At 41.0% G+C, this 57671-nt stretch carries 54 protein-coding genes and 1 tRNA gene (1 of these 55 running past the window's edge); 25 read left to right on the forward strand and 30 right to left on the reverse strand.

Annotated elements, in window-relative coordinates; all coding sequences use genetic code 11:
• The 6 genes from AC5YCI_RS11705 to AC5YCI_RS11730 form a co-directional block, all read right to left on the reverse strand.
• A partial coding sequence (locus AC5YCI_RS11705; RefSeq protein ID WP_496175549.1) for a GA-like domain-containing protein occupies positions 1–932 on the reverse strand: 932 nt, incomplete at its 3' end.
• Positions 933–1509: 577 nt separating this feature from the next.
• Complete coding sequence (locus tag AC5YCI_RS11710) at positions 1510–2862, reverse strand: MFS transporter (protein ID WP_496175550.1); 1353 nt, start codon at positions 2860–2862, stop codon at positions 1510–1512.
• A 92-nt stretch (positions 2863–2954) separates the two neighbouring features.
• Positions 2955–3659, reverse strand: coding sequence for a fumarylacetoacetate hydrolase family protein (locus AC5YCI_RS11715; RefSeq protein WP_496130814.1), 705 nt, complete (start codon positions 3657–3659; stop codon positions 2955–2957).
• 34 nt (positions 3660–3693) lie between these two features.
• Complete coding sequence (gene maiA, locus AC5YCI_RS11720) at positions 3694–4332, reverse strand: maleylacetoacetate isomerase (protein ID WP_496175551.1); 639 nt, start codon at positions 4330–4332, stop codon at positions 3694–3696.
• Complete coding sequence (locus AC5YCI_RS11725; RefSeq protein WP_496130812.1) at positions 4329–5546, reverse strand: 3-hydroxybenzoate 6-monooxygenase; 1218 nt, start codon at positions 5544–5546, stop codon at positions 4329–4331. Before AC5YCI_RS11725 ends, maiA begins: the two co-directional genes overlap by 4 nt.
• 18 nt (positions 5547–5564) lie before the next feature.
• Positions 5565–6602 (reverse strand): cupin domain-containing protein, encoded by a 1038-nt coding sequence (locus tag AC5YCI_RS11730; protein WP_496130811.1) that lies wholly within the window; start codon positions 6600–6602, stop codon positions 5565–5567.
• A gap of 150 nt (positions 6603–6752) precedes the next feature.
• On the opposite strand from AC5YCI_RS11730, the gene AC5YCI_RS11735 reads away from it, so the two are divergent.
• The 3 genes from AC5YCI_RS11735 to AC5YCI_RS11745 all read left to right on the forward strand — a co-directional run bounded on the left by AC5YCI_RS11735 (position 6753) and on the right by AC5YCI_RS11745 (position 8319).
• The gene (locus AC5YCI_RS11735) at positions 6753–7646 is read left to right on the forward strand and encodes a LysR family transcriptional regulator (protein WP_496175552.1); all 894 of its coding nucleotides are present in this window, start codon (positions 6753–6755) and stop codon (positions 7644–7646) included.
• A gap of 124 nt (positions 7647–7770) precedes the next feature.
• Positions 7771–7847 (forward strand) — tRNA-Met (locus AC5YCI_RS11740).
• Between the two features lie 241 nt (positions 7848–8088).
• Positions 8089–8319, forward strand: a complete 231-nt coding sequence (locus AC5YCI_RS11745) for a hypothetical protein (protein ID WP_122902499.1) — start codon at positions 8089–8091, stop codon at positions 8317–8319.
• 112 nt (positions 8320–8431) lie between these two features.
• On the opposite strand, the gene AC5YCI_RS11750 is transcribed toward AC5YCI_RS11745, so the two are convergent.
• From AC5YCI_RS11750 to AC5YCI_RS11770, 5 genes are all read right to left on the reverse strand, one after another.
• Entirely contained in the window at positions 8432–9433 is a 1002-nt protein-coding gene (locus AC5YCI_RS11750; protein ID WP_496175553.1) for a hypothetical protein, read from the reverse strand.
• A gap of 78 nt (positions 9434–9511) precedes the next feature.
• A complete protein-coding gene (gene acnD, locus AC5YCI_RS11755) occupies positions 9512–12154 on the reverse strand; it encodes a Fe/S-dependent 2-methylisocitrate dehydratase AcnD (RefSeq protein ID WP_496175554.1) in 2643 nt (880 codons plus the stop codon).
• Positions 12154–13305, reverse strand: coding sequence for a bifunctional 2-methylcitrate synthase/citrate synthase (gene prpC, locus AC5YCI_RS11760; RefSeq protein WP_496130805.1), 1152 nt, complete (start codon positions 13303–13305; stop codon positions 12154–12156). Before prpC ends, acnD begins: the two co-directional genes overlap by 1 nt.
• A gap of 85 nt (positions 13306–13390) precedes the next feature.
• Entirely contained in the window at positions 13391–14275 is an 885-nt protein-coding gene (gene prpB, locus AC5YCI_RS11765) for a methylisocitrate lyase (protein ID WP_496130804.1), read from the reverse strand.
• A 13-nt stretch (positions 14276–14288) separates the two neighbouring features.
• On the reverse strand, positions 14289–14960 hold the full coding sequence (locus tag AC5YCI_RS11770; RefSeq protein WP_496130803.1) for a GntR family transcriptional regulator: 672 nt from the start codon (positions 14958–14960) through the stop codon (positions 14289–14291).
• A 237-nt stretch (positions 14961–15197) separates the two neighbouring features.
• On the opposite strand from AC5YCI_RS11770, the gene AC5YCI_RS11775 reads away from it, so the two are divergent.
• A complete protein-coding gene (locus AC5YCI_RS11775; protein ID WP_496130802.1) occupies positions 15198–15815 on the forward strand; it encodes a TetR/AcrR family transcriptional regulator in 618 nt (205 codons plus the stop codon).
• A 24-nt stretch (positions 15816–15839) separates the two neighbouring features.
• On the opposite strand, the gene AC5YCI_RS11780 is transcribed toward AC5YCI_RS11775, so the two are convergent.
• Positions 15840–17006: an acetyl-CoA C-acetyltransferase gene (locus AC5YCI_RS11780; RefSeq protein ID WP_496175555.1), complete on the reverse strand. Its 1167-nt coding sequence runs from the start codon at positions 17004–17006 to the stop codon at positions 15840–15842.
• A 590-nt stretch (positions 17007–17596) separates the two neighbouring features.
• On the opposite strand from AC5YCI_RS11780, the gene AC5YCI_RS11785 reads away from it, so the two are divergent.
• Positions 17597–19192 carry a fatty acyl-CoA synthetase gene (locus AC5YCI_RS11785; RefSeq protein ID WP_496175556.1) on the forward strand — a complete coding sequence of 532 codons (1596 nt, stop codon included), beginning with the start codon at positions 17597–17599 and terminating at the stop codon, positions 19190–19192.
• 94 nt (positions 19193–19286) lie between these two features.
• Positions 19287–19655 (forward strand): hypothetical protein, encoded by a 369-nt coding sequence (locus tag AC5YCI_RS11790; protein ID WP_496175557.1) that lies wholly within the window; start codon positions 19287–19289, stop codon positions 19653–19655.
• A 33-nt stretch (positions 19656–19688) separates the two neighbouring features.
• Here the strand turns inward: AC5YCI_RS11790 and AC5YCI_RS11795 are convergent, their stop codons facing one another.
• The 3 genes from AC5YCI_RS11795 to AC5YCI_RS11805 all read right to left on the reverse strand — a co-directional run bounded on the left by AC5YCI_RS11795 (position 19689) and on the right by AC5YCI_RS11805 (position 22991).
• Complete coding sequence (locus AC5YCI_RS11795) at positions 19689–20888, reverse strand: MFS transporter (protein WP_496175558.1); 1200 nt, start codon at positions 20886–20888, stop codon at positions 19689–19691.
• 184 nt (positions 20889–21072) lie between these two features.
• A complete protein-coding gene (locus tag AC5YCI_RS11800; RefSeq protein ID WP_496175559.1) occupies positions 21073–22146 on the reverse strand; it encodes a ParB/RepB/Spo0J family partition protein in 1074 nt (357 codons plus the stop codon).
• A gap of 11 nt (positions 22147–22157) precedes the next feature.
• Positions 22158–22991, reverse strand: coding sequence for a ParA family protein (locus AC5YCI_RS11805; RefSeq protein WP_496175560.1), 834 nt, complete (start codon positions 22989–22991; stop codon positions 22158–22160).
• 949 nt (positions 22992–23940) lie between these two features.
• Between AC5YCI_RS11805 and repM the strand changes: the two genes are divergently transcribed.
• Positions 23941–24867, forward strand: coding sequence for a replication initiation protein RepM (repM, locus tag AC5YCI_RS11810; RefSeq protein ID WP_496130630.1), 927 nt, complete (start codon positions 23941–23943; stop codon positions 24865–24867).
• An 807-nt stretch (positions 24868–25674) separates the two neighbouring features.
• Here repM and AC5YCI_RS11815 read toward each other — a convergent pair.
• A complete protein-coding gene (locus AC5YCI_RS11815; protein ID WP_496175561.1) occupies positions 25675–26565 on the reverse strand; it encodes a LysR family transcriptional regulator in 891 nt (296 codons plus the stop codon).
• Between the two features lie 191 nt (positions 26566–26756).
• Here AC5YCI_RS11815 and AC5YCI_RS11820 point away from each other — a divergent pair, with 191 nt between their 5' ends.
• The 16 genes from AC5YCI_RS11820 (at position 26757) to AC5YCI_RS11895 (ending at position 41790) form a co-directional block, all read left to right on the forward strand.
• The gene (locus AC5YCI_RS11820) at positions 26757–28286 is read left to right on the forward strand and encodes a CoA-acylating methylmalonate-semialdehyde dehydrogenase (protein WP_496175562.1); all 1530 of its coding nucleotides are present in this window, start codon (positions 26757–26759) and stop codon (positions 28284–28286) included.
• An 11-nt stretch (positions 28287–28297) separates the two neighbouring features.
• Positions 28298–29194: a 3-hydroxyisobutyrate dehydrogenase gene (gene mmsB, locus AC5YCI_RS11825; protein WP_496130633.1), complete on the forward strand. Its 897-nt coding sequence runs from the start codon at positions 28298–28300 to the stop codon at positions 29192–29194.
• 82 nt (positions 29195–29276) lie between these two features.
• Positions 29277–30935, forward strand: coding sequence for an AMP-binding protein (locus AC5YCI_RS11830; protein ID WP_496130634.1), 1659 nt, complete (start codon positions 29277–29279; stop codon positions 30933–30935).
• A 21-nt stretch (positions 30936–30956) separates the two neighbouring features.
• A complete protein-coding gene (locus tag AC5YCI_RS11835) occupies positions 30957–32141 on the forward strand; it encodes an acyl-CoA dehydrogenase family protein (protein WP_496130649.1) in 1185 nt (394 codons plus the stop codon).
• Between the two features lie 9 nt (positions 32142–32150).
• Positions 32151–33191, forward strand: a complete 1041-nt coding sequence (locus AC5YCI_RS11840; RefSeq protein ID WP_496175563.1) for an enoyl-CoA hydratase/isomerase family protein — start codon at positions 32151–32153, stop codon at positions 33189–33191.
• A gap of 264 nt (positions 33192–33455) precedes the next feature.
• Entirely contained in the window at positions 33456–33779 is a 324-nt protein-coding gene (locus tag AC5YCI_RS11845; RefSeq protein WP_496175564.1) for a hypothetical protein, read from the forward strand.
• Positions 33740–34333: a SphA family protein gene (locus AC5YCI_RS11850; RefSeq protein WP_496175565.1), complete on the forward strand. Its 594-nt coding sequence runs from the start codon at positions 33740–33742 to the stop codon at positions 34331–34333. Before AC5YCI_RS11845 ends, AC5YCI_RS11850 begins: the two co-directional genes overlap by 40 nt.
• Before the next feature lie 45 nt (positions 34334–34378).
• Complete coding sequence (locus AC5YCI_RS11855; RefSeq protein ID WP_496175566.1) at positions 34379–35713, forward strand: acetamidase/formamidase family protein; 1335 nt, start codon at positions 34379–34381, stop codon at positions 35711–35713.
• A 110-nt stretch (positions 35714–35823) separates the two neighbouring features.
• A complete protein-coding gene (locus AC5YCI_RS11860; RefSeq protein WP_496175567.1) occupies positions 35824–37026 on the forward strand; it encodes an aromatic ring-hydroxylating oxygenase subunit alpha in 1203 nt (400 codons plus the stop codon).
• An 11-nt stretch (positions 37027–37037) separates the two neighbouring features.
• A complete protein-coding gene (locus AC5YCI_RS11865; protein ID WP_179998700.1) occupies positions 37038–37391 on the forward strand; it encodes a hypothetical protein in 354 nt (117 codons plus the stop codon).
• 12 nt (positions 37392–37403) lie between these two features.
• On the forward strand, positions 37404–37880 hold the full coding sequence (locus AC5YCI_RS11870) for a nuclear transport factor 2 family protein (RefSeq protein ID WP_496130639.1): 477 nt from the start codon (positions 37404–37406) through the stop codon (positions 37878–37880).
• A 33-nt stretch (positions 37881–37913) separates the two neighbouring features.
• Positions 37914–39185, forward strand: a complete 1272-nt coding sequence (locus tag AC5YCI_RS11875) for a styrene monooxygenase/indole monooxygenase family protein (protein ID WP_496175568.1) — start codon at positions 37914–37916, stop codon at positions 39183–39185.
• A complete protein-coding gene (locus AC5YCI_RS11880; protein ID WP_496175569.1) occupies positions 39172–39696 on the forward strand; it encodes a flavin reductase family protein in 525 nt (174 codons plus the stop codon). The genes AC5YCI_RS11875 and AC5YCI_RS11880 overlap by 14 nt, the downstream gene beginning before the upstream one ends.
• Positions 39693–40463 (forward strand): SDR family oxidoreductase, encoded by a 771-nt coding sequence (locus AC5YCI_RS11885; RefSeq protein WP_092766729.1) that lies wholly within the window; start codon positions 39693–39695, stop codon positions 40461–40463. Before AC5YCI_RS11880 ends, AC5YCI_RS11885 begins: the two co-directional genes overlap by 4 nt.
• Complete coding sequence (locus AC5YCI_RS11890; protein ID WP_092766730.1) at positions 40460–40792, forward strand: non-heme iron oxygenase ferredoxin subunit; 333 nt, start codon at positions 40460–40462, stop codon at positions 40790–40792. Before AC5YCI_RS11885 ends, AC5YCI_RS11890 begins: the two co-directional genes overlap by 4 nt.
• A 5-nt stretch (positions 40793–40797) precedes the next feature.
• Positions 40798–41790 carry a 2Fe-2S iron-sulfur cluster-binding protein gene (locus AC5YCI_RS11895; RefSeq protein WP_496175570.1) on the forward strand — a complete coding sequence of 331 codons (993 nt, stop codon included), beginning with the start codon at positions 40798–40800 and terminating at the stop codon, positions 41788–41790.
• A 49-nt stretch (positions 41791–41839) separates the two neighbouring features.
• Here AC5YCI_RS11895 and AC5YCI_RS11900 read toward each other — a convergent pair whose 3' ends face one another.
• The 14 genes from AC5YCI_RS11900 to AC5YCI_RS11965 form a co-directional block, all read right to left on the reverse strand.
• Positions 41840–42487, reverse strand: coding sequence for a response regulator transcription factor (locus AC5YCI_RS11900; protein WP_496175571.1), 648 nt, complete (start codon positions 42485–42487; stop codon positions 41840–41842).
• Entirely contained in the window at positions 42478–43959 is a 1482-nt protein-coding gene (locus tag AC5YCI_RS11905) for a PAS domain S-box protein (RefSeq protein ID WP_496175572.1), read from the reverse strand. Before AC5YCI_RS11905 ends, AC5YCI_RS11900 begins: the two co-directional genes overlap by 10 nt.
• Positions 43960–44256: 297 nt before the next feature.
• Positions 44257–45036 (reverse strand): 3-oxoadipate enol-lactonase, encoded by a 780-nt coding sequence (pcaD, locus tag AC5YCI_RS11910; RefSeq protein ID WP_496175573.1) that lies wholly within the window; start codon positions 45034–45036, stop codon positions 44257–44259.
• 48 nt (positions 45037–45084) lie between these two features.
• On the reverse strand, positions 45085–46290 hold the full coding sequence (pcaF, locus tag AC5YCI_RS11915) for a 3-oxoadipyl-CoA thiolase (RefSeq protein ID WP_496175574.1): 1206 nt from the start codon (positions 46288–46290) through the stop codon (positions 45085–45087).
• A 130-nt stretch (positions 46291–46420) separates the two neighbouring features.
• Complete coding sequence (locus AC5YCI_RS11920) at positions 46421–47074, reverse strand: 3-oxoacid CoA-transferase subunit B (protein WP_496175575.1); 654 nt, start codon at positions 47072–47074, stop codon at positions 46421–46423.
• Positions 47075–47094: 20 nt separating this feature from the next.
• Positions 47095–47766, reverse strand: coding sequence for a 3-oxoacid CoA-transferase subunit A (locus AC5YCI_RS11925; protein ID WP_496129631.1), 672 nt, complete (start codon positions 47764–47766; stop codon positions 47095–47097).
• On the reverse strand, positions 47763–48998 hold the full coding sequence (benE, locus tag AC5YCI_RS11930; protein WP_496175576.1) for a benzoate/H(+) symporter BenE: 1236 nt from the start codon (positions 48996–48998) through the stop codon (positions 47763–47765). Before benE ends, AC5YCI_RS11925 begins: the two co-directional genes overlap by 4 nt.
• 53 nt (positions 48999–49051) lie before the next feature.
• The gene (gene benD, locus AC5YCI_RS11935; RefSeq protein ID WP_496175577.1) at positions 49052–49837 is read right to left on the reverse strand and encodes a benzoate diol dehydrogenase BenD; all 786 of its coding nucleotides are present in this window, start codon (positions 49835–49837) and stop codon (positions 49052–49054) included.
• A gap of 15 nt (positions 49838–49852) precedes the next feature.
• Entirely contained in the window at positions 49853–50869 is a 1017-nt protein-coding gene (gene benC, locus AC5YCI_RS11940) for a benzoate 1,2-dioxygenase electron transfer component BenC (protein ID WP_496129628.1), read from the reverse strand.
• 110 nt (positions 50870–50979) lie between these two features.
• A complete protein-coding gene (gene benB, locus AC5YCI_RS11945) occupies positions 50980–51483 on the reverse strand; it encodes a benzoate 1,2-dioxygenase small subunit (RefSeq protein ID WP_496129627.1) in 504 nt (167 codons plus the stop codon).
• Entirely contained in the window at positions 51480–52862 is a 1383-nt protein-coding gene (gene benA, locus AC5YCI_RS11950) for a benzoate 1,2-dioxygenase large subunit (RefSeq protein ID WP_496175578.1), read from the reverse strand. The genes benB and benA overlap by 4 nt, the downstream gene beginning before the upstream one ends.
• Positions 52863–52939: 77 nt before the next feature.
• Entirely contained in the window at positions 52940–53860 is a 921-nt protein-coding gene (gene catA / locus AC5YCI_RS11955) for a catechol 1,2-dioxygenase (RefSeq protein WP_496175579.1), read from the reverse strand.
• Positions 53861–54022: 162 nt separating this feature from the next.
• Positions 54023–54313 (reverse strand): muconolactone Delta-isomerase, encoded by a 291-nt coding sequence (gene catC, locus AC5YCI_RS11960; RefSeq protein WP_496129624.1) that lies wholly within the window; start codon positions 54311–54313, stop codon positions 54023–54025.
• Between the two features lie 26 nt (positions 54314–54339).
• The gene (locus tag AC5YCI_RS11965; RefSeq protein ID WP_496129623.1) at positions 54340–55449 is read right to left on the reverse strand and encodes a muconate/chloromuconate family cycloisomerase; all 1110 of its coding nucleotides are present in this window, start codon (positions 55447–55449) and stop codon (positions 54340–54342) included.
• Between the two features lie 127 nt (positions 55450–55576).
• Here AC5YCI_RS11965 and AC5YCI_RS11970 point away from each other — a divergent pair, with 127 nt between their 5' ends.
• Positions 55577–56488 carry a LysR substrate-binding domain-containing protein gene (locus tag AC5YCI_RS11970; RefSeq protein WP_496129622.1) on the forward strand — a complete coding sequence of 304 codons (912 nt, stop codon included), beginning with the start codon at positions 55577–55579 and terminating at the stop codon, positions 56486–56488.
• Between the two features lie 134 nt (positions 56489–56622).
• Positions 56623–57671 carry the 5' portion of an MFS transporter gene (locus tag AC5YCI_RS11975; protein ID WP_496129621.1) on the forward strand. Its footprint extends 325 nt past the window's final position, so the window shows 1049 of its 1374 coding nt (coding positions 1–1049); the start codon lies at positions 56623–56625; its stop codon lies beyond the right edge, outside the window.

A 57671-nucleotide genomic window follows, 5' to 3' on the forward strand; every position in this document is an offset into this window, starting at 1 on the left:
GACTTGTCTTCACTCTCAGGTAGGTTATTGACCGCATCTTGAGCTGCGTCTTCTGCATCTTTCGCTGCATCAACTGCATCTTGAATCGCTTGTTGCTCTTCAGGTGTGATTAGACCATCTTCTTGCGCATCAGCGATGATGTCTTCTGCTGCTTGATGTTTGTCTTCTGCATCTTTTACAAGTGCTTCAGCTTCATCAATCGCATCATCTTTACCATTGCCATCTTGGTCATTAACTGGCGGTACCACAAGGTCATCTAGTTCATCTAGACGATCTTGTAGACCAGACTTGTCTTCACTCTCAGGTAGGTTATTGACCGCATCTTGAGCTGCGTCTTCTGCATCTTTCGCTGCATCAACTGCATCTTGAATCGCTTGTTGCTCTTCAGGTGTGATTAGACCATCTTCTTGCGCATCAGCGATGATATCTTTTGCTGCTTGATGTTTGTCTTCTGCATCTTTCACTAATTCTTTAGCTGTATCTAAATCACGATTTGATTCTTTCTTATCATCATCAGCTGCTACAGCAATTAAACCACCGACTGCCAAGGCACCTAGCGCCCATGGCCAGATGTATGCACCGACAAAATCATCACCATAGAGTAGTGGTTGAATATTTTGTTCTTCAACCAAATAATATCTTAGGCTATCGAGTACGCCATCTTGATTGCTAAATTCGACACGATAAAGTTCGCCCGAATCGCTTGTAAACACAATTGTGTTATCTGGAAAAGAAAAGAAATTATCAATAACGATAACTTCACCATCTTTTAATGTAATTACCGCAGAATTCCCTTGTCGTACGATTGAAGCAACTTGTTCTCTCGGTACATTAACTAAGACGACTGAGTTTTCACTCAGGGATATTTGGGAGGACTCACCGGACTGTAAGGTCTGATGACTCTCCTTTGCTACAACAGAGAGCTGAGCCATAATTGGTAAACCTCTTTATTTTGAATAATTTAGACTTATTTTAAATGACCAATATAAATACTATATTGAGTTCCATTTTATTTTTTTGCCAACTAGCATCAATACTATATATTCTGTAATCCAATCTTTAAAAGATTAAAAACTAAACTCTTTATGCTTTATTATTTTTTATACATACAATCATAAGCTTAGCTAATTATTGTTTTTTGTAAAAAACATTTTTTTACACAATTAGTTAAATTCAATTACAATTCACTTACTTATTAAATAATACAGTTTTGTATTATAAATGTATCAAAGTATTATTAGTTATTGAATTAATTACAATAATTCTACAAATTCTTTGCCTAGCTTATTCTAATATACTATATATAGAAATTTAAATATTTGATTTATAAAGATCATGCTTATAATAAATTTCAGCTTTTTGTTATTATAAGTTTAATATTTTTCTCTTATTGTAATGACAATTTATTTCAATAAATCGTGCCAAATATCACATTTTCCAAAATATAAACAAATTATATCTCAAATTAAAAAGCCCGCAATTGCGAGCTTTTTAATTGCAAAAGTTAATTTAACTCTTTACAACATTAAGATGTAAGCTCTGCTCTTTTTGTTTCAGACGTTTAATCATAAATAACGCAAAAGCAGCAAAGAAAGCTGGAATAGCCAGAACAGACATAATTTCAAAGCTTGATAGATTGAGTGACATTAACCATCCGCCAATCACCGAACCAATGACCGAGCCTGAACGACCAACAGCATTGGCCCAACTTACCCCTGTTGCACGGCAATGAGTTGGATAAAAACCTGAAGTAAAAGCATTAACACCAACTTGAGAACCACTAATACCCACACCTACACCAAACATGGCAAGCATCAAGAGCAATAGATTCCCTTGTTCAATACCTAAGCCTAAGCAAATGAGGAAAGCTCCGCCTAACACGTAAACGAAACTGAGCACTTTAGCAGGATCAACTTTGTCCATGCACATCCCAATCACGATTGCACCAATCGTTCCACCAATTTGGAAAATTGAGGTGAGCCATGAAGCATTGACTAAGTTGAAGCCTTCATTGGTTAATAGGGTTGGCATCCAGCTTGAGATCATATAAATAATCAGCAAGCTCATGAAGAAAGTACACCAGATTAAAATCGTGCCTAAGGCATATTGACGGCTAAACAATTCTTTAATGCCGACGTTTTTAACTTCGTTACTGCCTGGTGATAAACTAGGTAGTTGCTTTATATGCGGTGCAATACGTTGCATGACACGTTCGATTTTATGTTGTGCATGATTTTTAAGCACCATAAAACGTAGTGACTCAGGTAATAACCACATTAAAAAAGGCACTGTGAGTAATGGTAAAATACCACCAATCATTAAAATACCATGCCAACCAATATGGGGAAGTAATTGTGCTGATGCAATACCACCTAAAGCCGAACCAATAGTAAAACCACAGAACATTAAAGTCACTAAACTCGAACGACGTCTAGTTGGGCTATATTCTGACGTTAAAGTAATGGCATTGGGCATTGCGCCGCCAAGACCTAAACCGGTAATAAAGCGCCAAATCACTAAAGATTGTAGGTCTGTAGTAAAAGCACTAATTAAACTCGCTAAGCCAAATAGAATCACAGAGCCCACTAAAATGGGTTTTCGACCAAATTTATCTGCAAGTGGACCAAAGACTAAAGCACCTGCCATTAAGCCAAATAAGCCTGCACCAAATAAAGGGGCCAAATCTGTTGCTGTTAATGCCCATTCGGCTTTTAATGCTGGGGCAATAAAGCCAACAGCCGCTGTATCAAAGCCGTCAATCGCAACAATCAAAAAGCATAACCACATAATCAGCTTTTGTGAGCGCGATAGCGGATTTTGATCAATAAAATTTTGTACATCTATCTGTTGATTTTGAGACATGACATCTCTCCTTTCTCGTCGTGACGCGACGCTATGCATCCCTTGCGAAAAATGCCCCCAAGGTGACTTGAGGGCATTTCAATCAAAGCGCTTTAGGCAACATTTACCGTGATGCCTGTTAAGCCTGCGACTTCTGCACGCATCTGGTCACCACGAACCACTGCGCCTACCCCTTCTGGTGTACCTGTAAAGATTAAATCACCCGCTTTTAATTCAAACAATGTTGAAAGATTCGCGATGGTTTCTGCAACATTCCAAAGTAAGTGTGTTAAATCACTACGTTGTTTGGTTTCACCATTTACCGTTAAATGAATGTCACCTGATGTAATTTCACCAGTTTGCTCAATGGTATGAATCAAACCCACAGGAGCTGAGTAATCGAATGCCTTGCCCACTTCCCAGGGACGACCTTTCTCACGGTGCGCCATTTGTAGGTCACGACGAGTCATATCTAAACCTACTGCATAACCAAATACATATTCAGCTGCTTCTTCAACGGAGATGTTTTTACCATCTTTACCAATGGCCACCACTAATTCGATTTCATAGTGATAGTTAGAGGTTTGTGTTGGATATGGAATCGTCACTTCTTCACCTGCAGGAACCGGCACGATTGATTCTGGGTCGTTTGGCTTACAGAAGAAAAATGGTGGTTCACGATCTGGATCAAAGCCCATTTCACGTGCATGTGCAGCATAGTTACGACCGACGCAGTAAACACGACGTACTGGGAATAACGCGTCTGTATCTTTAACAGGTAGACCGACGATTGGCATTGGGTTAAATACGAAACTCATGTTTCTTTCCTTAAGTATATTGATTCAGTTGTGCTTAAGCAGCATCGGGTTGATTCATTGGCGCAGCTGCTTGGAACGCAGGCAAGGCCATACATGCATCATAAATTTTTTGAATATTTGGATATTTGCTCATATCCACTTTAAAGCGTTTTGATGAATCCACTTGCGGAATCAAATAGGCATCAGCAAGGGTGGGTTGATTGCCATAGCAAAAATCACCGCGGTTTGGATCTGCTGCCAAAAGTGTTTCTAGTGCAGTAAAACCTTCATCAATCCAGTGTTGGCACCAGCTTTGTACTTGTGCGTCATCGAGCTTTAAGGTGTTGCGTAGATATTCCAAAATCCGTTTGTTATTAATTGGATGAATATCACAGCCCACCACAGCCGCTAAGGCACGTACTTTGGCACGTCCAATCGCATCACTTGGTAGCAATGGATGTTCCGGGTGAGTTTCTTCTAACCATTCAATAATGGCTGGACTTTGAATGAGCAATTGGTCATTGATGGCCAATACAGGCACAAAACCTTGTGGGTTAATGGCTTGAAACGCAGCGTTTTTATGCTCATTTTTCATGAGTGAGATCGGCAGTAGTTCATAGCTAATCTGTTTAAGATTTAAAACAATACGGGTACGGTGTGAGGTACCGCTCCGGAAAAAACCATACATTTTCATGCGGCAGTCCCCGTATAGTTTTTGGCTGCGTCGAGGCAATTCTCTACATTCCAGTCGTATAACCACGCCATCGCATTGTAAAAATCTTGGCTTTGACGACCACGCCATAAATCATTACGTACCATACGTTGTACGCCTTTAGCATGGTAAAGTTTGCCCATTTCACGCGATGACAACACAATACGCGCGGTACGTGCCACTCGAGCGCGTTGATAGATATCAAATGCTGCTGCGATATTATTATCGGTTACACGTAATGCTTCACCTAAAGTTACTGCATCCTCCATCGCCATACATGCACCTTGTGCCATATATTGCGTGGTTGGGTGCGCAGCATCGCCTAATAAGGTAATACGGCCATAGGTCCATTGATCAATCGGTTCACGATCGGCAGTGGCCCAGCGGCGCCATGATTTTGGCAACTCAATTAACTGACGTGCTTTCGGACAAATGCCTTGGAAGTAAGACAATACTTCTTCTTTAGAGCCGTCTTTGACACCCCACTCTTCTTGTTCGCGGCTATGGAAGGTCACCACTACGTTGTACTCTTCACCGCCACGGAGTGGATAATGGACTAAGTGACAGTTTGGCCCGACCCAAATGCTGGCTGCATTCCATTGTAGGTTTTCTGGGAATTCGGCCTTAGGTACTACGGCACGATACACCACATGGCCTGTAACTAAAGCAGGATCACCCACGTATTTTTCACGTACGATTGATTTCACCCCATCTGCACCAATGAGTGCCTGCCCAATGTAAGTGTTACCTTTATGGTCAATCACAGTCACGCTATCTGCATCTTGATCCACACTGACAATACGGCAGTCAGTAATGATTTCGATATCTCCAATCTCTTGGGCACCTTCAACCAATGAGCCATGAATATCAGCACGGTGAATCACCGCATACGGATTACCAAAACGCTGAATAAATTTGTCATCAGTTTCGATGCGGCCCACTTGGTATTCATCCAATGCGTCATGCATCACCATATAATCGGTGTAGACTGCACGGGCACGGGCACGATCACCAATGCCTAAGGCATCAAAAGCGTTAAATGCATTTGGACCGAGCTGAATACCTGCACCAATTTCACCAATTTGTGGTGCTTGCTCTAAAACTTTAATTTTAAAACCACGTTTTGCTAACGCAAGTGCAGCTGCAAAACCACCAATACCGCCCCCGGCAATTAAAATAGGCATTTGATTTGACATGTCGTTCATCCTTAAAAACTATTCGCCACGTGGTCGAGTTGAGTACAGACCAAGTTTCTTTTGAATTGGTGCTTCATCGGCAATAAATAAGAAACATGCTGTCTGTGAGTTATTGATTAAATCAATGTGTGCAAAACAAGGTGCACATGCGGTATCTGCTGTATCTAAATGTGAGGCTTTGCCATCAATGGTAATGCTGGTTTCACCTTCAATCACATGGAACACCATGGCAGCAGAGCGTGGTTCTAATTGCACTTTCTCACCAGGACGCACCATCAGTGCTGAATAACCAATAATTTTTTGGCAATCTTCACCCGTTTCAGGATTGACATAAGCTACTTGTACTGGGCCAGCAGTATTTTCAGCTGCTAAATCAATCAGTAACTGTTTGGCATCTGACCATGGGTAACGCAACATTGGGTAATTTTGTTCGCCACGGATATGCTGTACTGTCGGCACTAAGCCTGCTGCATAACGTGGTTTATTTTCAACACGTTGGATCGGCTGGCAATCACCACCTTCAACAAATGATGCTTCCATATAGTAGACCAGCGGTAAGTCCAATACATCTAACCAAATCACAGGTTCATCACCGTCATGGCCATGTTCATGCCATAAGCCAGATGGGGTCAAAATCAAATCGCCTTTTTCCATTGGGCATTTTTTACCTTCAACGGTGGTATAGGCTTTTTCACCTTCAACAATCAAACGTACCGCATTTGGTGTATGACGATGTGCAGGCGCCCACTCATTGGGTAACAGTAATTGCATCCCTAAATAAATCACTGAAGTGGCACGCATGTTTTCTAGGCCGTGGCCAGGATTGGCCAATACCAAGACACGACGCTCTGCTTTCTCAATTGGCGTTAGCTCACCAGCCTCTAATAATAAAGGCTTAATTTCATTGTATTTCCAAACAATACTTTGTGTATTTGGAATCGGTTTTACCGGTGGTAAAACGTTACGTAAACTTGGCCATAATGGCACTAAGTTACTTTGCTTTAAATCATCAATATAGCGAGTTGGTAAGTCTGCTAATGTGGCGAGCTGTTCCATCGCATGTCCTCTAGATTGTGATTAACAACACTCTCCGGCGTTGTTGTGTTCGTTCGTTGAAATTAATTTAACAATCGAATCTGCTTGAATCTATAAGCAAATCACAATACCCTGTATTGATAAAATCAATACAGAAAATTTGGGCAAAATATGGACATTGATACACGCTTATTGAATATTTTTCATGCGATCTACAAGCATCAAAGCGTTTCTAAGGCTTCAATTGAACTGGGGATTGGCCAACCTACGGTGAGTATTGGTTTAAATAAATTGCGTGAGCATTTTCATGATCCTTTGTTTGTTCGGATTGGGAACAACATGCAACCAACTGATTTATCTAATAATATATTTCCAGAGGTGCATGACGTTTTAACCCGTTTACAAAGTATTAATGACTTTAACCTAGCTTTTGATCCGAAAACTTCGAGTCATCAGTTTAATATTAGTATGACGGACATTAGTCATTTAGTCTTATTGCCAAAGCTGATTAATTACTTACGTGAACATTCACCTTATATTCGTTTAAATATTGTTCCAATTGATACACAAACCCAAGCGTTAATGGCTTCTGGAGAAATTGATCTTGCCATTGGCTTCTTGCCACAGCTTGAAGCAGGCTTTTATCAGCAGACGCTTTTTAAGCAGCACTACGTTGTAGTGGCCAATGCAAATCATCCACGGCTAACCGGTGACACTCTCAGTTCAGAACAATTTGCCAGTGAATTACATATTGATATTTTGGCCACTGGTGGACATTACGTGGTTGAGCATGAATTACAAAAGCTCGGCATTAAACGTAATATCTTGGTGCGTTTGCCCAGTTATTTAGGCGTTGGCTTAGTGGTGCAAGAGACCGATGCAATTGCAACGATCCCAAACTATTTAAGTAACGTACTCTTATCACGTGGGCATTTGAATATTTTAAAATTGCCCTATGATTTCCCTGAATATGGGGTGAAACAGCACTGGCATTCACGTGTACATCAAAATCCAGGCAATCAATGGCTACGCCGTTTATGCTTCGAATTGTTTTCTAACCTATAAGCAGCATATTTTGGTTTTAAAGAAGTCAATCGCTTAAAAATTACACCTTTTATGAAAAAAAATGCAAAAAGGGCAAATAAATTTGCATTTAATGAATATTAGGCGTATAAAGTGACTTCGTTGATGCGGGATGGAGCAGTCTGGTAGCTCGTCGGGCTCATAACCCGAAGGTCGTTGGTTCAAATCCAGCTCCCGCTACCAACGAGAAAAGTGATGCACCTGACTACATGAGATATGTAGTTTATTATCACAATAACAAAACATATATTTTAAGTCGTTTTAGACCTCTTCTAGATTAACTGCCTATTAATCTCCTTGTATCTAAATCTTTCATTTAGATCGTTGTATGTTCTGTTAAAATCAAGTCAAGTATTGAATTATTTGAATTTTAAAAATATTTAAGCGCCAAGTTATCGCGCTGTAAAAAGTTATTGGTATATATATGTTAAAGCAAACTGAAAATTTAATTGCAAAATCTGTAAATGGTCATGAAATTATTGTTTCGTTAATCGCAAATAAGAAGCGTCAAAATACAAATGATGGTTTTAAATGGGTTGAAGTCGGTAAAAAGGTTTTACTTGCTTCAGGTACAGAAATTGAACTGAATTTAGATGGTCGTAGTTTTTATACGGGTTTAAACGAAATGTTTAAATTAGAACGCCGTGTCTGCTAAATAAAAAACCGCTGAAAGGCGGTTTTTTATTTTTTTAGTCTAATCAGCCTATTTTTATTTAGTTAGATAATATTTTATTGATTAAATACTGCAGTCTAAAAGTTCAATCTAGTTATATATCATCCAATTTTAGTTTAGGTGCTAAATTTTTTTTTCTTAAATATTGAAGATATTGCAGCTCTAAATCGAATATAAGCGAATTTTCTTCAATTGGAAATAATTTTTCATATTTTCTTATCATAATGTCTAATACTATATTCTTTAATTGGCACCCATAAAATTTCACTTTTGGATATTGCTTTTGAATGTAGCAATCTAAAATATATGTTACTTGATCCTTTGTCGGCTGTGGCTGTTCGACAAGGTCTAGAACTTGTTGAGTAATCTGGGATAGTAAGTCTTTTCTCTCTTTCCATTCTAGATATCTTGGATCATTTACATCATCGTTATTATATTCATAATAGTCGTCAACATTATATCCCTCTGTAATAAGACCTCCTAATGAATTAATACCCAACCTACTTATTAATCCATCGATTGTATGAATCCACTTAGTATTATCTGACTCACGAAACATAAATGGATACTTTGAGCTATAGTTATCAGACTTTTTATATTGATAACCTTGTGCTAATGCTCTTTTAATACTTATTTTTACAAATTGAGTAGAATTATCCAAAATCGTATATAGCTCATCGCCATCTTTTTCATCGTAAACTAATAATACATAAGGGATACTTTCAGAATTAACAATTTTATAGGATTTATAATCTTTCCCTTTTAAAATTTCTTCATTCACATTCTCGGTAAAAATATTAACGAAATTGGCTAAATTGGCATTGATCCATTTTATTTGGCGTTCTAAGCTAATATTATCTGGGTGTTCATCACCCCCATTAAAATTATAAAAAAAGTAATCATCAATATTATAACCATACTTACATTCTAAATCGTCAAATGACAAGGGTTGTTCTTGTTGTAATTTATCTGCAAGGTCAGCATAGTTCTCAATCCATTTTAGTCCGTTTTTAACGTAAACAGCCCCACCATTATCATCTTCTTCTAAAAATTTATATCCTAAAGAAATTGCTTTTGCATAGCGCTCTTCGTACATTTTTAATTATCCAAATAAAAAACCCCACCTTACGGTAGGGCTTTTTTTAAACAATTTCAATCACTTTAGTCAAAAGTCTTAAGCAATTGCCTCAGTCGACTCGGTTGCTTCATTGGCTTCTAAAAAGTCTTGTGCAAAACGTTGTAATACCCCACCCGCTTCATATACAGACACTTCTTCTTCTGTATCTAAACGGCACGTTACAGGCACTTCCACAATTTCATTTTTACCATCAACAGTTGCACGTTCAATCACCAACGTTAAAGTCGAACGCGGTGCAATATTACCAATCACGCTATATAGCTCAGTACCATCTAAACCTAAAGTTTGACGGTCTGTACCGGCTTTAAACTCAAGCGGTAATACGCCCATACCCACCAAATTGGTACGGTGAATACGTTCAAAACCTTCAGCAACAATGGCTTCTACACCCGCTAAACGTACGCCTTTGGCTGCCCAGTCACGGCTTGAACCTTGACCGTAATCTTTACCCGCGATCACAATTAAAGGCTGCTTACGGTTCATGTAGGTTTCAATCGCTTCCCACATACGCATCACTTCGCCTTCTGGCTCCACACGCGCTTTAGAACCTTGCTTAATGGTACCGTCAGAACGCACGACCATTTCGTTATATAGCTTCGGGTTGGCCAATGTTGCACGCTGTGCCGTTAAATGATCACCACGGTGGGTTGCGTATGAGTTAAAGTCTTCTTCAGGCAAGCCCATTTTAGCTAAGTACTCACCTGCCGCAGAATCTAACACAATCGCATTGGATGGTGATAAATGATCCGTGGTGATGTTATCGCCTAAAATCGCCAATGGACGCATATTGGCTAAAGTACGCGGTGCAGCGAGTGCGCCTTCCCAATATGGCGGACGACGAATATAAGTACTTTGCGGACGCCAGTCATATAACGGACTTGCTGATTTTTCCGCTTTGCCTAAATCAAACATTGGGATATAGACTTTCTTAAACTGCTCAGGTTTCACTGCCTCTTTCACCAAAGCGTCAATTTCTGCATCCGATGGCCAAATATCTTTGAGATAAATTGGATTACCGTCTTTATCATTACCTAGTGAGTCGGTTTCAATATCAAAACGAATCGTACCAGCAATTGCATAGGCAACGACCAGTGGTGGCGATGCCAAGAAGGCTTGTTTAGCGTATGGATGGATACGACCGTCAAAGTTACGGTTACCTGATAACACTGCAGTCGCATATAAGTCGCGATCAATGATTTCTTGTTGAATCACTGGATCTAATGCGCCTGACATGCCGTTACAGGTGGTGCAGGCATAAGCCACAATACCAAAGCCAAGCTTTTCTAAATCTTCAAGTACACCCGCTTCTTCTAAATACAGTGCTGCTGCTTTAGACCCCGGTGCAAAAGATGATTTTACCCAAGGCTTACGGGTTAAGCCCAGTTCATTGGCTTTACGTGCCAATAAACCTGCCGCCACCGTATTACGTGGGTTTGAGGTATTGGTACATGAGGTAATCGCGGCAATAATCACTGCGCCATCTGGCATTAAACCTTCTGCTTCTTGTGCGCGCGCTACGTCTAAATTACCTGCAATGCCTTTGGCTTTTAAATCGCTGGTTGATACACGCGCATGCGGGTTTGATGGCCCTGCAATATTACGTGTCACTTGCGATAAATCAAAACGTAAGACGCGTGGATAGTGTGCCTCAGTCATATCGGCTGCCCAAAGACCAATTTCTTTGGCATAGGTTTCAACCAATTGCACTTGTTCAGCTTCACGACCAGTGAGCGTTAAATAGTCAATGGTGTTTTGGTCGATGTAAAACATCGCAGCCGTGGCACCATATTCAGGCGTCATATTAGAAATCGTGGCACGGTCACCCACAGACATACTGTCAGCACCTTCACCAAAGAATTCTAAATAGGCACCTACGACACGTTCTTGACGTAAAAATTCAGTTAAGGCTAATACAATATCGGTTGCAGTAATGCCGGCTTGACGTTGACCAACGAGTTCAACACCAATGATATCTGGTACACGCATCCAAGAAGCACGGCCTAACATTACATTTTCAGCTTCAAGTCCGCCCACACCAATTGAAATCACGCCTAACGCATCGGTATGTGGCGTGTGTGAGTCTGTGCCCACACAAGTGTCTGGATAAGCCACGCCATCACGGTTTTGCACCACTGGAGACATCTTTTCCAAGTTAATTTGGTGCATGATGCCATTACCCGCAGGAATGACATCGACGTTTTCAAAAGCGGTTTTGGTCCACTCAATAAAATGGAAACGGTCTTCGTTACGACGATCTTCTACGGCACGATTTTTTTCAAACGCGTCAGGATCAAAACCGCCATATTCCACCGCCAATGAGTGATCGACAATCAGCTGAGTCGGTACCACTGGGTTAACTTTGGCAGGATCACCGCCTTTGTCGGCAATCGCGTCACGTAAACCCGCAAGATCGACCAGTGCAGTTTGACCTAAAATATCGTGACACACGACACGTGCTGGATACCAAGGAAAGTCTAAATCTTGACGATTTTCAATTAACTGGGTTAAAAAAGCCGTCAATTGTTCAGGTTCAGCGCGGCGCACCAATTGCTCTGCTAACACCTTAGAAGTGTATGGCAGTTTGGCATAGCTTCCCGCTTGAATGTCTTCGACTGCTTGGCGTACATCATAATAGTCTAAATTGGTATTCGCTAAGCGTTTACGGTACAGCTGATTCATTAAACGCGCTCCGCCAATGGTTTGAATTTTAAGTCTTCTGGGCCAGTATAATTCGCACTTGGACGGATAATTTTACCGTCTTGACGTTGTTCGATCACATGCGCTGCCCAACCTGCAGTACGTGCAATCACAAATAACGGGGTAAACATCGCTGTTGGTACGCCCATTAAGTGGTAGCTCACCGCACTAAACCAATCAAGGTTCGGGAACATGTTTTTCACTTCTTTCATCACCGCTTCTAAACGTTCCGCGATGAGATACATTTTTTTGTTGTTTTGCGCTTCAGCTAAATCTAAAGCCACTTTCTTAATTACGTTATTACGTGGGTCAGCAATGGTATAGACAGGGTGACCGAAACCAATCACGACTTCTTTATTTTCAACACGTTTGCGAATATCCGCTTCCGCTTCATCTGCATCGTTATAGCGTTGCTGAATAACAAAAGCAACTTCATTGGCACCACCATGTTTTGGACCACGTAAGGCACCAATGGCACCCGCAATGGTTGAATACATGTCAGAACCTGTACCCGCAATCACACGCGACGTAAAGGTAGAAGCGTTAAATTCATGCTCTGCATATAAAATTAACGAGGTATGCATTGCATCAATCCAATCTTGCGATGGGGCTTTGCCATGTAGTAAGTGCAAGAAGTGCGCGCCAATCGAATCATCTTGTGTTTCAACTTCAATACGACGACCATTATGGCTAAAGTGATACCAATACAACAACATTGAACCAAAGCTTGCCATCAATTTGTCGGCAATATCACGCGCACCAGCGTAGTTATGGTCCTCATGCTCTGGTTGTAAACAACCCAGTACCGATACTCCAGTACGCATCACGTCCATTGGATGCGCTGACGGTGGCAATTGTTCTAAAGCAGTTTTTAAACCTGCTGGTAAACCACGTAATGCTTTAAGTTTTGTTTTATAGGCGGTTAATTCAGCTTGATTGGGCAATTTGCCATGCACCAAGAGGTAAGCGACTTCTTCAAATTCACATTGGCCTGCTAAGTCCATAATGTCATAGCCACGGTAATGCAGATCATTACCGCTACGACCCACGGTACATAGCGCAGTATTACCTGCGACTTGACCACTTAATGCCACTGATTTTTTTGGTTTAATTGCTGTAACTGCACTTGTCATGTTAATTTTCCTTATTTTGGCTTTGGGCTACTCAGCGCTTCATGCACTATTTCAGTTGTAATTTTTAGACTTAAAAAATAACAGTTTATTTCGCTTTGACAAAAGATGCATCTAAATATTGTTCAAATGCATGGTAATTGATACGTTCATAGAGTTCTTGACGGGTTTGCATCGTGTCAACCACGTTCTTTTGCGTACCTTCTTGACGTAGCGTGTTATAGACATTTTCTGCCGCTTTATTCATAGCACGGAATGCAGACAATGGATATAAAGCGAGGCTGACATCAGCAGATGCTAATTCTTGTGTAGTAAATAATGGCGTTGAACCAAATTCAGTAATATTGGCAAGAATAGGGGCTTTAGTCGCTTGAGCAAACTGACGATACATTTCTAGTTCAGTGATTGCTTCAGGGAATAGCATGTCAGCACCTGCCTCAATATAAGCACCCGCACGATCAATCGCTGCTTGTAAGCCTTCTACAGCCAACGCATCGGTACGTGCCATAATCACAAAGCTAGAATCGGTACGTGCATCGACTGCTGCTTTAATACGATCGACCATTTCTTGCTGAGTCACAATTGCCTTATTAGGACGGTGGCCACAACGTTTTGCCCCTACTTGATCTTCGATATGCATCGCTGCTGCACCAAATTTAATTAAAGATTTGGTCGTGCGAGCAATATTAAACGCTGAGGCACCAAAACCTGTGTCAGCATCTACTAGTAAAGGTAAATCACATACATCGGTAATACGGCGTACGTCAGTCAACACATCATCTAAATTACTAATTCCTAAATCAGGTAATCCTAACGAACCTGCTGCTACACCACCACCTGACAAGTAAATTGCTTTATAACCGGCACGTTTTGCCAACAAAGCATGGTTGGCATTAATTGCACCAACGACTTGAAGTGGATGTTCTGTTGCAACCGCTTCGCGGAATTTTTGACCTGCTGTAAGTTGTGACATGTGTCTCTCCTTGTTATAAAACGATATTATTCTTAATGTTGCGATAAGATGCTGCGATATGACGACGCATCAGTAACTCAGCCAATTCACCATCGCCATCTGCAATTGCATCTAGAATGTGTAGATGTTCCATTAATGCTTTGCGCGGACGATTAGGTGTATTAGAAAACTGTATGCGATACATACGAATCAAATGATAAAGCTCATAGCAGAGCATTTTTTCTAAGATTTTATTACCGCAACTTCGAATGATGCAGTAATGAAAATCATCATCACCATGCTGTAAATAGTAACCTTTACCTTGTTTAAAATTTGGGTCTTCACTATGCAAACGCAACACTTCACGTAGGGCTAAAATTTGCTCTTTATCAATGTTTTGTGCTGCTAAACGACAAGCGAGCCCTTCAAGGTTTTCGCGAATTTGATACAGCTCAGTGAGTTGCTGTGTAGATAGCGATACCACGCGTGCACCCACATGCGCCGTGCGTTCTACTAATTTCTGCCCCTCTAAGCGATGAATGGCTTCACGCAATGGACCACGACTACTTCCATAAATACGCGCCAACTCGGGTTCAGAGATTTTGCTCCCTGCTGGCAAGTCTCCACAAATGATCGCATGCTGAATTTTTTCAAAAAGTTGATCTGTGAGCGTAAGATTATGGGTTTTGTCTAAAAGTGCTTCCATGCAGTTTTGCCTAGATTGTCAACAATATGATGAATATATGTTCAAAATAAGATGAAAAGATGTTTTTTTCAACAATGATTGTCAACAATTTTAAATTTTAAGACTAAAGCATAATAAAAATAGGTGATTTTTCAGCACTTATTGCTTATTTAAGATCGTGACCCATGAGTTCATTTTATGCAGAACAGTATTGACTTAAGCTAACATCAGAATGAATGAGCAGAATAATGAGTGAATATGGATATTGATTTTCAACTGATTAGCGCCGAACAAAAACAACTTGAACGTCAGGTCAAACGCGAAGCGCTGATGCAAGCTGCAGTTAAAATGTTTAACCAAAAAGGCTTTCATGCAACGTCTTTAGATGAAGTGGCACATAGTTTGAAAATTTCCAAACCGACCATTTATCACTATTTGGGCAATAAAGAACAGATTTTAATGACCTGTTTAGAAGCGGGTGTCGCACATTTATTACAAGCCGCTCAGCAGGTTCAACAACAACATTTTGATGGCGCAACACGCATCCGCCAATTTTTATATTTATATGGTTTAAGAATCTTGGATGATTTTGGCCGTTGCGTGATTTTAACCCCTGATGACGTACTTTCAGCCGAAGCACAAACTCAACTACATGCACAAAAGCGTCAAGTGCACCAAGCCTTTGTTGAAATGTTACAACAAGCCATGCAAGAAGGTGCTATCAGCCAGCAACATCCTGCTAAGTTACTGGCAGTGACGCTCACCGGTGCTATGAACAGTGCCGCCAATTGGTATCGTATCGATGGTGAATTAAGCGCCAATGAGGTGGTCACCCAGATGGTTGATATTTTAATGCAAGGTTTACTTACACGTTAAACCTTGCAATATTTTTCGCCGTGGTTAGGTATAGGCCTCAATAATCGTTACGTTGGCCATACCACCGCCTTCACACATGGTTTGTAAACCATAGCGCTTTCCTTCACGTTGTAGACCATGTAATAAGGTAGACATAAGTTTGGTGCCACTTGCACCTAAAGGATGACCTAAGGCAATTGCACCACCAAATTTATTCACTTTTTCAGGGTCTACCTCTAAAACCTTTAACCATGCCAATGGTACGCTTGCAAAAGCTTCATTCACCTCAAACAGATCAATATCATTTAAACTTAAGCCTGATTTTTTTAACGCACTTTGCGTAGCAAAAATGGGCTCTTCTAGCATAATGACTGGATCCCCTGCTGTAACCGTTAAATTGATAATGCGAGCTTTAGGAGTAAGCCCGTATGCTTTTAAAGCACGCTCACTTACAATCAATACAGCACTGGCACCATCACAAATTTGACTGGCATTGGCCGCGCTAATTATGCCCTCTTCTTGTAGTGGCTTAACACTTGCAATTGCCTCTAAAGTGGCCCCTAAGCGCACACCTTCATCTTGGCTATGCCATGTACCATCAGCCAATTGGATCGGCACAATTTCAGAGTCAAATAATTGCTGTTCAATAGCATATTGCGCACGTTGATGACTCTGTAATGCATATTGATCCAGATCTTCACGGCTTAAATCATATTTCTTTGCCAAGATTTCCGCGCCTTGAAATTGACTAAATGCATTAACCCCAAAACGCTGTTTAATCCGTTCACTTAAAGGATCTGCTGCTAAACCAGCTTGAGCAGCCAATTGAATATTACTAAACATAGGCACACGGCTCATACTTTCTACACCCGCAGCAATCACAACGTCCTGTGTACCTGACATGACCGCTTGCGCAGCGAATTGAATCGCTTGTTGTGAACTGCCACACTGACGGTCAATGGTTACTCCTGGAATATGTTGTGGTAATTGCGAGGCTAAAATAACATTGCGTGCAAAAGAAAAAGCTTGTTCGCCACCTTGAGTCACACAGCCTACGATCACATCATCCACCGTATGGGGATCAATTTGATTACGTTCTAGTAAAGCATTAATCACATCAGCCCCTAAATCTGCTGCATGGATATCGCTTAACTTTCCATTACGACGGCCACCTGCACTACGTACCGCTTCTACAATATATGCACTTGTCATTGTTATCCCATGTTCAATTTTTTTGTTGTCATGTATAGATAACATAATTTCTCAAGTTTCGCTGCGAAACTCAAAAAAATATTAGAACTGCAGCGTCGCTTTTGGTTTAGGTTTTGATGATTCGGATTATCTTTTTAGATCTCATTACATTGGCTTCAAACGTAAATTTTAAACGCGTTATAATCGAGCTTGATGCTCTCAGCCTTGCAGCACAAATTTCAATGTAAATTATTTTGGTCATATTCTACACCTGATAGACATTCTAGCTTGAACTATTGAGAGCATAGAAAAGTAACGCTGTCAGTCAGAATCTCAACCCATGAGCTCAATTTTTATGTGCTGTAGTAACGATTAAACATCCTCATGTTACTTTTATCAGTTCAAAAAAAATTTACGTATCTAAAGCTCATTCAATTTTCTAAGTTTCAGCGCGGAATTTTTAATTATTACATTTAATCATTCTGCAATTACACAACACTCATCATCAAATACTATACAAAATCTGCTTTTCTATCTAATCTAAACATCAAACAGTATAAAAATACCGCAAACTGCGGGCCTAAGGACAATAAAAATAAGGAAGAAAAATCATGTCAGAATTGACTGAATTAGTACAACACGCCCGCGACTATCATCTGAGCGATATTCCTAAACGCAGTGCCAAACGCCATCCTAATAAATTGGCTTTAGTAGATGGCGATATACAGTTGTCTTATCTTGATTTTTATCAAAAAGTAGAACAGCTGGCCGCTTACCTCGCACAGATTGGCTTGCAAAAATCTGACCGCTTGTTGTTGCTCAGTCATAATTGCTGGCAATTCCCTGTCATCCATTTTGCTGCAGCGCGTTTAGGTATTATTACTGTACCTGTTAACTTTATGCTCAACAGCAAGGAATTAGCCTATATTTTAGAAAACAGCCAGACTAAAATTATTTTTGCAGAAGATCAATTGACGGCAACTGTAGACGCTGCCATGCAACAATGCCAGCATCAACTACAGCATTTTTATCACATTAACTTAAATCACGCCCCTACTTTGCCTAAATGGCAAGATCTAGCAGTATGCTTTGAGCAACCTTTACCAGCTTTAGCTCCACAAGCCTTAAATGCCTATGAACCAATACGCATAATGTATACCAGTGGCACTGAATCTTTGCCTAAAGGTGTATTACTTAATAGTGAAGCCCTAATGTGGCAATATATGAGTGCGATCTTAGAAGGTGAAATGTCGGCAAATGATCGTGAAATTCATGCTTTTCCACTCTATCACTGCGCACAATTTGATGCCTTTTTAAATGTTGATCTTTATTTAGGGGCAACCAGCTATATTTTACGTGGTTTTGATGCCAATCGTGTTCTAGATTTAATCGTAAAAGAAAAAATTACTAAATTATTTTGTCCACCTACCGCATGGATTGCCTTGCTCAATGCCCCTGCTTTTAAACATGTTGATTTAACCCCCCTACAAAAAGCGTACTATGGGGCTTCTTCGATGCCTAAAAGTGTCATTAGCAGCCTACTTGAAAAACTTCCGCATATTCGTTTTTGGCAATTTTACGGCCAAACTGAAATGGCACCTGTCGCAACTGTACTTTATCCTGAAGATCATTATGATTATCCAACGTCAGTGGGTCGCCCCGTGTTCCACGTGGAAACAGCAATTATGGCTGAAGATGGTCAAATTTTGTCAACAGGTGAGATAGGTGAGATTGTACATAAAAGTCCACATTTAACTTTAGGCTATGCAAACCAGGAGCAGAAAACTGCTGAAGCTTTTTTACATGGTTGGTTCCATAGTGGTGATTTAGGTTATTTTGATTCTTCGGGACATTTATATATTGTCGATCGTATCAAAGATATGGTGAAAACGGGCGGTGAAAACGTATCTACTCTCGAAGTCGAGGAAGTGATTTATCGTTTTGAAGGAATTAGAGAAGTCGCTGTCTTTGGAATAGCGCATCCTCACTGGATTGAAGCGGTAACTGCAGTTGTAGTTTTAAAAGATCAGTATGATTTTGAATTAGAGGCGTTGTTCACGCACTGTAAACAGCATCTATCAACCTATAAAATGCCAAAGTCTATTCATGTTGTTCAAGAACTGCCTAAAAATGCAAGCGGTAAAATTTTAAAACGTCAACTACGTCAGCAATATCAAGATTATTATAATCAGAATCGTATTGCTTAAATTATTATATAATTCAGCCACTGCGCATGATATGGCTTCATTTCATTGCGCTTTTGGTTATCATAAGAAATATTAACATCATGATGATAAGCTAATGAAACACAGTATCTTATTTAGTCTGGCTATTTTTATAAGTTTCGCTGCGGGATGTGAAAAAAATGAGCCTTCATCTCAAGCTTCAGATACGCATCAAATCAATGCTGATTCTAATACCTTAGCAGATAATTTTCAAAATGCAGATGATAAAATTACTACATTGATTGATCAGATCGAGAATCCTGAAATTTCTCCATCAAATCGCCAACAAGTATTGTGCCAAGATTTTCCCAAAGTTTATCAAAACGAATATATACCGGCTCTATTGGCTTTAAATCCTAAAGATACCAGTCAAGCTCAATTACTCGAAGAAATGCAGTTTACTTTGGATTATTATCAGAAACAGTTAAATATCCAATGTGTCTAATCACAGGCCTACTCATGTAGGCCTTGAATTTTTTTAATTAGAGGGATAACGACTACTCGGCAAGAATACAGTCATCAGTCCAAATAACGGTAAAAATGCACAGACTTGATAAACCCAAATGATTCCATATCGGTCTGCGAGCACACCTAAAGCTGCTGCAGCGATCCCACCAATACCAAACATGACACCAAACATCAGACCTGAAATTAAGCCTACACGTCCTGGTACAGCCTCCTGTGCATACACAACCATTGCAGAAAAAGCAGATGAAATAATTAAACCAATAAATATAGTAAAAATAATTGTGGCAGTGAGGCTGACATAAGGCAGACAAAGCGCAAATGGAATAATACCCAAGAAAGAACTCCAAATAACCGCTTTACGACCAATTTTATCGCCAATTGGACCACCAACAAACGTACCTAAAGCTACAGCAGCTAAAAATGCGAATAGGTAGACTTGTGCTTGAGCCAAACTAAGTTGGAAGCGTTCAATCAAATAGAAGGTATAGTAATTGCTCATGCTGGCGATATAAGTAAATTTTACTAACATCAAAATAGCAATGACAGCCAAGGCACGATATAAACGAGCACCCTGTAAACCTTGCTTTTGAATAACTGGGCTTTTGTTAACTTTTTTGGCTTGTAAAACTAACCAACGGCTGACATGGCTTAATACAAAAATGGCTAATAAAGCAAATCCCATAAACCAGGCTATGGCACTTTGTCCATTGGGTACAATAATTAAAGCAGCAAGTAGAGGTCCAATAGCAGAGCCGCTATTGCCGCCTACTTGAAATGCTGACTGAGCAGTACCAAATCGTCCTCCTGAAGCCATACGAGCCACACGTGAGGCCTCAGGGTGAAATGTGGATGATCCTATGCCAATCATCATTGCGAAGCCCAGCAACATATAAAAATGATGTGCAACAGCTAAACCACCTATCCCTACAAGAGTAATTCCCATACCTATAGGCAATAAATAAGGTAAAGGATGTCGATCGGTATACAAGCCGACCAAAGGTTGTAATAAAGAGGCAGTAATCTGATATACCAAAGCGATTAACCCAATTTGAGCAAAAGTTAATTGGAATTCAGCTTTTAACATAGGATAAATTGCAGGTAAGACAGCCTGTATTAGATCATTAAGTAAATGTGCAACTGCCACTGCTGCAACCATTGAGACCACCATCTTTTCTGGCTTATGTACAGTTGCAGATTGAGATATAGACATAGAATCTTCCGTGAAGCTAAGAAGTACAGACTGAGTAAATTTGAGAGTAGTTGTATCATACGCTGACAATAGCTTAACTATCTAATATTTTAAATTGAATTAAATGATGTAACTTATGAATAGTGACTTAATAAAAAAACACCTACATAGGTGTTTTTTTAAGTTTCGCTGCGAAATTTGTAAATTAAGCCAATTGCTGTAAAAACTGCTTAATTTTCTCTAATTTGGTTTCATCTAAGTCTTGCACGCTCATACGAATTGAAACGACTGTCTTGCCTTTTAAACTTTCTGAGCATTTTAAGGAACCAAATTTTTTACCTGATGCGTTTAACAGGCTTTCTTGCTGTGGTTTAATTTTAGTCATGCTCTCTTGTTGTAGCACGATTTGTTCTTGCTCAGCATTCTCATCGGTTATATTTAACTGTGGATGGTGCTGCATGAACAGATTTTGTGATTGCTGCTCAAACTGTCTAATAAATTGCGTATTACGTTTTTTAGTTTGTACAAACTCTGCATCAAAGTATTGTCTCCATGCTGCCTCTAATAATTCTAAAGCTATTTTCTGACCAAGTTGTTCACTACTTTTATTCAGTGCTGTTTTAAGTAAGCTTGCACCTGAACCACTTAAAGCCTCAGGCGTTGTTGTGAGATCCTTACGAATGAAATCTGGTAAGTCAAATAAACTAATCAAGCGATAGTATTTGTTACGAGAGATATTAAACTTCTCAGTCATAAATTCGACATTATCAATCGGGTAACCAAAACGCTCACAACTGTTAGACAGTGCATGCGCAATTTCATAGTCAGATAAATCAGCGCGGTTAATATTATCAACCAAAGCGGTTAAGGCTGCCTTTTCGTCACTTACATCTTTGATTAAGCAATCAATATCTTTGAGTTTTAATATATCGCGTACAGCTTGTAAACGTCTTTCACCGCCAATGAGCTCATAACGACCGTTTTTAGGTCGAACAACAATAGGGTTAATCTGTCCATGCTGACGAATATTATCTGCTAACTCTTGCAACTCATTTAGATCTAAAGCTGCGACTAAACGTGGTTGATAAGGTGAAGGATCAATTAAATCTACACTAAGACGTTTTAAAGCAACACCATATTGATTACCTGTTTGCGCACGACGTTGTACAGGAGATAAATATTCCTCACCAGTATCTTGAGCCAACTTCTGCTCTGGCTGCTCGACTTGTGTCTTTTTTTCCTGTTTTTGCTTGTTGAGCAATTGATTAAACTTAGACATGTTTTGCTACCTTAAGCCGCTGTTTGTTGTTGGTACTGTTGCTCTAATAGATCAACAATACGGTCAATTGCGTCTACAGCAGGTGATTTAGAAGGTGCTAAATCATAAATTGACATCTTTGTGATCGCTGCCTGCTCAAAAACAGCAGATTGGGGAATTAATATAATTTCAGAATGAATAACTCGATTCTCTAATACAACAGTTGTAAACTCTTCCTCAAGTTGCTCTTTCATATTTTTGTCAGCAAGTTGATTCTTTTTAAAAAAATTAAGAACTGGACATAAAATCTTAAGCTCAGGATTAATGCGATCAAGACTGTCCATTGCATCTAATATTTTTTCAAAACCTTCAATAGAATACTGACCTTGTGCTGGCAAAATAAAATTATTCACAGCAACAAGCGCGTTAAAAGTCAGGGTCTCTATCTCAGGAGGACAGTCTATTAAGATAAAATCATACTCAGATTCAATACGACCTAAAATGCGCGATAAAATTTCATTGGGAATTGGACTATTACGTTGCAGATTTCTAGCTGCATCACCAATACGCTTTGAACTTGGTAATAAACTAATGTTTGCAAAACGTGTCTGCTCACCTGTTAAAATTGCAAGACTAGGATCGAATCTTTTATAGTCATCAAAAAAATCCGCTACTGAATAAGAAAGTTCTACTGCCGGTATTATACTAATATGATTGGTGGCATTACATTGCGCATCTAAATCAACAACAAGAACTTGATAACCTCGTGTAGCTAAAGCAACTGCAACATTGACTGTAATTGTAGTTTTACCTACACCGCCTTTATTTTGTGCAATCGCAGTTTTCAATGCTGGATTTCCATTCATGAATAATACCTAAAGTCTATATTTTTGTGCTGTGATGAATCTAAGTATTTTTTTTAAAAAAAGCAATAAATTTAGAAAAATTAATATGCGATTGTTTATTTTTTCCAAATCGTTTCGGAGCGAAATTTGAAAAAAATACTTACCATCTTAATTATGACTTTAAATAGATTAATTATAAGAGATAAGAGATAAGAGATAAGAGATAAGAGATAAGAGATAAGAGATAAGAGATAAGAGATAAGAGAAGTTTAGAAGTTTAGAAGTTTAGAAGTTTAGAAGTTTAGAAGTTTAGAAGTTTAGAAGTTTAGAAGTTTAGAAGTTTATGATGGAAAAGTTTTCAGTTTTCAGTTTTCAGTTTTCAGTTTTCAGTTTTCAGTTTTCAGTTTTCAGTTTTCAGTTTTCAGTTTTCAGTTTTCAGTTTTCAGTTTTCAGTTTTCAGTTTTCAGTTTTCAGTTTTCAGTTTATTAAATATTGCATGCCTTTGATTTAGAAATAATTTTTTAATTTTTTTTGCTTATTAAAATTCATTTTCACTTTAAATTTAAAACTGTGGATAACCTTAACTCAAGTTGACTTTGTTGTAAAGAAATTTAAATTCAAATTAGATCTAGTTGTGGATAAATTAGACTTCATTAAATAATTTATTCAGTAATTGATACACGAGTAAACAAAAGTTTTTTAAAGTTATCCACAGATAAAGTCTTTTTAAATTTATTTTAAATTTATTTTAATGTTTTTAAGCTAGCCTAAAAGCCAAGCCCAGCAAGGCTTTCAGAAGATATAAAGATAGTTTTTCACTACTTCAAAGATAGTTTTTCACTACTTCAAAGATAGTTTTTCACTACTTCAAAGATAGTTTTTCACTACAAATGAATAGGTGATATATTGACTATCTTTATTGAATTAGGCATGCTTAAGGTTAAACCGATAAGCACCAAAAGAAATGACTGTGAAACCTAAAAAAATTGTTGTTAAGGATAACTCTTTAATTGACGCAAGCTTTAATTTGAGCCTTGTAGAACAACGTTTAATGCTGTTAGCCATTGTTGAGGCACGTGAATTTAATGAGCTCACTTATAATACTCCAATTGAGGTAAGTGCTAAATCTTATATGGAGCAATTTGGTATTAATGAGAAGGAAAGTTACAGTGCGCTCAGGGATGCGGCTTTAACCTTAAAAAGACGTGAATTTAGTTATATTGATCGTTATAAAAGTTTTGATGCAGTTACGTGTGACAATTGGGTGAATAAAATTACTTATGTCAAAGATCAAGGTCTAGTTGTACTGTATTTTACTGATATCGTTATTAAAATGATTAGTAGACTTGAGCAACAGTTTACGCGTTATTATCTTGATCAGGTCAGTAATTTTAAAAGTAAATATTCAATTCGCTTATATGAGCTGATTATGAAATGGCGCATGCGTGGTATGACACAACGCTATGAAATTGACGACTTGCGCAGTAAATTAGGTATAGAACCTCAACAATATAAAACCATGAGTTTATTTAAGACCAATGTGTTAGAAAGAGCGTTAGAAGAAATTAATGAACAAACAGATTTAATTGTAAGTTATCAGCAGTTTAAACAGGGTAAAGCCATTACTCATTTACAATTTAAGCTAGAGCCTAAAGATCCTAAAACCGTACAAATTATTGAAGGGGATGATTTAGGTGACTTTAATTACAGTCTCACTGAACCGCAAATTGATTTATTTAGTGCTAAGTTGAGTCAGGATCCCTTATTTGGTAGTCAACATGCCAACATGGGGGAGACAGGTAAAGAGTTCCAAATTCGTATCAAGAGTATGCTGGGGGACCCTGACTGGGTGGAGCAAAATCTTGAAATATTGATGGGGGTTGGTTTTATACCTTAAGTTAAAATGTTCATTAATTATGCCCAATCTATTGAATTGGGCATTTTTTTTAATTTTTGTATCCTAAGTAGTGAAAAACTATCTTTATAAATAAAATAATATAAAACAAATGGTTATATAATTTTCATTTTAAAGAAGATCAGTAGTGAAAAACTATCTTTATGTAGGAAATGAACAAAAATATATCCAGATATTTAACTGTTAAGTAGTGAAAAACTATCTTTATATTTAAATAAATCATTAAAAATAGGTATTTAGATAGTTATAGATAGTGAATTATTTTCTCTTTAAAAGTTAAGTAGTGAAAAACTATCTTTATTTATGAAAAACACATCAATTTGAATGATTTTGGTAGTGAAAAACTATCTTTAAATAGAAATTTATATTTAAAAACAATAGTTAAGCTGAATAAATAAACAAGATTTTAGCTTTAAGTAGTGAAAAACTATCTTTATATGGTTACGTGAGCCTTATCTATGCGTTTAGGTAGTGAAAAACTATCTTTATTTTCAAAACAGACTATATTTGTAGAATTGATAAAGTATATTGGTATATAAATTAATCAATGTAGACGGTGAAGTAGTGAAAAACTATCTTTAGGACATTGAAGGCTCATTATTTGAGTAGTGAAAAACTATCTTTATAGCTGATGATTTTACTGTCTTAGTAGTGAAAAACTATCTTTATTATATTTTGGATGCACAATAATGCTGCATTTAGTGATGCAGTGCGACTTGATAGAGCAATATACGACTTTAGTAGTGAAAAACTATCTTTATAAATAGTCTAAGTAGTGAAAAACTATCTTTATATAATAGGTCCCATGAGTGTTTCTCTGTGTTCTTGTGCGACTTGACGTAGAAAATCCCAAACTAATTTGATCCGCGGTTCATGTTTTAGATCAGCAAAGGTTAACATCCAAAAGGTATGCACAAATTGAATATCGTCACTTAATACTTGTTTGAGCTCAGGCTGAGCACGTGCCATAAATACCGGTAAAATGGCCAAACCAGCTCCAGCAGAAACGGCCATTTGTTGAGCCACAATACTACTACTGCGTAAGCATGCACTGACGTCAACAGGTAGACGTTCTAGGCAATAAAGCTCAGAGCTATACACTAAGTCATTAATATAATTCACAAAGCGATGCTGTTTTAAATCTTCTATAGATTCGATCTTGGCATGCTGATCAAGGTAAGTCTCACTTGCGTACAATTTTAGACAATAATCTGAAAAACGCGTGATGATATAGGGTCCGGTTTTTGGCCGATCAATAGAAATAACAATATCAGCTTCGCGATGTGACAATTTTATGGTTTTAGATACAGGAATAAGATCTATGATGAGATTTGGATAATGCTGAGAAAAACTCGCCAATAGTTTAGCTAAAAATGCTGTTCCAAATCCTTCTGGTGTTCCTATACGTACTCGTCCTTGTAAGGGGGTATTCACCCGTTCAATTTGGAAGAAAGCCTGTTCCATTTGTTCAACGCGTGGCATGAGTTCTAAACCTTCATGGGTCAATTCATAGCCTTGAGCTTCTCGTTTAAATAAAGTGCTGCCTAAATTTTGTTCCAAAGCCTGAATACGTCTTGCCACAGTGGTATGTTCAACCCCCATAATACGTGCTGCATTGGTGAGCGTTTTTGCACGGGCTAAAACTAGAAAGAAACGTAAATGATCCCAGTCAACTTTCATAATGGTTATTTTTCCTGGTTATTTTGATTGTATAGCAAGGTGTTGTGCAATTTTGCACATCTATCGTGCATGAATTTATCTTGTTGGTCAAAAAAATCTTTGTTAGTGTCATTTCAAAGCACAACAAGATGAATCAATTTGAACGGCAAATTGATACGCGATAACAATAAGGCAAAATGCACGGAGCGAACATGAACGCAATTTATAAAAACTTGCAAGGACAGCAAACCACAACTGCAAAATTACTCATCAATGGTGAGTTTGTTGAGTCTAAAACTCAACATTGGCAAGATATTATTAATCCCGCGACACAAGAAGTAATTGGTCAAGTACCGATGGCCACCATTGAGGAAGTGAATGCCGCGATTGCTTCAGCCCAGGCAGCATTTGCCACTTGGCGTCAAACTCCTGTACAAGCGCGTATGCGTATTATGTTAAAGCTACAGGATTTAATTCGCCAAAATGCTAAATCTATCGCGCAAGTATTAACCGCGGAACAAGGTAAAACACTGGCTGATGCTGAAGGTGATATTCAGCGTGGTTTAGAGGTGGTTGAGCATGCGTGTTCTGTGGGGACGCTACAAATGGGTGAATATCTAGATGGCGTGGCGCGCGGTGTTGATACCTACACATTACAACAGCCTTTAGGTGTTTGTGCTGGAATTACCCCGTTTAACTTCCCTGCTATGATTCCGCTTTGGATGTTCCCAATGGCAATAGTATGCGGCAATACATTTGTCCTAAAACCGTCTGAGCAAGATCCACTGACCACCATGCTCTTGGTTGAACTGGCAATTGAAGCCGGTGTGCCAGCCGGTGTACTGAACGTGGTACACGGCGGTAAAGAAGTGGTGGATTTACTGTGTACGCATCAAGATATTAAAGCGATTTCATTTGTGGGCTCGACTGCAGTGGGAACGCATGTATATAACCTTGCCGGTCAACATGGTAAGCGTGTACAAGCCATGATGGGTGCGAAAAACCATGCAGTGATTATGCCAGATGCCAATAAAGAGCAAACTTTGAATGCCCTAGTTGGTGCTGCATTTGGCGCAGCTGGTCAACGTTGTATGGCACTGTCTGTAGCAATCATGGTCGGTGAAACCAAAGAATGGGTTGCTGAGCTGGTTGAAAAAACCAAAACACTTAAAGTCAATGCTGGGCATGAGCCTGATGCAGATCTGGGTCCAGTGATTTCACCACGTGCTAAACAACGTGTTTTAGATTTAATTCAAAGTGGTGTAGAGGAAGGCGCAGAATTACTACTTGATGGTCGTGATATTGAAGTTGTTGGTTATGAGCAAGGCAATTTTGTCGGACCAACCATTTTTGACCAAGCTACAACCAAAATGCGTATTTACAATGAAGAAATCTTTGGTCCTGTGCTCGCGATTATTCATGTAGATACCCTAGAAGAAGCAGTGGCTTTAATTAATGCCAATCCATTTGGTAATGGTGTTGGCTTATTTACCCAAAGTGGCGCCATTGCACGTCGTTTCCAAGATGTGATTGATATTGGTCAAGTGGGGATTAATATTCCAATTCCAGTACCAACACCATTCTTTAGCTTTACTGGCTCGCGTGGCTCAAAATTGGGTGATTTAGGCCCATACGGTAAGCAAGCGGTGCAGTTCTACACGCAAACCAAAACCATCACTAGTCGTTGGTTTGAAGATCAAGCCCCAAGTACTGGTGTCAACACCACCATTAGCCTACGTTAAGGAGCAAACAGATGAGCATTGCATTTATCGGTTTAGGCAATATGGGGGGACCCATGGCGCTCAACCTACTCAAAGCAGGACAGAAGGTCTATGGGTTTGATTTAAGTGAACAGGCTTTACAATGTTTTGCTGAGGCAGGTGGAGTAGTATGTCAAAGCCCACAAGAGGCCGCACGTCAGGCAGATGTAGTCATTAGCATGTTACCCGCGGCGAAGCATGTTCAAGAAGTCTACTTAGGTGATAAAGGCATCCTAGCAGTGTTAAAGCCAGGTGCTTATTGTATTGACAGTAGCACCATTGATCCGCAAACCATTCAAGAAATTGCTCAAGTGGCGAAAGCACGTGATATTTTGGTCTGTGATGCGCCAGTTTCAGGTGGTACTTTAGGTGCTCAAGCTGGTACCTTAACCTTTATGGTGGGTGCTGAACATGACACTTTGATTGCTGTGAGTTCAGTCCTTAAACAGATGGGCAGCAATATCGTACATTGTGGTGATGTAGGCACAGGGCAAATTGCCAAAATTTGTAATAACCTGATTTTAGGGATTTCGATGGCAGCTGTGGCTGAAGGTATGGCTTTAGGCGCGCAGTTAGGAATTGATCCACAAGCATTAGCGGGCGTGATTAATAGCTCAACAGGGCGCTGCTGGAGTTCAGAAGTTTATAATCCATGGCCAGGCATTTGCCCAAATGCGCCAGCCTCACGTGGTTATCGTGATGGTTTCGCTGCACAACTGATGCTTAAAGACTTAGGTTTGGCGTTGCAAGCTGCTGAGCAGGTTGAACAGTCGGTAGTATTGGGTGAGTTTGTTAAACAATACTATCAACAGCTTTGTGATCAAGGTCAGGGTCATCTCGATTTTTCCAATATTATCCAACACTATTTACCTGAGCCTGCAGTGGCTTAGGTCGGCTTAACGAGGTCGCAAGGAGCTGCGACCTTTTGATCTTCATGTCAAGACATAACAATAATCGACTGAGGTACAGCGGATGCTAAATTATCAACAAGTTGCAGACAATTTCGATTTAAATCAGGCTGCAAAAGAATTTTTATCAGGCGACTTAAATGCCCTAAATGCATGTTTTGAATGTTGTGATCGACATGCTTTACCTGGACGTATTGCCTTGTTTTGGCAAGGTAAAGATGGCACTAAGATTCAATATACCTTTACTGAATTACAAAAGCGTGCAGCACAATTTGCCAATTTTTTAAAAGCCAACGGTGTGAGTAAAGGAGATCGTGTATCGGGTTTATTACCCCGCACGCCTGAGCTCATCATTACTATTTTGGCCACATGGCGTATTGGTGCAGTGTATCAGCCTTTATTTACTGCCTTTGGTCCTAAGGCCATTGAGCATCGCGTAACTTTAGCCAACAGTAAATTTGTGGTTACTGATTTAGTCAATCGTGAAAAACTCAAAGACCTAGACACTTGTCCAAGTATTATTACCGTCACTGGTGATAAAGGTACTGGACTCTATCAAGGCGATTATAGTTTTTGGGCCGAAGTTGAACGCCAATCCAATGATTGTCCAATTGAACATTTAAGCATTGATGACCCATTCTTATTGATGTTCACTTCAGGCACCACAGGTCCAGCTAAACCGTTAAAAGTGCCGCTAAAAGCGTTAATTGCGTTTGGCAGCTATATGAAAAATGCTATTGGTTTACAGCCTCAAGATAGCTTTTGGAATATTGCTGATCCGGGTTGGGCATATGGTTTGTACTATGGCATTACCGGGCCATTATTACTGGGTCAGCCAACATTATTTTATGAAGGCGGTTTTACGATTGATAGTCTGTGCCAAATTGTGAAAGACTATAACGTCACCAACCTAGCGGGTGCACCAACTGCATATCGCATGATGATGGCCGCGGATCAGAAGCAAATGCAAAAACTACGCGGTCAATTCCGTGTCGTGAGTAGTGCAGGTGAACCGTTAAATCCAGAAGTGATTCGCTGGTTCGATCAGGTTTTAGATGCCCCAATTTACGATCATTATGGTCAAACTGAAGTGGGTATGGTGGTATGTAACCATCACGGTCTAGCACATGATGTCAAAGCGGGTTCAGCGGGTTTTGCTAGTCCCGGTTATCGAGTGGTCACGGTAGATGAGCAGGGCAACGAATTAGCTCAGGATACACCGGGAATTTTAGCAGTAGATTTAAATCAATCACCTATGATGTGGTTTTCTGGCTATGAAGAAAGTCGTAAATCACCATTTTTAAAGCATTATTATTTAACCGGCGATACTGCAGAAATTCATGCCGATGGCAGTATGAGTTTCGTTGGACGTAGTGATGATGTGATTACCACATCGGGCTATCGTATTGGTCCATTTGATGTGGAAAGTGCCTTACTTGAGCACGAGGCTGTGATTGAGGCAGCGGTGATTGGTGTACCTGATCCTGAACGTACCGAAATCGTCAAAGCATTTGTGATTTTAGCCGATCAAGAGGCGGCATCAGAGCATTTAGCCGAAAGTTTAAGCCAATTTGTGAAAACACGACTTTCGGCGCATGCCTATCCTCGGATGGTCGAGTTTGTGACAGAATTGCCAAAGACCCCAAGTGGTAAAATTCAGCGCTTCTTATTGCGTAACCAAGAAATTGAAAAACAAAAAACTCAGCTCAATGTGGCGAGCTAATATAAGGATATAACAATGAATATGCAATATGAACAAAGCCATAGTGATCAAGCCGCAAGCTTTCCATCAGCAACACAGTACACAGAAGAGCAATTACTGATTCAAGACATGACCAGAAGTTTTGCTGAAGAACAAATTAAACCCTATGCTGGGGATTGGGATGCTAAAGGTGAATTTCCGGCCCAAGCCTTAAAACAAATGGGGGAGCTGGGCTTGTTAGGTATGTTGGTCTCCGAAGAATGGGGCGGTTCTGCAACGGGTAACTTGGCTTATGTTCTGGCTTTAGAAGAAATTGCCGCAGCCGATGGTGCGACTTCAGCCATTATGAGTGTGCATAACTCTGTGGGCTGCGTACCTATTTTAAAATATGGTACCCAAGCGCAAAAAGAGCGATTTTTAGGCCCTTTGGCCCGTGGTGAGATGATTGGTGCTTTTGCTTTAACTGAACCCCATACCGGCTCAGATGCGGCAGCCATTAAAACCCGTGCCGTTAAAGATGGCGATCATTATGTGATTAATGGTGCCAAACAGTTTATTACTTCAGGCCATAATGCAGGTGTTATTATTGTCTTTGCCGTAACCGATCCAAGTGCGGGCAAAAAAGGCATGAGTGCCTTTTTAGTGCCACGTGACACCGCCGGTTATGAAGTGATTCGTGTTGAAGAAAAACTGGGTTTACATGCCTCAGATACCTGCCAAATTGCTCTAACTGACGTGCGTATTCATGAAAGTTTGCGTTTAGGTGCAGAAGGTGAAGGCCTTAAAATTGCTTTATCTAATTTAGAAGGTGGGCGTATTGGCATTGCAGCACAAGCGGTAGGTTTGGCACGTGCTGCCTTAGAAGAGGCCACCAAATATGCTCATGAACGTGTGGCTTTTGGTAAGCCGATTTTTGAACAACAAGCGATTTCTTTCCGCTTAGCCAGTATGGCAACCGAGATTGCTGCAGCCCGTCAATTGGTCCACCATGCTGCACGTTTAAAAGAAGCAGGACAACCGTGTTTAACTGAGGCATCTATGGCAAAACTATTTGCCTCAGAAATGGCAGAACGTGTTTGCTCTAAGGCATTACAAGTGTTTGGGGGTTATGGGTACTTAAAAGATTTCCCAATTGAACGTATTTACCGTGATGCGCGCATTTGCCAAATTTACGAAGGTACCAGTGATATTCAACGTCTCGTCATTGCACGCAGCTTGGCACAATAAGGAACAATCATGACACAAGAACAACAATTACTGATTGAGCAACATGGAAAGGTCGGTATTATTCGCTTAAACCGTGTAGCACATTTAAATGCGTTATCCATTGAAATGATTCAAGGCATTCATCAACAAGTTTTAGCTTGGCAAGACAATGCGCAGGTGCAAGCTATTCTTCTTAGCTCGAATAGTCCTAAAGCGTTCTCGGCAGGCGGTGACATTCGTTATATTTATGACAGTTATTATGCTGGTCAAAATCAGCATTTAGACTACTTTGCTGACGAGTATGCTATGTTGGCAGATCTATATAAGTCTAAAAAACCCTTAATTGCTTTATTAGATGGCTATGTTTTAGGCGGAGGCTTTGGATTAGCACAAGCTTGTCATCTTCGCGTGAGTTCAGAAAAGTCGCGTTTTGCTATGCCTGAAACCGTGATTGGTTATTTCCCAGATGTGGCTGCGACTTACTTTTTATCGCGTTTAGATGAAATTGGTGTCTATTTAGCCTTAACAGGTGAGCAAATCAGCGCTAACGACGCCTTTGCCCTAAAACTGGTTGATGCCTTGGTACTCAGTGAGCATTTAACTGAACTTGAGCAGCAAATCATTCAAGCCAAAGCCTTAGATTTAGGCAGTCTTCAAGCATTAATTGCTGGTTATACTGTACCAAAACATGCCTTACAGCTCGATGCAGGACGTATTCAGCGCTATTTTGCGCAACAGACCATTGAGGAAATTGAAGTGGCATTAGCCAGTGCAAATGAGGCGGATCAGTCATGGGCCGCTCAGGTGCTTGAAATCTTAGCCCAGCGTTCACCGAGCGCAAAGCGTGCCAGTCTTAAGCTACAGCAGCTAGGTCGTGGATTATCTCGTGAGCAAGCGATGAGCTTAGAACGCGAAGTACAAAGCTTATGGTTCAAACAAGGCGACTTTATTGAAGGTGTACGTGCCTTAATTATTGATAAAGACAAACAACCAAAATGGCGCGCTGATCAAATACAGTTAGATCAGCAAATTTCGGCATTGCTGCCTGAGCAAAAAGCATTGAGTGCTTGACGTGCTTAAATAAAAAAATCCCCGAAAGGGGATTTTTTTTATTTAAAAATCTCATGCGTTTACAGCGCTGATATAGGTAAAAACCCCTATCGTGTTAAGGAGTTTATTTGAGTGAGCATCACTTTTTTATAGCGAGAATTCGATTTTTACTTACTTTATAGCTAAAAATACTTAATCCATTCTAGATTTATCCTTATATCTCGCAGCCTTCTTTCTAACTAAAGTGAATGTATAAAGATTAACATTTACATAGGAAGGCATTTGATGATCAAAGCTCAGCACATGATCTCGGTGATGCTTTTAGCATGCTGCTATAGCAGTGTTGTATCAGCCGCTGAAAATGGTGGAAGTGCTTATCCTGACGGAACAGAAAGTTTTTTAGGTGGGGCAATGCCACCACCGGGCATGTATCTCGTCAGTTATAACCAATACTACAACGCAGATAAATTCAACAATAATCATCCAGTATTTGATGATTTCAAAATTGATACTTTTGCCACAGTTGCACGTGGCATCTATGTCAGCGACAAAACATTCTTAGGCGCAACATGGGGCATGCATTTCTTGTCTACGCCAATGCTGATTTAACGCTTGGTGGCGGTCAAGATGATCACATGGCGATGGGTGATCTGATTATCGACCCATTCTTATTAGGTTGGCATAAAGGGGATTGGCATGTGGCGACAGGGGTCGACTTCTATATCCCAGTTGGTTCTTACAACAAAAATAGACTCGCAAATATTGGACGTAACTATTACACCATTCAACCGGTTATCTCAGCCACATATTTAAATAAACAAGGCATCGAAGTCACTACCAAGTGGATGTACGACATCAATTTTGAGAATAAAGATAGCAAATATGAGTCAGGTAATGCTTTGCACGTCGACTATTTAGTTGCAAAGCACATAGGACCTTTGGCTGTAGGTGTTGGAGGGTATGTTCATCGTCAGCTTGAGGGTGACTCAGGTGAAGGTGCCATTTTAGGTGACTTTAAAGCCAAAGCAGCCAGCGTAGGACCACAAGTTCGCTACCAATTCCCGAAAGGGTATGCAATTGCAGCGAAATATCAAAAAGAATTTGATGTGGAAAACCGACCAGAAGGTCAAAAGTTCGCAATTGATATCACTATTCCATTTTAAAACATTGTTATTAAAAAATTAAAGCAAGTATACAGAGGTAAAATTATGAAAATTGAGAATCAAGATTATGCAGCAGGCAGTACAGGAGCTGTTGATTATTTAGTGGTGAATGAGTTTTCAGGCGGTATTGTCGGACCGAGCCAACGTATGCTTGGCCCTTTAAAAAATGGTGGGACACTTAAAACAGGTACACCTCCAGGATGCTGGGGTCCCATGATCACACCAGCATTCCAAGGTGGGCATGAAGTGACACTGCCCGTCTTTATTGAAGGTGCAGAGGTAGGCGATGCTGTCGCTTTAAAGATCAAACACATGCACGTGACCTCTACGGCGACCTCATCTGGTGTGATGCAATTTGTTGAGGGGCGTTATAAAGGTGATCCATTTGTCGCGAAATACTGTGAAGCATGTGGTACTGAACAGCCTGCAAGTTATGTAGACGGGATTGGTGAAGACGCGATTCACTGTAAAAACTGTGGTGCAGAAGTTAGTGCTTTCCGCTTTTCACATGGTTATGTGATCGTGTTGGACGAAGAAAATAAAGTGAGTTTGACGGTCAATCAAGAGATTGCCAACAAATTAGCAGGTAATGCCAATGAGCTTTCTGCATTACCTGAACATGCGGCACAACATTCTATTCTATCGCTCGCACGTGCTGACATGCCGGGTGTTGCTGCACACATGCGTCCATTCCTTGGAAATATTGGTACAACGCCTGCACGTGACTTACCAGATTCTCATAACTGCCACGACTTTGGTCAGTATTTGATTGATGCACCGCATAAATTCGGGATGACCGAAGAGGAGCTGATTGCAGCCAAAACTGACGGCCACATGGATACCAACTCGATTCGTCCAGGCTGTATTTTGATTTGTCCTGTGAAAGTACCAGGTGCAGGTGTGTATATGGGTGATATGCATGCGCAACAAGGCAATGGTGAAATTGCAGGGCATGCCACGGACGTTTCAGGCGAAACAGAATTACAAGTGGAAGTGATTAAAGGTTTAAACATTGATGGCCCAATTTTACTTCAAGCGTTCGATGACTTACCACCAATGGCACGTCCATTTAGCAAAGAGGAGCGTGAAAAAGTAAAAGCTTTAGGTGCGCGTTGGGGACAAACTGAAATTGAAGAAAGTGGTCCAATCACATTTATGGGAACAGGTAAAAACCTCAATGATGCAACCGACAATGCTTTAGCACGTGCGGCAAAAGTCACAGATTTAAGTGTGGATGAAGTCATGAACCGCTGCACAATTACAGGCTCTATCGAAATCAGCCGTTTACCAGGAATGGTACGTGCAACCTTCTTATGCCCAATGCCAATTTTAGAAAAACTAGGGATTGCAAACTTAGTCCGCGAACATTACCAACTTTAATTCATCACCTGAACGGCGGTTGATTCGGGCGTTTCAAACGCTGTTCGCAAAGAAGCATGAAATTTACTAAACCTAGAATTTAGAAACAATAATTTGAACAGGAATGTCATATGAACAGTAATGCAAAACTCCGTTGGGGCGATTTATATCCAGAACTTGGGATTGAGCCTATTCCAACTGAACCATGTATTTCACCAGAGATCTATCAAGAAGAAATTGAAAAGGTTTTCTCAAAAGTCTGGTTGAAAGTGGGACGTGTAGAAGAAATTCCAAAGAAGGGTAATTACAAAGTAAAACGCCTAGATTTTGCTAAAACCTCAGTCATTTTAATGCATGGCAAAGATGGTGAAATCCGTGGCTTCCATAACATTTGTTCACACCGTGGCAATAAAGTTGTGGTGGAAACAGGCAATGAAACCTTTGGTTCAAACAAAGCCGCAGTTGTGACTTGCCGTTTCCATGGCTGGGTTTACGATGCTAAAGGTGATTTGGTTAGCGTACCTGAAGAAGAAAAATTCACTTCTTGTTTTGATAAAGGTCATAACGGTCTTGCACCTATTCGTACCCAAGTTTGGGAAGGCTTTATTTTCATTAATCTTGATAACGAAGGCACGCAATCCGTTGAAGAATTCCTCGGTGATATGGGTACGCATTTAGGGGGCTACCCGTTCCATGAAATGGAAGAATGCTTTGCGTATAACACCTTATTAAATTGTAACTGGAAAGTGGCACATGATGCTTTTGCGGAAGCCTACCACGTCGCAACCATTCATGCAGGCTCTTTCCCGAATGTCTTTGCTTCAGGCTTACAGGAAGTACAGTTGTTTGGTGATCACCGTACCTGTGCAGTGTGTCTGACCAAAAATGCCAATCCAAAACCTGCTGCAGCATTGTCGGGCGAGATCACAGGTGCATCTTTGGTGAATCACTATGAACGTGTTCAGTTACCAAAAACAGTCAATCCAAATGACCGTGATGACTTCTCTTTCGAACTCTCTGTCATTTTCCCAAACATTTTGGTGCATGTGACGGAAGGGGTATGGTTTACCCATCAATTCTGGCCAGTTGGGCACAATCAAACACGTTGGGAAGGTCGTTATTACATTCCTAAAGCGAAAACCTACTCGGAGCGTTGGGCGCAAGAATTTGCACAAATCTTACAACGTAACGCTTGGTTAGAAGACACCGCAACCATGGAAGATACGCAAGAAGCGCTTGAATCTAAAGCGAAAAAAGTAATGCACCTTCAAGATGAAGAAATCTTGATCCGTCACGGTTACCACGTTCTTGAACAATATCTAAATCGCGCATAAGGAGAATGCACATGTCAAACATCATTTCACAATTGCCAGCTGACTTTGCAAGCTTAGAACCTTTTGTCGCGAAATGGGCTTTAGGAACGGGTAAGCAACGCCATGAAGCGCGTTTGAACTCAACCAAAGAAGAGTTGCAAGCATTTTATGATGCCATTTTGCCAGAAATGCGCAAGCTACTCGCTGCACTTGATCAATATGCTTTAGGCACATTGCCTGAAGAGCTACATAAATTGTATTGGTTAAGCCTGAGTTTTGCTGAGGTTGCACCACATATCGAGCTTTATAAGGGTTCAGTTGGCGTACCGTATGCATTTGCTGAGAACCGTTTCATTTATGAAACTGGTGACGTGGTCAACGTTTAAGAGGAATACAGGATGAGCCAGCACAATCTAGAACAGCGTTTGCATTATCTGGAGGCCTGCGAGGCGATTCGAAGCCTGATCGGTCGCTATGCCACAGCGGCGGATCAGCGCAACAATCCAGCTATTTTACAGCATGTATTTCATGAAGATGCAGTTTGGTATGCCAATGGTTTTGGAGAGTATCAAGGACGTCAAAATATCTTGAATGGATTGTCAAGTATCGCCAAAGCCAAGGTAGTTTGGAGCTTACACATCATGGCCATGCCCGACATTGAAGTGATGGATCAAAATCATGCAAACGCATCATGGATGCTTTGGGAGGTCTGTAATTTGGCAGATTCATCAACACAGCACAACCAAACGAACACCAGTTGTTTAGGTGGTTTTTATAAAACGGAATTACGTCGGGATGAGTTGGGTGAATGGAAATTTGATCGTGTCGAGCTGAATCTGACTTTCAATCAACCCTATCCGAATATAGCTATATAGGCACTGTATCAGTACGGCCTAAGGGAGTTTAAGATGAGAAAAATTGCAATTATCGGTGGTGGACAAGCAGGCTTATTATTGGCGTTCTCGCTACTCGAAAACAAATATGATGTCACTTTATATGTAGATCGCCCTGCGGATGAATTGTTACACGGCCGTATGGTGAGTACCACAATGTTCTTTACCAATACATTAGAGTTCGAACGTAAACTTGGTTTGAATTTTTGGGATGGTAAAGCGCATCGCGGTCAAGCGCTGCATGTCGATTTTCGCGCACCAAACGGCGAGATCATGTTACCTGTGACAGGTTATTTACATAAAAATGACGGTATTGCCATGGATCAGCGAACCAAATATCACCGTTGGTTAGAGGAATATCCACGCCGTGGTGGCAAGCTCATTATTCAAAATGTCAGTCCAGAAGATTTGCAAGTGATCACTGCAGAAAATGACCTGACGATTTTGGCTGCAGGTAAGGGCAATATCACCAGTTTGTTCAAGCGCAACGAATCGCGCTCAGTACATCACACCCCTCCGCGCAAATTGGCTGCAGCACTTGTCGTCGGTGACGATCTTTGTGGTCCAAATAGCTGGAACGGTCAACCATCTCAGACCTTGCATTTTAACTTTGTGGCAGGTGCAGGCGAATACTTCAGCATGCCGTTCTACAGTCATACACATGGGCCATGCCGTAGCTTCTTATTTGAGTGTGTACCGAATGGTCCAATGGATATCTTTGATGATGTGACATCTGGTGAAGAAATGGTGCAACGCATGAAAGAAGCAGTTGCCAAAGTTACCCCTGACCAAAGTTTCCGTATGCCTGACAATATGGAATTAAGTGATCCAAATGCATGGCTCAAGGGTGCTTTTCGTCCAGAAGTCCGTGACCCTGTTGCGACCTTAGACAATGGCGCGAAAATCTGGGGCATCGGGGATACAGTGATTGTCAATGATCCAATTGCTGGTCAAGGTGCGAACAATGCAACCCGAATGGTTGAACATTATCTTGAGGCAATTTTAGCGCGTGGCGATCAAGCGTTTAGTGCAGATTGGATGTCGGAAGTCTTTGAACAATTCTGGGAAAAGTCAGGTCGATATACCACAGAATTCACTAACTTGTTGTTAACCCCCCCAAGTGAAAGCTTATTACAAGTGTTAGGCGCAGCATCGCAAAACCAAGCGATTGCGGATGATTTTATGGGGCATTTCAATAATCCATGTGGTTTCTGGCCAGCGGTAGATGGAGAAGCTGGGGCACAAGAATACTTGTCAAGAAAGGAGTTTCAACATGCAGCTGCCTGAACACTTTTGGCAGGATGTTGATCTGGCGGAAGCAAAATCGCTCCGTCAGGCATTTGGTGGCTTTGCGACAGGAGTGGCGATTGTCACTTGCTTAGACCAAGATCAACAACCTGTAGGATTGACGATTAACTCTTTTAGTTCAGTGTCTTTAGATCCGGCATTGGTGTTATGGAGTTTAGTCAATCATTCTCCCAGCCGATCTGTTTTTGAAAGCGCTGAGTACTTCGCCATTAATATTTTAGGTGCACAGCAGCAGGAAGTAGGCTTGAACTTCGCTAAGCCGATTGCGGATAAGTTTCAATATGGGACTTGGAATATACAAGATTCCAAAGCGCCTATTTTAGATGGGTGTGTGGTGCAGTTTGTCTGCAAACGTGAACAACAAATTGAAGCAGGTGATCATCAAATTTTCTTAGGAAAAATTGAGCAATGTCGTCACAGTAACCAACGTCCACTGCTGTTTTGCAAGGGACAATTTAATGAATGGCCTGAGTACAAGGAGGTTTCATGACAGACTTAGATGGAAAAGTCGTCTTGGTGACAGGTGGTGCGACACATATTGGTCAAGCCGTAGTCCAAGAGTTGAAAGGCTTAGGTGCACAGGTCATTGTTGCTGATATTAATCAAACTCAAGGACAGCAAGTTGCACAATCAACCCAAGCTCAGTACGAATTTCTAGATCTCGCTAATGATGACAGTATTCGCACATTAAGTGGAAAACTCACTCAGTTAGACGTCTTGGTTAACCTAGCGTGTTTGTATGAAGATCATGGATCTGAATCTACACGTCAAGATTGGCAAAACACGTTCAATGTCACGGTATTTGGTCACGCAGCGTTAGTACAAGCATGTCGACCACTTTTGAAAAAAAGTACTGATGGTGCCGTAATTAATATCAGCAGTGTCAGTGCACGTATTGCACAAAAAGAACGCTGGGTCTATCCAGCATCTAAAGCAACTTTAGAGCAACTCACACAAAGCATGGCACTGGATCTAGCACAAGATGGTATTCGTGTACATGCACTCTCATTAGGTTGGACTTGGTCCGTCCCAATGCAAATGATTTCCGGCGGAGACCGCGCCAAAACTGATCGAGTGGCAGGACGTTTCCATGTGTTAGGACGTATTGCGGATGCAGAGGAAGTCGCACAAGCATTAAGTTTATTGTGTAGCCCGAAAGCAAAATTACTTACAGGCAGTGTGATTCATGCCGATGGTGGTTATCACATTCTAGGTCCTGAAGCCACAGATTCACCGATAGAGGAGTTAACTCAATGAACATTAAAATGACCAATGTTGCTGAGAAATTTTTGTGTTCAACCTCTGATGTGGAACAGGGTGAGGGACTACAAATCATTATTGACGGTTATCCGCCATTGGCAGTGTTTCACTTAGAAGATGGCGAGTTCTATGTCACCGATGATACGTGTACACATGGTGATGCATCATTGGCAGATGGTGAGATTGATGGCTGTGAAGTGGAGTGCCCATTTCATGCGGGTGCATTTAATATCAAAACCGGTGAACCATGTGGTGCACCTTGTACGATTCCACTGAAAACCTATCAATCGATTGTACGTGACAATAATGTTTATTTGGTGGAGTGATGCCGATGTATAAAATCCAAATAGACGGTCAAGCCGAATTTTATTGTTCAGCTAATGATGTATTGCTACGCGGTGGCTTACGTGAAGGACTAGGCATTCCTTACGAATGTAATGCGGGTGGTTGCGGGACGTGTAAAATCGAAGTCCTGTCAGGTGAAGTAGAAAATTTATGGGCAGATGCACCTGGATTAAGCGATCGTGATAAACGTAAAGGTCGGTTACTGGCGTGTCAGTGTCGCCCCAAATCGGATTGCGTGATTAAGCTTCGTTTAGACGAACAATGTGTTCCTAAAATTATTCCAAAACAAAAAAAAGTAACATTGAAGCATGCTCATTTGGTGACACATGATATTTTGGAAGTACATTTTCAATCAGATGAGCCAGCACAATTTATTCCTGGACAATACGCTTTAATTTGGGTGAATCAAGAGTTACTTCGTGCCTATTCGATGTCCAATTTGCCGAATGACGATGGTTTATGGGTCTTCCAAATCCGCCGTGTTCCTGATGGTAAGATGACCAATGTACTGTTTGATGAACAGTTGCGCGAACAAGCAGAAATACAAATTGATGGTCCGTACGGTTTAGCGCATTTACAAGAACAACCTCGTCCGATTGTCTGTGTGGCTGGTGGGTCTGGACTTGCTCCTATGTTGGCAATTGCTCGTGGCGTTGCAGTTAACCCACATTTACAACATCATAAAGTCTGGTTTTTCCATGGTGGACGTGAGCAACGTGATTTGTTTACTGAAAATCAATTACGCGATTGGACTGAATTGGGGGAGCGGCTGAACTATGTGCCAGCAACTTCATCAGAGTTGATCGAAGGTGTTCGTTCGGGGTTTATTCATGACGTGATTCATGACGTATTGGGTGAACAGTTGATTGCGCATGAAATTTACTGTGCAGGTCCGCCACCGATGGTGAAATCTATTGAACAAATGGCCCATCAAGCCGGTATTCCACAACAACAAATTCATTTTGATCGATTCTTTTAATGAAATGAACCCCCCATTCTTCTGCTAGTTTATCTCGCTCAGGCGATGGTTAACCCATCGCCGGTATTGAGCGATCACGACACATCAAGACCATATTGATGATCTGAGCAATCGATTCAGTTCCTAATTTTTGACGAATATGCGTGCGGTGAATTTCTACCGTTTTATGGCTGATATTCAACATTTGTGCGATATGTTTACTCGACAGTCCATCGACCAATAAATTAATAATCTCACTTTCTCTTGGTGATAAAGATTTTAATTTAAGCATCTGCTCTTGACGTTTCTCTTCTTCAATAAAGTCTTGTTCGGCAAGTTGCAGACAGGCTTGGATTTGATTGAGCATGTGCTGTGGATTAAACGGTTTTTCTAAAAAATCAAATGCCCCAGCCTTCATCGCGTTGACCGACATGGGAATGTCGCCGTGACCGGTCATGAAAATGATTGGCATACGGATTTTTTGTTGATTGAGTTGTTGTTGTAATTGCAAGCCACTCATCCCTCGCATACGAATGTCAAGGATTAAACATGCAGGTGTTTGCGGGCGATGAAAGTTAAGAAATTCAGTCGCACTGTTAAATATTTTGGTTTCGAGTTGCACTGAATCGAGTAACCATGTCAGTGAATTACAAATATCTTGATCATCATCAATGACATATACAATAGGCTCAGGAACATGAGAATTGGTTAAATACATTTTGCACGCTCCTGTGCCGCCAAAGAAATATTAAAAATGGCACCTGACTGACCTTCACAGACCCATAGGTAACCATGATGGTTTTCAATGATGCTCCGAGATAGCGTTAAGCCAATACCCATGCTATTTTTTTTGCTTGAATAAAAAGATTCAAAAATTTGTTCTGGATTTAGCCCTTCGAGTCCAGGGCCGTTATCTGCAATCGCGATCCGAACATGTTGGTTATGTTGCCAAGTGCGGATATAGATGTCTCTTTTACCCTCAGGATTATTTTGTAAAGCATCCACTGCATTAAAGACCAGATTGATAATAACCTGACTAAAGAGCGTTTCATCCGCAGAAATAAAGATCGGCGAGACACTGAGTTCATAATGAATCGTGCATCCACCTTGATCTGCTTTAAGCTTAATTAAAGGGTGTAGCTCTTGAATCAGATGATTCACAGCGTGAATTTGAAAATTCGCTTCACCCTTGCGTAAAAAGCTTCGCATACTTTGAATAATACGATTGACGCGTTGGATTTGATTTAAGCCTGAGTTTAAGGCAACTAAAGTTTCTGGTGTACTGGCTTGACCTTGTTGAATGCGAATAATACTGCCACCGATATAATTGTTTAATGCGGCTAAAGGCTGATTAAGCTCGTGTGCGAGTGCTGTGGCAAGCTCGCCCATGGTTTTACAACGTGATAAATGTCCAAGTTGTTTTTCTCGCGCACGGGCTTTTTCCTCAGCTTTCACTCGTTCTGTAATATCGCGATAATTAATTAAAATTCCCTGGATATTGGGATGTTGAAGTAGATTTCGATAAGTGGCTTCATGATGGCACCAGCGTCCATTATGGTGCAGAATCTTGTAGTTCAGACGATTTTCGTCGCCACAGGTTGGCGGTTGAAACAGCATTTTACGAACATGGCCACGATCATCAGGATGAATAATGCTTAAGATATTTTTATTGAGTACAAAACGTTCTCGATATCCTAAAATCCTTTTTAAGGATGGGCTGGCATAGAGCAATTTGCCTTGAATATCAACAATGGCGATCCCATCACCTGAGTGCTCAAGTAATAATTTAAAGTATTGGTCTTGGGATTGTAGCGCATATTGGTATTGCTTGATCTCACTAATATTACGTACTAAGGCAAGTAATTTAAGTTCATTAGAAATTTCAACCACTTTTAAGCAGACTTCAACAGGGATGTTGCGCTTAGTTTTAGATGAAATTAACCATTCAAAGGTGATCGCTTGATTAAGGGCGGCTTGTTTGACTTTAGTCAACGCTTGTTGAAAATTAAAACCATGTTCGAACACACTAATTTGTTCAACATTCATGGATTGTAATTCAGCCTTTGTATAACCGGTCAGTTGCTGTGCGGCCTGATTTACATCAATAAAGTCAATACAATTGATATCGTGAATAAAAATAGCATCACCAGCTTGATCAAAGATGGTTTTGTAATAGTTTAAACTGCTCATGTTTTTCCTTACTCTTGATGGCATCCGGCTATCTGGTAGAGGGTGTTCTTCTTCAGTGATGAACATTTTTTATGTTGTACTATATTGGCGCAAAGTCATACAAACTGCAATTCGTACCGATTAGAGTTTGTATACTTTAAGCATATAAAGCTACATCGTCAGTCATACTGAAGAAATCATGAAAGTTCAAGCAAAATATATACCGCTTTTAGAACATAAAAAAATCATGCTCTTTTAAGCATGATCTATGTAGAAAAAATGTGCTGAGATCGAGGACACTCACTCAGCACAAAAGATTTATGACTGGATAAAAGCTGTAATAGCTTGGTTAAAGGCTTCAGGCTGTTCGATATTTGAAATATGCGATGCATTAATTTCAAATAGTTGGCTACCTGTAATGCGTTGTTGCATAAATTCACCATCTGCAACAGTGGTTACAGGGTCTTGTTGACCTGCAACAATAAGAACAGGAACAGAAATATCTTGTAATTGTTGAGATACATCCGCCTTCGCCAAAGCTTCACAGCAACTTGCATAACCTTCGGGGCTGCCAGCTCCTAAGTCGTTTGAAAGTTTTGCAATGATATCTGGGTTGCTTTGAACAAAGGCTTCAGTAAACCAGCGGCCTGCAGCAGTCGATGCGATCGGTGCTAAACCTTGTTCACGTACAAGTGCTGCACGATCAGACCAAGCCTGTTCTTGACCAATTTTGGCAGCCGTGTTGCATACCACAACATGGCTAAAACGGTTTGCATGATGAATGGCTAACCACTGACCAGTTAAACCACCCATTGAAATCCCACAGAAAGCGGCTTTTTCAATATTTAGGTGATCGAGTAAATTCACAACGTCTTGACCGAGTTGATCAAGGGTGTAAGGGCCTTTTGGCGCTGATGATGCACCATGACCACGCGTGTCATAACAAAGCACAAAATGATCTTGGCTAAAGCACTCAATTTGTGCTTGCCACATGCTGAAATTGGTACCGAGTGAATTCGAAAATACGATTGCAGGTTTCAAGGCATCACCAAAAGTTTGGTAATTAATTTCAGCGTCTTGAGATGTAAAAATAGGCATAGAATCCCTCCCGACCTCCCTTTATACAAGGGAGGGGGGTTTTAATAGTTAAACACGTTCGATAATTAAAGCGATGCCTTGACCAACACCAATACACATTGAGCAAAGTGCATATTTGCCACCAATTTGTTCAAGTTGATTGATTGCTGTGGTCACTAAACGCGCACCCGATGCACCGAGTGGATGACCCAGTGCAATTGCACCACCATTTGGATTGACACGGGCTTCATCATCAGCCAAGCCTAAATCACGCGTTACAGACAATGCTTGTGCTGAAAAGGCTTCATTGAGCTCAATCACATCCATCTGTTCTAAAGTGAGACCCGTTTGTGCCAGTAACTTTTTAATGGCAGGTGCAGGACCAAAGCCCATAATGCGCGGCTCAACACCGACAACCGTTGCACCAATCACTTTGGCACGCGGTTTTAAACCATACGTTGCAACTGCATCGTCAGAGGCAATCAAAATTGCTGCTGCACCATCGTTAATACCTGAGGCATTACCTGCTGTTACTGTACCATCTGCTTTTACCACAGGTTTTAGCTTGGTTAAACCTTCTAAAGTGGTCGATGCACGTGGATGCTCGTCCGTATCAATCACAACTGCATCGCCCTTACGCTGTGGGATCACCACAGGCACGATTTCATTATTAAAGAAACCTTTGGCTTGTGCCGCTGCGGTACGTTGTTGGCTGTTGAAGGCAAATTTATCTTGATCTTCACGGCTGATGTTGAATTGTTCCGCTAAGTTTTCCGCAGTTTGCGGCATGGTTTCAACGCCATACATCTCTTTGAGTTTTGGGTTGATAAAACGCCAACCCATGGTGGTGTCTTCAAGTTTTTGACTACGACCATAAGCACTTTCTGGTTTACCCATTACCAGTGGTGCGCGTGACATAGATTCTACGCCACCTGCAACAATCAGGTCTGCTTCACCCGCTTTAATGGCACGGGCTGCCATCGCCACGGCATCAAGCGATGAACCACATAAACGGTTTACTGTTGTTGCTGGTACTTGATACGGTACACCAGCAAGCAGTGCAGACATACGACCGACGTTACGGTTGTCTTCACCCGCTTGGTTGGCACAGCCGTAAATAATATCGTCAACTTTTTCCCAATTGATGCTTGGGTTACGTTGCATCAGTGCTTGAAGTGGCACTGCACCTAAGTCATCAGCACGGACAGGCGCTAAACCGCCTGCATAGCGACCAAATGGCGTACGAATGGCATCGATGATATATGCATTTTTCATTTATTTATGTCCTAAATCTTTGAATCCCTCCCGACCTCCCTTTAAAAAAGGGAAGAGTTCCCAATCCTTAAATTCATTGGGTGGAAAGTCCCTCCTTTAATGAAGGAGGAATTTAGGGAGGATTGATAAATTAGCCTTGAGTCGCATCAATGAGTTTTGCGCCAGTCATAGATTGAAGTTCTTCAAAAGATAAGCCTTCAACTTTCTCAATGACTTTCATGCCATCAGGTGTCACATCAATCACACAAAGGTCGGTATAAATGCGGTCTACACATTTCAAACCTGTTGCAGGATAAGATAGCTCAGCCACGATTTTTGGTTCGCCTTTTTTAGTCACGTGATCCGTGGTAATAAAGACCTTTTTCGCGCCAACGGCTAAGTCCATGGCACCGCCAACCGCAGGAATTGCATCAGGTGCGCCTGTATGCCAGTTGGCAAGGTCGCCATTTTCCGCTACTTGGAACGCACCAAGGACAGCGATGTCTAAGTGACCGCCACGCATCATGGCAAATGAATCACCGTGGTGGAAATAAGAACCGCCTTCTAATAGAGTCACAAACTCTTTACCTGCGTTAATTAACTCAGGATCACGGTCTTCTTCTGCAGGGGGTGGACCAAAAGCCAATAAACCATTTTCAGAATGTAAAAATACATCTTTGTCAGAAGGTAAATAGCTCGAAATCTTAGTCGGTAAGCCAATACCAAGGTTGACATAAGCACCATCAGGAATATCTTGTGCAACACGTTCAGCAATTTGATCACGGGTTAGTTTTTGATAACTCATTTTATTTCTCCAATCTCAAATTACTGTGCTGGTTTAACTTGTACAACGTGTTGTACAAAAATACCCGGAGTGATGATGTGCTCAGGGTCTAAAGCACCTAATTCAACTACTTCTGATACTTGTGCAATTGTTACTGCTGCTGCTTGTGCCATAATTGGACCAAAGTTACGTGCAGATTTACGGTACACCAAGTTACCCCAACGGTCGCCCTTGTGCGCTTTAATTAAAGCAAAGTCTGCTTTGATTGGGTTTTCTAAAACGTAATCTTTGCCTTCATAGTTGAGGGTTGGTTTGCCTTCAGCAAGCAAAGTACCAAAACCTGTCGGGGTGTAGATTGGACCTAAGCCCATACCTGCTGCTTGAATACGGCACGCCAAGTTGCCTTGTGGGACAAGTTCTAACTCGATTTTGCCTGCACGGTAAAGCTCATCAAACACATAAGAATCTGACTGACGTGGGAAAGAACAAATAATTTTACGCACAGCGCCTGCTTGCAGCAGCTTTGCTAAACCGTAATCACCATTTCCAGCATTGTTATTAACAATCACCAAGTCTTTAACACCCAGCTCAATTAAACCATCAATCAGTTCGGCAGGTTGACCTGCTGTCCCAAAGCCACCGATCATGATGGTGGCACCATCTTTAATTTGTGCCAGTGCGGCTTGCATTGACGTTGAACTTTTATCAATCATGTCGTTTCCTTAGATGAATGAGGTTTAGAAGAGGACGGTGCCTTTGTGGCTGGCACGGCGCGCGGTGTTAAGATCAGGTGCGCCAACATGCCAATACAAATGCCCCAGAATACTGAACTGAGACCCAAAAATTGCATCCCAGAAGCAGTGGCTAAAAAGGTTAATAGTGCAGCATCGCGTTGATTTTCATGTTGCATGGCTACAGAAATATTGCTGGCAATCGCACCCAGTAAAGCCAGTCCAGCCAGTGCTGCAATCAACTCTTTAGGGAGTAGGCTAAACAGCATCACGATGCTGCCAGCAAATAAACCCCCTAAAATGTAAAAAACACCGTTGGCGATGCCAGCGATATAACGTTTATCTTTGAGTTCATGGGCGTCTTTACCCATACACAAAGCAGCGGTAATAGAGGCTAAAACGATGGTAATTCCACCCATACATGCCACAGCAAGGGAGGCGATACTGGTCGTTGCAATAATGGGTTTGGCTGGGACGTCATACCCACTGAGTTTAATGATCGACATGCCTGGTAAAAACTGACCAGACAAGCTGACTAAAATCAGCGGCAGGGCAAAGTTTAAGGTCGATGACCAGCTCCATTCAGGTTGAATCCACTGCGGTACCGCCAATTGAAAGTCGACAGTCACTGGATTAATTTGCCCGAAAGACATCGCCAAGATGACACCGGATAAAAGTACCCATAACATGGTGTAGCGTGGAGTCAAACGTTTGGCGAGCAAAAAAACAGCCAACATACCAAACACAATCCATGGCATGGAGTCGCTGGCTTTAAATAAACTTAAGCCAAATTGAAATAAAATGCCCGCCATCATGGCAGCGGCAATATTTTGTGGAATCCACTTTAAAAGTTTGTCAAAGGAACCAGAAATCCCAATCAGAAAAATCACCACAGCTGAGGTAATATAAGCAGCAATGGCCTCATTTAAAGACAATTCAGGGAATAAAGTAACCAGTAAGGCAGTACCCGGTGCTGACCATGCTGTCACAATTGGGACTTTATATTTAAGTGATAAAAAAATCCCAGCACACGCAGCACCGATGGAAATGGCCCAGATCCAAGAGATCATCATCTCTTGAGAGACTTGAGCTTGCTGCGCGGCTTGGAAAAAGATAATCAGCGGGCCGGCATAAGAAATCAGCACAGCTAAAAATCCTGCAACTGTGGCTGAGATCGACCAATCCTCTTGTAATGTTTTTAACAGGGTTGCCATTGGATGATGCCTCCTTGCGTCAATGATCCTGCAAATGAGAGGGGGAGATCAGGTTAACCCTGATCACCACCACCCACAGGAACCACTGTACCTGTGATATAAGATGATTCATCTGAAGCAAGGAATGTAATTGCATTCACTTGTTCTTGAATCGTGCCATAACGACCCATAAAGGTACGATCAATGGTTTGATCGACCACTTGTTGCATCCACGCTTGGTCTTGCTCAGACATTGGCGCAGCATTACGCGGTACTTTACGCGGCGGTGCTTCTGTACCACCTGTTGCAACCGCATTGACACGGATGCCATCTTTGGCATGTTCAAATGCTAAAGATGCCGTTAAACCATTTACACCGCCTTTGGCAGCAGAGTAAGGGATACGGTTAATGCCGCGTGTTGCAATTGAAGAAACGTTTACAATCGTTCCTTGTTTGTTTTTCAACATTTCAGGTAGAACTGCTCGGCAGCACCATAGGGTTGGGAACAATGAACGATTGACTTCTTTGATGATTTCTTCTTCAGAAAATTCTTGAAAAGGTTTCATCCAAATTGCACCACCGACGTTGTTGATGAGGGCATCAACACGACCGTAGCTTTCAACTGCTTTGGCAACAACGGATTGTGCACCTGAGAAAGTTTCTAGGTTGGCTTTCACTACAATCGCTTGACCGCCTGCATTGGTGATTTCTGCAAGCACATCATCGACATAGTCAGAAAAGTCAGCCATGACAACGTGTCCGCCTTCGCTGGCAACTTGTAAGGCAACCCCGCGACCAATGCCTTGCGCGGCACCAGTCACGATCACAACTTTATTTAAAAATCTTTGACGATCAGACATTTGAATCGCTCTCAATTAGTTTGCTGAGAATTTTTCGAATAAGAAGCTCGCCGGTTTAACACCTTCTGCATCTAACCAACCACGAACCGCATCGACCATTGGTACAGGACCACAGAGGTAAACGTCTACGTCACCGCCATTTAACCATTCTGTTTCGATATGACCTGTGACATAACCTTTACGCTCATGCGCAGATTCAGGGCTTGCAACCACTGTGCGATATTCGAACCAAGAAAGTTTCTCTTGTAATTTGTTCAGTTCTTCAAGTGCAACTAAGTCGAAGTCATTGGTCACACCAAATACAAGGCGTACTGGATGCTCAGAACCTTTTTCTTCTAATACTTGAAGCATCGACATAAATGGGGCAATACCTGTACCACCCGCAAGCATTACAACAGGACGTGCAACATTACGTAAGTAGAAGCTACCAAATGGACCCGTAAATGTCATTTTGTCGCCAACTTTCGCTGTTTCGCTTAAGAAGCTACTCATTTTACCGTTAGGTACGTTACGAACAACGAAACTGGTTAAACGGTTACCTGGTTTAGAGCTGAAAGAGTATGAACGTGTCTCTTGCGTGCCTGGAATACCTACGTTGACATATTGACCCGCAAGGAAGTTGATGTCTGGTTGACCTTCGTCTAATTGGATATCAAAGGTAATAGTAGATTCTGATAAGTTTTCTACACTTGCCAAAGTACCTTGGTAAGTATGAATTTCTGTTTTGCAGACATCAGAAGATGCTTGAATTTGGAATACCGCATCAGAAGTAGGGCGGCATTGGCAGGCTAGGATATAGCCTTGCTCAGCTTCTTCTGGCGTCAGTGCATCTTCAATATAAGTTTCTTCAGGCATGTCATATGTACCCGATTCACAAAATGCACGGCAAGTACCACATGCGCCGTCACGGCAATCTAGTGGAATATTAATCTTTTGACGATAAGCGGCGTCAGATAAAGATTCACCTTGAGCAACTGAAATGAAGCGTGTCACGCCATCTTCAAATTGAAGAGCAATGTTGTGGTTTGACATGGCTGAAAATCCTATAAAAAAATCTGGGGAACAGAGAGAGAAACCTTTAGCTAAAAATCCTTTTAGCTAAAGGCAGTGCTTGTAAAAATAAAAGCACTTAAAAGAACTTATTAGAGGTGATAAACATCAATCACTTGGTTGATGTAATCATTTTTAAGTACCACATATTTATTTAAAATTTGTGGTTGATCACCTGATAAATCGATTTCGTAACGTGACATACCAAAGTAGCTGTACGATTTTTGGTAGCGGTAACTTAAAGTGTTCCAGTTAAAACGTACAATAACCTTGTCTTCATGACGCTCAAGAATCTCAATGTTGTTTACATTGTGGCTGGTACGTGTATCCGGCATGGTTGCAGAAGAACGTTCTGTTTTAATACGGAACACACGGTCTTCTAAGCCTTGACGATCTGGATAATAAATTAACGAGATCTCAGATTGTGGATCTTCAGTTAAAGTATTGTAGTCATCCCAAGATGGCATCCAGAAAGAGGCTGTAGGTGCATAGCACGCTAACCACTCATCCCATTGCTCATCATCAAGTAGGCGCGCTTCTTTAAATAAGAACTGGCTCACTGATTCTAAAGTTGCTTCAAGATTCGCGTTGCTCATGCGTGATCTCCTTGTTCAGCTAAAGCTTGCTCTGCTTTAATCGCACGTTTCATTTCTTCTAACCAATGTTGATGTTGTGCAAGGTATAAACCTTCATCTTCAGTTTTAATGCCTGAAAGTTTTGGTTTAAGACCGATTTCATTTGCAGCATCATCTGGACCATTGATCCAATGCTTAGAACCACGGCACATATCGTTCCATTCAAGCTCGATACCTGCATAGCCTGCTTGACATGCGCGGAATTCTTCTAAGTCATCCGGAGTTGCCATACCTGAAGCGTTGAAGAAGTCTTCATATTGACGAATACGGCGTGTACGTGCTTCTGGCTCTTCACCTACAGGTGCGATACAGTAGATGGTCACTTCTGTTTTATCGACAGAGATCGGGCGAAGGACACGGATTTGTGAACCAAACTGATCCATCAAGTAAACGTTTGGATATAAGCACAGGTTACGTGAACGTTCGATCATCCACTTCGACATTGCAGGGCTGAATTTTTCAGCATATTCTTCTGCTTTCGGGAAGTTAGGACGGTCTTCAGGGTTCGCCCACTGTGTCCAAAGTAACATGTGACCGTTTTCAAAACCGTAAGAACCACCGCCTTGTTTACCCCAAGAACCAGCGCTCATGGCACGGATGTTGTCACCCGCTTCTTTCTCTTTACGTTGCTGAGTCGTTGCAGCGTAGTTCCAGTGAACTGCTGATACGTGGTAACCGTCTGCGCCGTTTTCAGCCGTCAGTTTCCAGTTGCCTTCGTAGGTATACGTTGAAGCACCACGTAAAACTTCTAAACCTTGATCAGACTGACCTACGATCATGTCGATAATTTTAGTCGTTTCACCTAAGAATTCTTCTAATGGTAATACGTCTGGGTTTAAGCTACCGAATAAGAAACCTTTATAGTTTGCAAAACGTGCAACTTTTTTCAGGTCGTGTGAACCTTCTTTGTTAAAGCAATCAGAATAACCTGCATCTGCTGGATCTTTAACTTTTAAAAGTTTACCTGAGTTATTAAATGTCCAACCATGGAATGGGCAAGTATAGGTTGCTTTGTTACCACGTTTGTTACGGCAAAGCTGTGCACCACGGTGTGAACATGCATTGATCATCGCATTTAACTCGCCTTGGCGGTTACGTGCAATAACGATTGGCTGACGACCAATATATGTTGTGTAGTAATCGTTATTATTTGGAATTTGGCTTTCGTGCGCCAAGTAAACCCAGTTGCCTTCAAAGATGTATTTCATCTCTAAATCAAAAAGGGCTTGATCAGTGAAAACTGAACGATGAAGTTTAAACTCACCTGTCTCAAAGTTGTCTACAAGTAACTCATCAAGACGATCTAGATGGCTGGTATTAATTACAGGAATACGTGGCATGGACGTTCTCCGACTTTCCAAATTGAGGGGAAGTCATCGGGATAATGGATGGATTATCCCGATTCCGACTGAATGATTTATGCTGATGCGCGGCGGCGTTCAACTTCAGTTGAAGGTGCACCTTCAACATCTTTGACTAATTCAATGTCAAATTGAATGTGTTTGAACGCACCTTTCAGGCCACGACGAGCGATTTCAGCTTCATCAGTTACGTCTACGGCAGTCGCTACCAAGCCATCACGTGTTGCGAATGCAAAGTCATCCCAAAGGTATTGATCACCTTCGATGTTAAACTGAGTGGTTAACTTACGGTAACCCGGTGCAGTAACGAAGTAATGCACGTGTGAAGGGCGGTTACCGTGACGACCTAGTTTGTCTAATACAAGCTGAGTGGTACCTTGTGGAGGGCAACCATAACCTACAGGCATAGTTGTTAAAGCAGTGTATTGACCTTGTGCATCAGTTAAGATCGAACGACGTAAGTTGAAGTCAGATTGTGACTTATCGAAGAACGAGTAGTTACCTAAGCTGTTGGCATGCCAAACTTCAACTTTAGCACCCTCAATGATGTTACCTTGAGTATCTTTAACGATACCTTCGATAATTAACGTTGGGATTTTGCCTTCTTCAGAACCATCATCCATACGGGCAAAACCGACAGATTCTGGTGCACCAGCGACATACAATGGACCTTCAATGGTACGTGGCGTACCACCAGTGATGCCTGCTTTGGCATCAGCTTCGTCAGCACGTAAATCAAGATAGTGCTCTAAACCTAAACCAGCAGCTAAAAGACCAAGTTCGTTGGCTTGACCTGCATCAGTAAAATACTCAAGACCTTTCCAAAGTTCCGTTTGGCTGATGTCTAAGTCTTCAATCGCTTGGAACAAATCTCCAAGTAAACGCACCACAATTTGTTGTACACGTGCATCCACTGGACCTGTTGCAGTGTCAACGTTCATTTGCTTAACTAAAGCATCAATTTCTTGGCGATTCATACATTTACTCCTGTAAATATGTATGGCAAGCACATTCATCGCAATTTAACTTGGGCTGGCGAGATGGCTGGCCGGTTTCCTTTTTTGGACAATAAGGGGGTCAAGATGCAGCAAAAAAACTGCATCCATGCTGAAAATTTAAACTAATTGATGTGGCTTAAATTAACGATCGTCTTCACGAATTGAAGAGGGATGACGATTGAGTGCCATCACTTCAATGTGCATATACGGATACAACGGTAAACCTTGTAAAATCGTATGCAGCTCTTCGTTACTTTCGACATCAAAAATACTGATGTTGGAATATTGACCGGTAATACGCCAAATATGACGCCATTTCCCTTGCTGCTGTAACTCTTGCGAATAAGCTTTTTCTACAGCTTTAATTTCATTGGCTTGTTCAACCGGCATATCACGTGGAATATTGACATCCATTCGTACCTGAAACAGCATGTTTCACTCCTTCTTTAATTCTGGGTTTATTGACGACGTAAGTTGTCAATTTTGTTTAGATCCAGTTCTAGACCTAAACCTGCCGTTTTTGGCAAATGTAATTCGAAATCTTGGTATTGCAGCGGCGTTGTTAAAATGTCTTCGGTCAGTAGCAATGGGCCAAAAAGTTCAGTGCCATACGCTAATTTTTCAAAAGTAGAGAACACATGCGCTGAAGCAATAGTTCCCACAGGACCTTCGAGCATAGTGCCGCCATAGAGGTCAATGCCGGCTAGACGAGCGATGGTGCCTACTTCGCAACCTTCGATTAAGCCCCCTGATTGCGCAACTTTAACTGCAAATACAGATGCTGCATGACGTTTAGCTAAGCGATATGCAGTACTTGGACCCATAAGCGATTCGTCCGCCATGATGGCAACATCAAATCGTTGAGTTAAACGTTGCATCGCATCAATATTATCAATCGCGCATGGCTGCTCAATTAAATCAACACCACCATCTTGGAGTAATTGAATGCCTTTAATGGCTTCTAATTCAGTCCAAGCACGGTTGACATCGACACGAATCGATACGTCTTTACCCAAGGCTTGTTTAATGGCCAGCACATGTTCAACATCCGCTTCTACTGCACGTGAACCAATTTTAAGTTTGAAAATATTATGGCGTTTTGCTGCCACCATGCGTTTTGCTTCAGCAATATCTTTCTCTGTATCGCCAGATGCAAGTACCCAAAGGACAGGCACGCTATCACGTAAACGGCCACCGAGTAATTCAGATACAGGCACGCCTAAACGCTGTGCTTGAATATCGAGTAACGCAGTTTGAATGGCACACTTGGCAAAACGGTTACCATTGATATTCTTTTTTAAGACTTGTAATGTTTGTGCAATATTCAAGCCCGATAATGTTTTTAACAGTGGGGCAAAGTAGGTTTCAATATTAGTTTTGACACTTTCAGGGCTTTCATCACCATAACCTAAACCACCGATAGTGGTGGCCTCACCCCAGCCCACAAAGCCATCAGCCGTACTGATTTTCACCAACACCAAGGTTTGGGTTTGCATCGTTGCAACCGCCATTTTGTGTGGGCGGATGGTTGGAATTTCCACCAAAATTGTTTCTATTGCTGTGTACATAATCTCTTCCGGGCTGTACTTGCGTTTCGCTGTTCTTGCATATACCTTAAAAGAATAAATTTTTGCTGTCGAAGATCAAATTAGCATTTTTTTATACCTTTAAGATATGAAGTTAAGGAGTGAGCCCATGGAATTGCGACATTTACGTTATTTTGTCGCCGTGGCGGAAACCAAAAGTTTTACCAAAGCAGCAGAACGTTTATTCATCGCTCAACCCCCGCTAAGCCGCCAAATACAACAGCTTGAAGCCGAAATTGGGGTGCAGTTATTTGAACGTGGTACACGTCCATTACAGTTGACTGAAGCAGGGCAATTCTTTTATCAGCATGCCGTTAAACTTTTGTCTAACGCTGAAGAAGTCAAATCTATGACCACACGAATAGGTATTGTTGAACGTAGTATTAAAATTGGCTTTGTGGCGTCATTACTGTATGGATTATTGTCAAAAATTATTTATGTATTTCGTCAACAACAGCCTAGTTTAAAAGTTGAGTTGATTGAAATGTCGACTTTTGAGCAGATTCAAGCGCTTAAAAAAGGTCAAATTGATGTTGGTTTTGGTCGTCTACGTATTTCTGATCCGAATGTGAAACGCATTTTATTACGTGAAGAACCTCTAGTTGCAGCAGTGCATCAAAGCCATCCTTTGGCTCAACAAGACGCAATTAGTTTGGCTGAAATTGAACAAGAAAACTTATTTTTATACCCAAACAGCACTGGGCCTAACTTTGCCACGCAAGTTCAAGGAATCTTTGCAGAGCATAGCCTCACACCCAAAAGTTTAAAGTTGGTTCGTGAAATTCAATTGGCTTTGGGTTTAGTGGCTGCGGCTGAAGGAATATGTATTGTGCCTGAAAGTGCCCAATCAGTGCGCTTAGCGCATGTTCACTATATTCCGATTCATGAGCATGATGCAGTCAGTCCTGTATTTATGGCGATTCGTAATTTAGATGCAGCCGACGATCTACGCGCATTATTTGATTGTATTTATCAAGTCTATGATTTAGAGGCCATTCAATACGACCGTTCTGCTTTTTAAAGTATTGAAAATTGAGATATTGTGGAAAAATACCACTTTTTAAGTATAAATGTATGCTTAAACAGTTTTGGACAAAGGAGTTTTAATCACGCATTGTGCACAGCAGATTGTTCTTCACAATAAGGAGGTGAAGTATGGCTGAGCAGATTCAAATTCAGCGTGTGGTGGATGAAGCAAAATTCCGCCCATTCCATTGGAGCGTATTGCTTTGGTGTTTGAGTATTATCATTTTTGATGGTTACGATCTGGTCATTTACGGAGTGGCACTACCTTTATTGATGCAAGAATGGGGCCTAACGACCGTTCAAGCAGGCTTACTCGCCAGTAGTGCTCTATTTGGTATGATGTTTGGTGCTATGGGCTTTGGCACTTTAGCGGATCGTTTGGGGCGTAAGAAAACTATTTTAATTTGTGTGGCCATTTTTAGTGGTTTTACCTTTTTAGGGGCGTTTGCCGAAAATCCGACCCAATTTGCAGTGCTGCGCTTTTTAGCTGGACTGGGTATTGGCGGTGTGATGCCTAATGTCGTCGCCTTGATGACTGAATATGCGCCCAAACGTATTCGCAGTACTTTGGTGGCACTCATGTTTAGTGGTTATGCCATTGGTGGTATGAGCTCAGCATTATTAGGGGCATGGTTAGTGGGTGACTATGGCTGGAAAATCATGTTCTATATCGCTGGTATTCCATGTTTATTTTTGCCTATATTATGGAAATATTTACCTGAATCATTAATGTTTTTGACGCAAAAACAGCAAAATGATGAGGTTGCGAAAATTGTTCATAAAATCGCACCTGAACAGCGTTTAACTGCGCAAACTCAATTTGTATTACCTGAAGTGAATGTCGCAGATCAAGCACCTTTAAAAGCTTTATTCCAGCAGGGGCGCAGTTTAAGCACCTTTATGTTCTGGTTGGCATTTTTTATGTGCTTATTGATGGTTTATGCGCTGGGCAGCTGGTTACCAAAATTGATGATTCAAGCAGGTTATTCACTTGGCGCCAGTATGATTTTTTTATTTGCTTTAAATATTGGTGGCATGGTTGGCGCGATTGGCGGTGGGATGTTAGCAGATCGCTTTCATATTAAAAAAGTACTCACCAGTTTATTCGTTGTGGGGGCGCTGGCCTTAATTTTACTTGGCTTTAATAGTCCACAACTGGTGCTCTATAGCTTAATCGC

The sequence above is a fragment of the Acinetobacter sp. CY17 genome, assembly GCF_059515825.1.

Coding starts and splice junctions, on each gene's coding strand:
- AC5YCI_RS11710 (WP_496175550.1), bottom strand. CDS start 2,862: ATGTCTCAAAATCAACAGATAGATGTACAAAATTTTATTGATCAAAAT.
- AC5YCI_RS11715 (WP_496130814.1), bottom strand. CDS start 3,659: ATGAGTTTCGTATTTAACCCAATGCCAATCGTCGGTCTACCTGTTAAA.
- maiA (WP_496175551.1), bottom strand. CDS start 4,332: ATGAAAATGTATGGTTTTTTCCGGAGCGGTACCTCACACCGTACCCGT.
- AC5YCI_RS11725 (WP_496130812.1), bottom strand. CDS start 5,546: ATGTCAAATCAAATGCCTATTTTAATTGCCGGGGGCGGTATTGGTGGT.
- AC5YCI_RS11730 (WP_496130811.1), bottom strand. CDS start 6,602: ATGGAACAGCTCGCCACATTAGCAGACTTACCAACTCGCTATATTGAT.
- AC5YCI_RS11735 (WP_496175552.1), top strand. CDS start 6,753: ATGGACATTGATACACGCTTATTGAATATTTTTCATGCGATCTACAAG.
- AC5YCI_RS11745 (WP_122902499.1), top strand. CDS start 8,089: ATGTTAAAGCAAACTGAAAATTTAATTGCAAAATCTGTAAATGGTCAT.
- AC5YCI_RS11750 (WP_496175553.1), bottom strand. CDS start 9,433: ATGTACGAAGAGCGCTATGCAAAAGCAATTTCTTTAGGATATAAATTT.
- acnD (WP_496175554.1), bottom strand. CDS start 12,154: ATGAATCAGCTGTACCGTAAACGCTTAGCGAATACCAATTTAGACTAT.
- prpC (WP_496130805.1), bottom strand. CDS start 13,305: ATGACAAGTGCAGTTACAGCAATTAAACCAAAAAAATCAGTGGCATTA.
- prpB (WP_496130804.1), bottom strand. CDS start 14,275: ATGTCACAACTTACAGCAGGTCAAAAATTCCGCGAAGCGGTTGCAACA.
- AC5YCI_RS11770 (WP_496130803.1), bottom strand. CDS start 14,960: ATGGAAGCACTTTTAGACAAAACCCATAATCTTACGCTCACAGATCAA.
- AC5YCI_RS11775 (WP_496130802.1), top strand. CDS start 15,198: ATGGATATTGATTTTCAACTGATTAGCGCCGAACAAAAACAACTTGAA.
- AC5YCI_RS11780 (WP_496175555.1), bottom strand. CDS start 17,006: ATGACAAGTGCATATATTGTAGAAGCGGTACGTAGTGCAGGTGGCCGT.
- AC5YCI_RS11785 (WP_496175556.1), top strand. CDS start 17,597: ATGTCAGAATTGACTGAATTAGTACAACACGCCCGCGACTATCATCTG.
- AC5YCI_RS11790 (WP_496175557.1), top strand. CDS start 19,287: ATGAAACACAGTATCTTATTTAGTCTGGCTATTTTTATAAGTTTCGCT.
- AC5YCI_RS11795 (WP_496175558.1), bottom strand. CDS start 20,888: ATGTCTATATCTCAATCTGCAACTGTACATAAGCCAGAAAAGATGGTG.
- AC5YCI_RS11800 (WP_496175559.1), bottom strand. CDS start 22,146: ATGTCTAAGTTTAATCAATTGCTCAACAAGCAAAAACAGGAAAAAAAG.
- AC5YCI_RS11805 (WP_496175560.1), bottom strand. CDS start 22,991: ATGAATGGAAATCCAGCATTGAAAACTGCGATTGCACAAAATAAAGGC.
- AC5YCI_RS11815 (WP_496175561.1), bottom strand. CDS start 26,565: ATGAAAGTTGACTGGGATCATTTACGTTTCTTTCTAGTTTTAGCCCGT.
- AC5YCI_RS11820 (WP_496175562.1), top strand. CDS start 26,757: ATGAACGCAATTTATAAAAACTTGCAAGGACAGCAAACCACAACTGCA.
- mmsB (WP_496130633.1), top strand. CDS start 28,298: ATGAGCATTGCATTTATCGGTTTAGGCAATATGGGGGGACCCATGGCG.
- AC5YCI_RS11830 (WP_496130634.1), top strand. CDS start 29,277: ATGCTAAATTATCAACAAGTTGCAGACAATTTCGATTTAAATCAGGCT.
- AC5YCI_RS11835 (WP_496130649.1), top strand. CDS start 30,957: ATGCAATATGAACAAAGCCATAGTGATCAAGCCGCAAGCTTTCCATCA.
- AC5YCI_RS11840 (WP_496175563.1), top strand. CDS start 32,151: ATGACACAAGAACAACAATTACTGATTGAGCAACATGGAAAGGTCGGT.
- AC5YCI_RS11845 (WP_496175564.1), top strand. CDS start 33,456: ATGATCAAAGCTCAGCACATGATCTCGGTGATGCTTTTAGCATGCTGC.
- AC5YCI_RS11850 (WP_496175565.1), top strand. CDS start 33,740: ATGGGGCATGCATTTCTTGTCTACGCCAATGCTGATTTAACGCTTGGT.
- AC5YCI_RS11855 (WP_496175566.1), top strand. CDS start 34,379: ATGAAAATTGAGAATCAAGATTATGCAGCAGGCAGTACAGGAGCTGTT.
- AC5YCI_RS11860 (WP_496175567.1), top strand. CDS start 35,824: ATGAACAGTAATGCAAAACTCCGTTGGGGCGATTTATATCCAGAACTT.
- AC5YCI_RS11865 (WP_179998700.1), top strand. CDS start 37,038: ATGTCAAACATCATTTCACAATTGCCAGCTGACTTTGCAAGCTTAGAA.
- AC5YCI_RS11870 (WP_496130639.1), top strand. CDS start 37,404: ATGAGCCAGCACAATCTAGAACAGCGTTTGCATTATCTGGAGGCCTGC.
- AC5YCI_RS11875 (WP_496175568.1), top strand. CDS start 37,914: ATGAGAAAAATTGCAATTATCGGTGGTGGACAAGCAGGCTTATTATTG.
- AC5YCI_RS11880 (WP_496175569.1), top strand. CDS start 39,172: ATGCAGCTGCCTGAACACTTTTGGCAGGATGTTGATCTGGCGGAAGCA.
- AC5YCI_RS11885 (WP_092766729.1), top strand. CDS start 39,693: ATGACAGACTTAGATGGAAAAGTCGTCTTGGTGACAGGTGGTGCGACA.
- AC5YCI_RS11890 (WP_092766730.1), top strand. CDS start 40,460: ATGAACATTAAAATGACCAATGTTGCTGAGAAATTTTTGTGTTCAACC.
- AC5YCI_RS11895 (WP_496175570.1), top strand. CDS start 40,798: ATGTATAAAATCCAAATAGACGGTCAAGCCGAATTTTATTGTTCAGCT.
- AC5YCI_RS11900 (WP_496175571.1), bottom strand. CDS start 42,487: ATGTATTTAACCAATTCTCATGTTCCTGAGCCTATTGTATATGTCATT.
- AC5YCI_RS11905 (WP_496175572.1), bottom strand. CDS start 43,959: ATGAGCAGTTTAAACTATTACAAAACCATCTTTGATCAAGCTGGTGAT.
- pcaD (WP_496175573.1), bottom strand. CDS start 45,036: ATGCCTATTTTTACATCTCAAGACGCTGAAATTAATTACCAAACTTTT.
- pcaF (WP_496175574.1), bottom strand. CDS start 46,290: ATGAAAAATGCATATATCATCGATGCCATTCGTACGCCATTTGGTCGC.
- AC5YCI_RS11920 (WP_496175575.1), bottom strand. CDS start 47,074: ATGAGTTATCAAAAACTAACCCGTGATCAAATTGCTGAACGTGTTGCA.
- AC5YCI_RS11925 (WP_496129631.1), bottom strand. CDS start 47,766: ATGATTGATAAAAGTTCAACGTCAATGCAAGCCGCACTGGCACAAATT.
- benE (WP_496175576.1), bottom strand. CDS start 48,998: ATGGCAACCCTGTTAAAAACATTACAAGAGGATTGGTCGATCTCAGCC.
- benD (WP_496175577.1), bottom strand. CDS start 49,837: ATGTCTGATCGTCAAAGATTTTTAAATAAAGTTGTGATCGTGACTGGT.
- benC (WP_496129628.1), bottom strand. CDS start 50,869: ATGTCAAACCACAACATTGCTCTTCAATTTGAAGATGGCGTGACACGC.
- benB (WP_496129627.1), bottom strand. CDS start 51,483: ATGAGCAACGCGAATCTTGAAGCAACTTTAGAATCAGTGAGCCAGTTC.
- benA (WP_496175578.1), bottom strand. CDS start 52,862: ATGCCACGTATTCCTGTAATTAATACCAGCCATCTAGATCGTCTTGAT.
- catA (WP_496175579.1), bottom strand. CDS start 53,860: ATGAATCGCCAAGAAATTGATGCTTTAGTTAAGCAAATGAACGTTGAC.
- catC (WP_496129624.1), bottom strand. CDS start 54,313: ATGCTGTTTCAGGTACGAATGGATGTCAATATTCCACGTGATATGCCG.
- AC5YCI_RS11965 (WP_496129623.1), bottom strand. CDS start 55,449: ATGTACACAGCAATAGAAACAATTTTGGTGGAAATTCCAACCATCCGC.
- AC5YCI_RS11970 (WP_496129622.1), top strand. CDS start 55,577: ATGGAATTGCGACATTTACGTTATTTTGTCGCCGTGGCGGAAACCAAA.